The organism is Rufibacter radiotolerans, from assembly GCF_001078055.1.
Classification (GTDB): domain Bacteria; phylum Bacteroidota; class Bacteroidia; order Cytophagales; family Hymenobacteraceae; genus Nibribacter; species Nibribacter radiotolerans.
On the sequence record NZ_CP010777.1, the window covers coordinates 4,597,540 to 4,654,932 of the forward strand.

Below are 57,393 nucleotides of genomic sequence, written 5' to 3' on the forward strand. Positions count from 1 at the left end.
CCTGCGGAGATAATTGGTCTATGTAAGCGTTCACCCCGGCGGTGTAGGCTTGCATGGCATTGCGGGTCTGCGGGTCGGACATCATTTTCTGGAGTGATCTCTTAGCTGAGGTCACCATGCCCATACGGCGCTGGTAGCGGTCCATCTCCAGCATTTGGTCTCCGATGAGTTCAGAGAGCCGTCCGGCGGCGGCGTGCGTCATGAACTCCATTTGCCATAGCCGGTCTCTGGCGGTGAGATAGCCCTGCGCCAAATACAGGTCATGGTCGTTCTGCGCGAAGATGTGGGGCACCCGAAGCGAGTCAAACCGCACCTGTACCGGCGCCTGCAGCCCCTCCAGTACCAGTTCCTCAGACTGAAATTCTCCCTCCCGCTCACTGTTCCGCCAGAAGCCCTCATAGGGGCTCAGAAACGGCCCCAACGCCGGAATAATGCCGTAGGTGCGGTTAAGGCCATAAACCGCCATGAGCGTAAGGGCGACAGAGACAAGGGCTTTGATCCATTTCATAGGCAGCGTGCTGGGCGTGGAAACTTCTTGAAATATAGTTGCTTCTAGAAGCAATGGCAAGGGAATTATGGTTTTGTGCGCGTTTTGCTTTCGCTGGGATTATCATGCTTATTCCGCCATTGCTCGCGTAGTGTCCTTTATAGCCTAAGTCCTTATGCTGTTTTGTTCCATGGTTTCCCTCCGAGTGCTCACGGCCGCGGGGCCCCGTCTTTCCCCCTCGCACTGCCCTTGCGGCCTAGACTTGCTTTTCACTTTTAGCTAAAGCTTTTGCAGGGCCACAAGCGAGGCTCTCGAGGTAAAGACTGGAAACAGGGGAATGCGTTAGAATGCGTAAAGGCGTTTTAGACACGTTTTGAGGAAAACAGCCTCAAAGCGCTTTACCACCTACTAAGCGCAGACTCTCCCCTTGAGGGGAGCGCAGAGGGGTGTTTACACAGGAGGGTACTTCTTTCCTCGATATAGAGGTGCTGCGGTGGGGCCGCAGGGAAGTTGGAAACTTCCGTTATAGAGGGTCCAAGTTAAAAACTTGAACCAGGGAACTTCTCGCAGGAGTGTAGGGCCAGGTCGCGACCTGACCCTACACTCCTTGTCCCCCTTTGAAGAGAGTAGGGGGATGACACACTCTGGCAGATCGATTCTATTTCCAGCCTATTTCCCGGAAAACACCCCCAAAAACACCCGCCCCGCCCTTACACCAAAACCCACAAAAAAAAGCCGGAGCAACTGCTCCGGCTTCAATCATTTGCCTGAAAAGGAAAACTCTTAGTTAGTGCCTTGGGTATTGGCTGCTTTTTTGCCTTTGCCGGCTTTCTTGGCTGGAGCTTCGCCTTGACCTTGGGCCTGAGCACCTTGTCCTTGGTTACCTCTTTCCATCTGTTGGGCCAGGGCCTGGGCGAATTTCTCTTGCTGGGCAGGAGTTAATACCGCTTTGATGTCCTCAGTGCGTTTCTGGGTAAGGGCTTTCATGGCTTCGCGGTCTGGTTTTTGGCCGGGGGTGCGAAGTTTTTCGGCTTCCTGTACAGAGGCCAGCACAATGGTTCTGATTTTAGTGGCTTGGTCAGGTGTTAACTGAAGTTGCTTTTCGTAGCGCTTTACTTGCATTTCGGCGCGCTCAGCAGGCGTGGCTCTTGGTCCACCTTGGCCACCACCCTGGGTGCCTGGGCCCTCCTGGGCAAATGCTGTCGTTCCGGCCATTAGGGCTACACATAGTGCGGCGGCTTTCGCTAGTCTTTGTAACGTTTTCATACAGTTTGGTTTAGCTTTTTAGTTTGGGGTTAGAGGACCGTTTTTTGCAAAGGTTTAATCTAAATATAAAAAAAGATTGGAGGAATAGAGAGGCAATCTGGGCAAGGCAAAGGTTTTAGGAAAATTTGGCTTAATTTTAAGGACGTTTTTTGTCAAACCGCCTTAAAACGTCCGAACCGAGCAAACAACCCTTATTATTTTAACGCTTTCTGAATGAAACTTAGATTTTTGAGTACCCTGTTGCTGGGTGCCAGCCTAGCGGCCTCTGCGCAGAGCAACAAGATCGCCTTTACGGAATATGACCTGCCCAACGGTCTGCACGTGATTCTGCACCAGGACAAAACCACGCCCACCGTGGCCGTTACCATGATGTACCACGTGGGTTCCAAGAACGAGAACGCAGACCGCACAGGCTTTGCCCACTTCTTTGAGCACCTGATGTTTGAAGGCTCTGAGAACATAGAGCGCGGCAAGTACATTAACATGATCCAGAGCGCGGGCGGAGCCGTGAACGCCAATACCTCCTTTGACCGCACCTACTACTACCAGATTCTGCCCTCCAACCAACTGGCCCTGGGCCTCTGGATGGAAGCCGACCGCTTAAAATCTGCCAAGATTGACCAACAGGGTGTGGAGACGCAGCGACAGGTGGTGAAAGAAGAGAAAAAGCAGCGTATTGATAATCAGCCCTACGGCACCTTGCTGGAGAACACCTTCGCCACTGCGTATGACGTGTACCCCTACCGCTGGGTGCCTATTGGGTCTGCGCAGTACATAGACAAAGCCTCTCTAGCCGAGTTCAACCATTTCTACAAGACCTTCTACGTGCCCAATAACGCCACTTTAACCATTGCCGGCGACCTGGACGTGAACCAGACCAAGCAATGGGTGGAGCAGTATTTCGGGGGTATTCCTAAGGGTGCGTTGCCTATCCCACGCCCCAGCGTGGTGGAACCTAAGCAAATAGAAGAAGGCCGGAAAGTGGTGTTTGACAACATTCAGCTGCCAGCCGTAGTGCAGGCCTACCACATTCCGGCGCAGGGCACCGAAGATTCTTATGCTATCAGTATGCTCACTACCTTGTTGTCTGGTGGACAGAGCTCGCGCCTGAACAAAGCGTTGGTAGACAAGCAGCAGAAAGCGGTGACGGTTGCTTCTATTCCGTTGTCTTTGGAGGCCCCGGGGCTGTTTATCAACCTGGCCGTGGCCAACATGGGCGTAGACGTGCATGACCTGGAGCGCGCCATGGATGCCGAAATTGAGCGGGTAAAGAATGAGGCTATCTCAGATGCTGAGTTCCAGAAACTACGCAACAAGGTAGAGACCGACTACATCAACGGGCTTTCTACCCTGGAGGGCCGCACCGAGAAACTGGCCTCTTATCATGCCCTGTACGGCAACACCAACCTCATCAACACCGAGCTGGACAAGTTCCTGGCCGTGACCAAAGATGACCTGGCACGGGTGGCCAAGCAGTATTTAACCAAAGAAAACCGGGCCGTGTTGCATTACCTGCCCAAGGCTACCCAAGCCAGATAAGCCCCGGTTTTTTTCTCTTACTTCAAATTTCCATGAAAAAATATATATCTGTTTTCTTTCTGGCCCTCTCTACCTCTTTTAGTGGCGTAAGTGTGGCCCAAACCTCTAAGCAGACGCCGCCGGCCGCCGGTCTGGCCCCGGTGATAGAGGTAGGTAAAGTTGAGTCATTCACCCTGTCCAATGGCCTAAAGGTGTACGTGGTGGAGAACCATAACCTGCCTACCGTAGCCATGAACCTGGTGCTGGACCGCGCCCCGCTGCTGGAAGGCGACAAAGCCGGTCTCACCACCGCTGCCGGCTACCTGATGCGTAGCGGTACCGCCTCGCGCACCAATGACCAGCTGGACGAAGAGATTGACTTCATCGGTGCGTCCTTGAACACCTCCTCCACCGGTTTCTCGGCTTCGGGCCTGAAAAAGCATTTCCCTAAGCTGTTGGAGCTGAGCGCCGATGTGGTCCTGAACCCGAAGTTCAACCAGGAAGAGCTGGATAAGTTCAAGAAACAGATGGCCTCTAACCTGGCCTCGTCCAAAGAAGACCCGGCTACTATTGAGAACAACGTGCAACAGGCCTTGCTGTTCGGGAAGAACCATCCTTACGGCGAAGTGATCACCGAGAAAACGGTAGAGGCTATTTCGCTAGCCGATGTGCAGCAATACCACAACACGTACTTCAGACCGAACATTGGCTACCTGGCCATTGTGGGCGACGTGAACGTGAAAGACGCCAAGAAGCTGGTGAAGCAGTATTTTGGCAAATGGAAGAAAGCCGAGGTGAAGCAAACCGCCTTCGCGGCCCCGGCGCCTTTAGCGGGCAATAAAGTTTCTGTGGTAGACCGGCCGAACTCGGTGCAGTCCTCTATCTCGGTGGCCTACGCGGTAGACCTGAAGCCCGGTAGCCCAGACGCCATTGCCGCCAGTTTGATGAACAATATCCTGGGTGGTTCCTTCGCCCGCCTGGATGCCAACCTGCGAGAGAAGCACGCCTATACCTATGGCTCCAACTCCACGTTGACCAATGACCGCGTGGCAGGCCGTTTCAGGGCTTTTGCCAGCGTGCGCAACCCTGTTACGGACAGTGCCTTCGCGCAGATCATGTCAGAGATGAACCGCATGCGCCAGGAACCGGTGCCCAATGATGAACTGCAGAAAGTGAAGAATATGGTGACCGGCTCTTTCGCCAGATCCTTGGAGAACCCGCTTACGGTAGCCATGTTTGCCATTAACACTGCCCGCTACAACTTGCCCAAAGACTATTATGCCAACTACCTCAAGAATGTAGCCGCAGTAACCCCTGCGGATATCCAGCGGGTGGCGCAGCAATACCTGCAGCCAGATAAAGCGCACCTGATTGTGGTAGGGAACGCCCGCGAGGTAGCCGACAAGCTGAAGCCGTTTAACCCAAGCCAGCCAATTGCCTATTTCAATGCTTTTGGGGAGCAGACTGAAGCGCCCATGGCGTCTCTGCCGGCCGGAGCAACCGTGCAAAGCGTATTGGCGGCCTACATCAATGCCCTGGGCGGGAAAGCCAACGTGGAAAACGTGCGGGACCTTACCATTAAGCGTACCATGAACATGCCCGGCGCACAGCTGGCTATTGTGCAGCAGCAGAAAGGCGTAGACAAATCGCACATGACCATAAGTTTCGGGGAGAATGAGGTGAACCGCGTGGTGATTAACGGCAACAAAGGCACCATGGTCTCGCAAGGCCAGGTGAAAGAACTGCAGGGCGGCGAATTGCTGGACCAAAAGCTGGAAAGCTGGATGTTCAGTTTCCTGAAGTACGACCAACTGGGCGTGAAACTGGCCCTGAACCAGGTAGAGAAAGTAGATGGCCGCGAAGCCTACAAATTGGAACTTACCATGCCCAGTGGCAAGAAGTCTTTCCACTATTTTGACAAAGAGACCGGCCTGAAGGTGCGCGAGGTAGCCACCGAACAAACCAGCGTAGGCACCGCCTCCCAGACCATTGACCTGAAAAACTACCGCGAAGTAAACGGCATCAAATTCCCGCACCAGATTGACCTGCATGTGGGCAGCCAGGTAATTTCCTCCACCGTGACCAGCGTAGAGATCAACAAAAACTTGAAAGACGATATCTTCAAGCTGAAGTAAAAGATTTCAAACTGAAGTAAGCCTTTCTTACAAATAATCTCCGGTCCTGTTTTAAGCCTCTTTTCCCAAAAAGAGGCTTAAAACAGGACCGGTTTTTTTTGCGCCTGCTTAAAACTTACTTTGGACTTACCTTTTCCTCAAATTGTCATCCTGTAAATGGCGCCATCCAGACTTGTTTTGGGAGGCCTTTTAGGCAAGCTAAACTGGTAGTGCCTACATTGCTTGTTCTCTGCTTCAAGTTTTCACCTTGGAGCTTACCATTGCAGCAAGTTGCCGCTGTGCTCAAACTTGCGGGAGAGGGGTGTTTTCTCCTCTATCTTTCTTGCATTCCCCTTTCCTCCCTTTTGTCATCCTGAAAGGATCTTGTGGGCGAACTAGATAGGCATTGGCTATGCAATGTTCCACACTTATATCTTATCTCTTTCACTATTAGTTTCCATCTCTTTGACCGCTTTTACAGCTTGCCCACAAGGTCCTTTCAGGATGACAGAGAGAGAGAAGGACATTTCCTATACCTACGAACATAAAGAAGTGGATGGCTGACCTCTTCTTAAGAAGCATTTCTAACCTAGTTCTTAAGGAGTTTTAACGGTGAAAGTCTTTCCCTTTTGAGCCTGTTTTCTCAAAAACAGGCTCAAAAGGGAAAGCAGTAATTCTTTCTGAAAACTGACCCTTAAATGGCTCTGAAAACCTGCCCACATCTGGACTGAGTGTCCACTTCTGGACAGTTCTGGCGCCAAGAAAATCTTGTAACTAATTGAAATTCAAATTTTTGCGTGTTGGCACAGTGCTTGGGTAACAGATGCTACCAAACCTGTAAGAAAATGGATAGAGAATTACCCCAAACCGTTGTTCAACAAGCCAAGCGCCGGCGCTTGTGGCTCATAGCAGGAGTGGTGGCGGTGATGGTGCTGGGAGTAGTGGCGTTTCGGTTTATGTTGGAGACCCGCGTCTCTAAATCTGAGATAAGAATAGCCACCGTGGAAGTGGGCGCCGTAGAAGCCTCCTTGACCGCCACCGGTACCGTGGTCCCTGAAAACGAGGAAGTAATTACCAGCCCCATCCAGGCCAAGATAGAGCGCGTGCTGCATACGCCCGGTGACCAGGTAGCCTCCGGCGAATCCCTTTTGCAACTAGATAAACAACTGGCCCAAACGTCTTTTGAGAAACTCAGAGACGAGCAGCAACTCAAGCAAAATAAAACCGCACAGGTAGAGAACGACCTTCGCAAGAACGTCAACCAGCTCCGCTCCCGCTATGCCGTGCAGGAGGTGCGCGTGAAAAGCCTGCAGGCCGCCCTGGCAGACGAACAATATTTGCTTTCTATTGGCGGCGGCACCAAAGAGAACGTGAAGAAAGCCGAGCTGGATTTGAAAGTAGCCATCCTGGAGCTGAACCAATTGCAGCGCCAGATCAAAGATGAGCAGGAAGCCGCCCGCATAGGTATGAAAGATGTGGGCTTTGAACTGGAGATGAAACGCCGCGACATTGGCCAGCTGCAGCGCCAGCTGGACCAGGCAGACGTGAAAGCCACGCGCAAAGGCGTGGTGACCTGGGTAAACGAGGAAATTGGCGCTACCGTCAACGCCGGCGACCCACTGGCCCGCGTAGCCGACCTGAGCAGTTTCAAAATCAAAGCCACCATCTCAGATACTTACGCCGAGCAACTGAAAGTAGGCGGGCCCGTGACCGTGCGCATCAACAATACTGACCTGCGCGGCGAGATTGCCAACATTCAGCCCAAGGTAGAGAACGGCATCATTACGTTTTATGTGCGCCTGCAGGAGAAAAACCACCAGGCCTTGCGCTCCAACCTGCGGGTAGAGGTGTTTGTGCTCACAGACTTCAGGCCCAACGTGCTGCGCGTGAAAAACGGGCCTTTCTATACCGGTGCCAAAGAGCAAGCGGTGTTTGTGGTACAGGGTGACAAAGCCATCCGGCGTACGCTCAAGACCGGGGCCAGCAATTTTGACTTCGTGGAACTGCAGGGCGACATCTCCGCCGGCGAGCAGATCATTCTCTCCAGCACCAAGGAGTACGCGCATCTGGAGGAGCTTCACATCACCAATAACTAGGCTATGAAAAGGACTTTACTTTCTTCTCTCCTGGCCACGTTGGTGTTTCTCACCCATCTCGCCCACGCGCAACAGGGAAACGCCGGCCGTCTGTTAACCTTGCAGGAAACCATTGATTTGGCGCTTACCTCTTCCATTGCCGCCAAACAGACTGCCACCAACAAGACGAGCAGTTACTGGCAGTACCGTACGTTCAAAGCCAATTACCTGCCGCAGCTTTCGCTGGCGGGTACGGTGCCCAACATGTCCAGAAGCATTATTCCGGTGGTGCAGCCAGACGGAACCACGGATTTCAGGGCGGTATCCATCAGTAACTCGGAGTTGGCGTTATCGGTGTCACAGGCGGTGGGCGCCACAGGCGGGCAGTTCTTCATCACCTCGCAGAGCCAACGCTTCGACGACTTCAACCAGAACCAGCGCCGCTATAACACCTTCCCGGCCATTATTGGGTTCAGTCAGCCTGTTTTCGGCTACAATCAGCTGGCCTGGGCCAAAAAGATTGAACCTCTACGCTTTGAAGAAGCCGAGCGCCAATACCTGGAAGACCGTGAGAACCTGGCCACAACTGCCACGCAGCGCTTCTTTGAGGTACTCCTGCAACAGGTAAACCATGACATCGCGTCCAAAAACGTGGCCAACAACCAGGCCCTGTTCAAGGTAGCCGAAGAGAAATATCGCCTGGGCCGATTATCCAGAAACGAATTGCTTCAACTCAAACTGAGCCTCATGAACGCCCAACTGGCACAAGCCGAGGCCAGCACTGAATTGAAGACCGCTACCATGCAGTTTGCCGCCTACGTGGGCTTGCCGCAGGGCGAAAAAATAACGGTCTTAGCCCCAGAAGAAGCACCTGTCTTGTTAGTGGACGAGCAGGCCGCTCTGGACCAGGCAAAGCAAAACCGCAAAGAGCGTTTCCAGAACCAACGCAAAGTATTGCAGGCCCAAGAGGACGTGGCCGAGGCCCGGGGCAAGGGCGGGTTCAACGCCAATCTGTACGCTACCTTCGGGCTCACCAAAAGCGCCAATAACTTCACTGAGAGCTTTACCCAACCCGAAAATCAGCAGCAGGTGACCCTAGGTTTTAGTGTACCGCTGGTAGACTGGGGCCAACAGAAAGGCCGCGTGAAAACCGCGCAAGCCCAGTTGCAACTCACTCAGTACACCGTGGAGCAGGAACAGACCGCCTTTGAGCAGAGCGTTTTGACCCAGGTGAACCAGATAGAATTGCTGAAAGAACGCCTACGCATCACGGCGGCCGCCGATTCCATTGGGCAAGAGCGCTATGACATCACCAAGGCCACATTTCTGGTGGGCCGCATCAGCATCACAGACCTAAACATTGCCCTGCAGGAGAAAGACCAGGCCCGTCGCGCCTTTATCTCCGCGTTGCAGGATTTCTGGGTCGCCTATTACCGCCTTCGGGCCCTTACTTTATATGACTTTGAACGCGGCCAGCCGCTGCTGGCCAAAGAGTAATCATTTTGAGCCTCTTTTCCGGAAAACAGGCCCAAAAGGGAAAATGATAAGTACGCATTGTAAAAGTAGGGGCAATCTCTTGTGGTTGCCCTAACACGGGAGCCACCGCAAAGGGCAACCACAAGTGCCCCTACCTTGGGAACACCTTTACCAGCAAACATTAATCATTGCCCAACCAAGGGGACGAAGAATAAAATAGCACATTAAAAAACATTAGCACATTAGACTATGATCCAGTTATCTAACATTGAAAAAGTCTACCGCACCAAGACCATAGAGACGGTAGCCCTCAACTGCGTGAACCTTCACGTGGAACGCGGCGAGTTTGTGTCCATCATGGGCCCGTCGGGCTGCGGGAAATCCACGCTGCTCAACATCATGGGTTTGCTGGACGAGCCTTCTGCCGGGCAGGTGGTCATTGACGGCAAGCCCGTGAAAACCCATAGTGACAAACAGCTGGCCAAGCTTAGAAATGAGAAGATCGGGTTTGTGTTCCAGAGCTACCATCTCATCCATGACCTTTCGGTAGTGGACAACGTGGAGTTGCCTTTGCTGTACCGCCACCTGAGTGGCAGTGAGCGCCGCAAACGCGCCTTGGAGGCTTTGGAGAAAGTTGGTTTGAGCACCCGCACCCGTCACTTCCCCAGCCAGTTGTCGGGTGGACAGCGCCAGCGCGTGGCCATTGCCCGGGCCCTTGCCGGCAACCCAGAGATTATCCTGGCAGATGAGCCTACCGGTAACCTGGACAGCGTGATGGGCGAGGAGATCATGGACATTCTGCTTAGACTCAATAAAGAAGAGGGCACCACTATTGTGATGGTGACCCATGATGAGAACATGGCCCACAAGACCAGCCGCCTCATCAGGTTCTTTGACGGCCAGCAGGTGGCAGATTCATTGGTGTTAGAAGCCCAGATTTAAGACCACGGCCATGTTAAAGAACTACATAAAAATTGCTTGGAAGGTCTTGCAACGGCGCAAGTTCTTCACCTTCATCAGCCTCTTCGGGATCAGTTTTACCTTGATGGTTTTGATGGTGGTTACCTCGCTGTTTGACCATGCCTTTGGCCCACAGATGCCAGAACGCGACACAGACCGGTTGCTATTTGTGAACATGATGCGCGAACAAGGAGAACAAGGCTACAATACCAGCGGTCCGCCCAGTTATTATTTCCTGGACCATTATGTGAAAAAGCTGCAGACCCCGGAGAAAGTCTCCATTAGCTCAGTATTCACCATGGTCAACAGCTACGTGAACGACAAGAAGCTGGCCCTGGACCTCAAGCACACAGACCAGGCGTTCTGGGAGGTGCTGGACTTTGAGTTTCTGGAGGGCCGCGCCTTTAACCAGCAGGAAGTAGCCAACGCCAGCCACGTGGCGGTCATCAACCAGAATACCCGCAAACAGTACTTTGGCGATGCCGCGGCCATTGGCCAGGACATTGTGGTGAACCAGGTCACTTATAAAGTAGTGGGCGTAGTGAAAGACGTGCCGGTGCTCAGGCTCAACTCTTACGCAGACGTTTGGGTGCCTATCACGCTGCGGCAGAATGAGTTCAAGAACGACGGCCTGCGCGGCACGTTCATGGGCATTATTCAGGCGAAGAAACCCGGTGACATGGCAAAAATCAAGGAAGAATACGCCCACATGATGAGCCAGGTAGAGATCAAGAACCCCAAGGACGTGTCTCAGCTGTTTTCTTTCCCAGACACTATTCTAGAGTTCTTCGCCCGTAGTGCCCTGGGCAAAGGCCAGGATTCCAAGCTTGGCCTGTTCTACACGCTTCTGGCGCTGGCGGCCTTTCTATTCATGCTGTTGCCTACCATTAACCTGGTCAACATCAACATCAGTCGCATCATGGAGCGGTCCTCAGAGATCGGGGTTAGAAAAGCCTTCGGGGCCTCTTCCAAGGTCATCATCGGGCAGTTTGTGGTGGAGAACGTGTTTCTGACCTTGATTGGCGGATTGCTGGGGCTGGTGCTTTCTTTAGGCGTCATGCACCTTATCAACAACAGCGGCATCATTGTCTATGCAGACCTGGGGTTGAACATACGCGTGTTTGCCTGGGGCATTCTGCTATGCCTTGTATTCGGGCTGATTTCAGGGGTTTACCCTGCTTATAAAATGTCACGCTTAAACGCCGTAGAGGCACTGAGAGGAGGTTCAAAATGATACGCCATTTGTTTAAACTGATCTGGAACCGGAAGAAGAGTAACTTCCTGCTGATCTCTGAGATTTTCTTTTCCTTTCTGGTGCTTTTTGGGGTCCTCAGCTTTGGGCTCTACAATTACCACAACTACCAAAAGCCGCTGGGCTTTTCCCATGACAACGTCTGGCTTCTCTCCCTGGAGACCCGGTCAGACTCGGCGGTCCAGAACGCGCAGATCCAGGAGCAGGTCATGCAGCGGGTGCGCAGTTTCCCCGAGGTGGAACATGCCGCCTTTTCCAGCAGCAATGCGCCTTTCTCTTTCTCTTCTATGAACAACAGGCTCGCCTACGGCAACGTCAAAGACTATGACGCCAACCAATATGACGTAGAAGATGCCTACAAAGACGTTATGGGTTTGAAGGTGGTACAGGGCCGCTGGTTCGGGCCGCAGGATGGGACTACGTTGCATAGGCCCATTGTCATTAACCGTATGGTTCAAAAAGAGCTGTTTCATGGGGAAGACCCTATTGGGAAGGTTATTCCCATGAATGATTCCCTCCAGTACCAGGTGATAGGCGTAACCGACTACTTTAGGGCCTCCAGTGAGTACAGCGCCGAAGAAGGGGCGTTTTTCACCCGCATTGACCGCCAGAAAAACAGTAAGTGGCTCTGGAACAGCCTGCTTATCAAGGTAAAGCCGGGCACCGGCGTGGCCTTTGAAGAGAAGATGATGCGTGAGCTGGGTCAGATTGCCAAAGGCTGGACCATGGACGTAGCCACCCTGGAGAAGATGCGGCAAAACAAAGCTAAGATGACCTTGGTGCCTTTGATTGCGCTGACGGTGGTGTGCGGGTTCCTGGTGTTCAACGTAGCGTTGGGTCTGTTTGGCGTGCTGTGGTACAATATTAACAAGCGCACAGGAGAAATTGGCCTGCGCCGCGCCATGGGGGCCACCACCCGCCAGATCAGGGCTCAGTTTGTGGGCGAAGTGGTGGTGCTTGCTTTCTTTGGGGTGGTGCTGGGGCTGTTATTAGCTGTACAGTTCCCGTTGCTGCAGGTATTCCAGCTTTCTTCTGAGATTTACTGGCAGGGAATGGCCCTGGCCGCGGTCTTTATTTTCCTGCTCACTACCCTTTGCGCCCTTTACCCCAGCCGGCAGGCCTCTGGTATACAGCCGGCTGTGGCCTTGCATGAAGAGTAAGCTTCCGGTCTCTCTTTCATTGAGAGGAGTATCTTGTTTAATGCGTTTTTGGCCCGTTTTTCAGAAAACGGGCCAAAAACGCTATCTTCAACCTGTCTAGTAGCAACAGTGTTTTCTTACCGGTACCATGATCCTTATCATTGACGATGACGTAGCCGTACGGGCCTCTTTAAGTCTGCTCTTAAAGCAGGCGGGCTTTGCCACGGTACAGGCCGCCAACCAACCCGACGCGCTACAGGCCGCCGCCAAGCACAGGCCCCAATTGGTGCTGCTGGACATGAACTTCTCCATGGAAACCACCGGCGAAGACGGCCTGCAGCTTCTGCAACAATTAAAGCAGCTCTACCCCATCATGCCCGTGATCCTCATTACCGGTTGGGGTTCCATTAATTTGGCGGTAGAAGGCATTAAAGCCGGCGCCGCTGATTTCATCACCAAACCCTGGAACAACGACTACCTGCTGCAGGCCATCAACACGGCGATAGACCTGGCATTGCCCGCGCGCGAAGCCGCCACTGACAAACTCACCCGCAAAAAACTGGACGAGCTCTATGACTTCTCCATGATCGTGGGCGAAGACGCAGGCTTACTGCAGGTGCTCCGGAACGTAGGGCAGATCAGCGCCACCGACGCCTCTATCTTAATTGAGGGCGAAAGCGGCACGGGCAAGGAACTCATCGCCGAGGCTATCCATAAGAACAGCCACCGCAGCCGGGCACCTTTTGTAAAGGTGAACCTGGGCGGCATTTCGGCTAGCTTGTTTGAGAGCGAGATGTTCGGGCACCGCCGCGGCGCCTTCACAGACGCCAAAGCCGACCGCGTGGGCCGTTTTGAAATGGCCAACAAAGGCACCATTTTCCTGGATGAGATTGGCGAATTGGACCTTGCCAGCCAGGTGAAACTGCTGCGCGTACTCCAGGACCGCACTTATGAGGTTCTCGGCGATAGCCGATCGCGCAACCTGGACATACGCGTCATCTGCGCCACCAACCGCGACCTGCGCGAGATGGTCTTGGAAGGCAAGTTCCGGGAAGACCTTTATTATAGAATCAACCTGATCACCGTGCGTCTGCCGGCGCTGCGCGAACGGCCCCAGGATATTCCGCTATTGGTGCAGCACTTTGTTAACAACCTCAAAAGAACCTACCACAAGCAGGAACTGCAGGTAAGTGCCAAGGCCCTAACCTGGCTGAAGGAACAGCCGTTGCCCGGCAACATACGCGAACTCAAAAACCTGGTGGAACGCACCGTGCTAGTGTCGGGTAAGAGCCTGCTGGGCGCCGAGGAGTTCCAGAACCAATTGCAGGGTGGCCTTCGCAAGCAGGAAGATAAAGCACTTCCGTCTGTAGGCGCTATGACTTTAGATGAATTGGAGGCCAGCATGATCAAGAAATCCATGGCCTATTACGGCAACAACGTAAGCAAAGTGGCGAAGGCCCTGGGTGTGAGCCGCGGCTCTCTGTACCGACGCCTGGAGAAGTTCAACATCCCGTATGACGCTGCGGAGTAAGTTTATTGTCACCGCTGCGGTGCTCTACCTGACCATGGGCGTGCTGGCCTGGCAACTGCTGGCCTATAACCAAGTGCTCTTTGTCGCCGCCGAGGTCTTGATTGTCATCAGTCTGGTGCTTACAGTGCAGCTCTACACTTCTTTTGTGCGCCCTCTCAACCTTATCGCCGCCGGCGTGGAATCCATCCGGGACCGGGATTTCTCCATCAAGTTCATGGAGACGGGCCAGAAAGAGGTAGACCAATTGATCTCGGTCTATAATCAGATGATAGATGAGCTGCGGCAACAGCGCGTGACCCAAACTGAGAAGCATTTCCTGCTAGAACGGCTTATTGAAGCCTCACCGTCGGGCATTATCTTATTGGATACCTATGACCGCGTGGCCGGCCTGAACCCGGCGGCGGCGCAGCTGTTGCAAACCTCGGGCAAAGACGTGGTAGGCAAACCGCTGGGCGAGCTGCCGGGCCACTGGGGTAACTCGCTGGAGAAACTGCCTAAAGACGAGCAGCGCGTGATCAGGCCCAACGGCATTCAGACGTACCGCTGCCGCAAGATCAGGTTCCTGGACCGGGGCTACCACCGCTACTTTATCTTGGTGGAGGAGCTGACCCAGGAACTGCTGGAGAAAGAGCGGAACGCCTATGAGAAGCTCATTAGAATGATGTCGCATGAGATCAACAACTCCATTGGCGCCGTCAACTCCATCCTGCATTCCTTCTCCTACTTCTCGCCGCAACTGGACGCAGACACCAAGCTAGATTTTGACGAGGCCCTGCAGGTCTGCATTACGCGTAACCAGAACCTGGCCGGTTTCATGGCCAACTTCGCCAATGTGGTGCGCATTCCGGTGCCCGTTAAGCAGCCTGTGAACCTGCATGAGCTATTGCATAGCATTCATAGACTCATGGGGCCAAGCTTTGAGCAGAAACAGGTGGCCTGGCAATGGGAGTTAGACCAGGAAGCCCCGCAAGTGGCGGTAGATGTGCAACAGATGGAGCAGGTGCTTATCAATGTTATCAAAAACGCCCTGGAGGCAACAGACACTGGTGGATGGGTGAAGGTAAAGACCAGCGCCTCGCCGCCAACACTTCTTATTCAGGACAATGGGCAGGCCATTACCCCCAAGGTTCAGGAAAAGCTTTTCTCGCCTTTCTTCAGTACCAAGGCCAACGGTCAGGGCATCGGGCTTACCATGGTGCGGGAAATCCTTTTACAGCACGGGTTCAGGTTCTCACTGCAGACAAAAGAGGACGGTTTCACCACGTTTGCCATAGAACTGGCCGAAGCCTGATTTTTTAGAAGCAGGTGTACTTTATTCCTTTTTTGTAAAAAAAGCCGTTTTAGGCCCGTTTTTCTAAAAACGGGCCTAAAACGGCTTTTAATTTTTTAGGTTGAGGTATTGCTAGGGTGAGGTTCTGAAAGCTAAAACAGGCTGCCCTGTACAAACTGTACTACTTTCTGAGGGCGTGGCAGGGAGAGGCAGGTGCGTTTTTCCAGTTGGTCCATTAGGTAAGCCAGGGCAGGCGGGGCGTCCAGTACCTCTGGCTGGTGCATGAAGAAATAGAGTCTGTGCAAGCCTTCCTCCAGCCATTGGTGGATTCTTTCGGCCCAGGCGTCCAGGCGGGTGTAGTCAGAGGGAACCAGACCATACCCGTTAAACCGGATCATGGCGACGGGTGTGGTCAGGCGCATGTGGAGTACATCTCGGCGGCCAGCCACATCTGTCATAATAGTAGTGATGCTGCGTTCTTCCAGAGTCTGGAAAGCCTGTTGGGTAACCGGCGATTCCTTAAACCAGTCTTCATGCCTGAATTCCACGGCCAGGGGCACCTCCTTAGGGAACTGTTCCAGGAACTGATCCAACGTAGGCCAGTCTTCGGGCCCGAAGAACGGGGGCAGTTGCAGAAACGCCATGCCCAGACGGTCCTCCAGGCCTAAAATGGCGTCGCAGAACAATTTGGTGGGTTCACCCACGTGGCGTAGGAGTTGATCATGGCTAATCACCTGCGGCAACTTGGGACAGAACACAAACCCGGTAGGTACCGCCTGCCGCCACCGGTTAATGGAGGTGGCGTCCGGAATGCGGTAGTGGGTGGTGTTCATCTCCAGGGTATTGAACTGGCGGCCATACCAATAGAGCAGCTGCGCATCCTGGGCGCCGTCTGGGTAATAGGTGCCCAGCCAGGATTTGTTCGTCCAGGTGGGGCAGCCCAGGTACAAAGAGGGCTTGGTAGGGCGCTGGGCCCGGGCTAGTACCTGGTGGGTGGCAGGGTGGTCTTCCGGAAGGGTGAAGTCTACCTGGCTTATGTTGGAGAGACGGCCGAAATCCATAGGTTTAAATATTTGTTTTTGGCTATATATATGCTAAATTGGTAAGCAATTGGAGCGGAATTTAAGCCGAACGCTAAGTTTTTAAGAAAAAAAATATTTTTTATTCTCGCATTCTATTTTTCTAAGGATACGAGGCCCAAATATAAAAGTCATAGAAGTACAATCTGCGAGGAAAAAATTATGTCAGCTTCCTTAAAACGCAGAAAATGAGCCGGGTAAAAAAGTGATAAATTGGCATACTACGTTTTATGAAATAAATCATATTGAAAAGAAAATTAATTGCACTTTGTAATAAAATAATTGGAAGTATTTGATTTAATGTTTAGGTTTACCCGTCTTGCTTTCTTGCGCTAGCTTGACATGGAAAAAATAAGTCCTAATTTTGGGGCTTGAAATTGATGTTCCACCAACAAAACCTACAATGGGGATACAGAAAATTTACTATGCGCTTACCGTTCTTTTCATATTTTTCTTCAGCTTTGCGCCCACAGCATTTGGGCAAGAGGTAGGCGATACGCAAAAGGGTTTAGCATCATGGTATGGATCTAAATATCACGGTAAACGGACCAGCAGTGGCCAGGTTTATAACCGCCACAAACTCACCGCAGCCCACAACGGCCTTCCGTTAGGCTCTACCGTGAAAGTAACCAACACCGCTAACGGCGAAAGCGTAGTGGTTTACATCAATGACCGTGGTCCTTTCAGAGGTGCCCGTATCATTGATCTCTCAGAGGCAGCCGCCCGCAAGATTGACTATCACAAAGAAGGCCTGGCCAAAGTGACCGTTGAGGTTCTTGAACTGCCAGAAGAATTCCTGGCAAGCCGCGCCAAATCCCAGAAACCAGTTATGGAGCCCGAAGTGAAAGAGGAAGTGATTGCCTCTGCCGCTAAAACTGTGGCCACGCCATTTTCTTCTACACCTGCTGTTGCCCCTGCTGAGGGACCTGTCATGAAACCAGTGGTGGTACCTGCGGTGACGCCGCAACCCATGTACGTGGTACAAGCCGGCGCCTATAGCAGCGTAAGCAACGCAGAGGCCCAGGTGGAGAAACTACGCCGCATGTACCAGAAAATGCCCATTGCCTTAGTGGAAGAAACCGTGAACGGCAAGAAGGTGCACCGTATTCTGGCTGGCAAGTTTGTCTCCAAGACCATTGCAGAACAGGCCCGTAAAGATTTAGGCAAGAGAGGATTCAACGGGTTAGTGCGGCAAGTGGCAGAACCTACCGCCATAGCTACGCTCTAAAGACTCTGTTGTATTCGCGTACGCTTACGCCAGGCCTGCTCACATAGGCTTGGTTTTCACGGTTTGGCGTTGTTTTGAGAAAAGTAGGCCCAAAACGTGAATTCTGAATTTTATTCTCCCCAATTTGTTCTTCTCTTTATTGGTGCTGTCACCAGAGCCTGGATTTGCCGTAAGAACTACGCGCATACCAATTCAGGAAAAGGGGGCGTTATAATGAAAATTCAGATAGTGAAGGTCTACCATGGGTAACAGAAGAACGTGGGCAAAAGTGATCATGCTGAGCCTCTGCGTGGTTTGGACAATAAACCAGCAGGCGCAGGCGCAGATCATAGGCAAAGAGAAGAAGAGCAAACTGTTCTTCTGGCAGAAGTCTAAAACGCCTTTGGTGCTGGAACCGGTAGATTCTGCTGTGTTGAATGATTCCCTGGCCAAGCCTTCTTTGGCCACCGCCGCCCCAGACAGCGTGGCGGAGAAGGACAAGAAAAAAGAGCCTAAAAAGAAGAAGACCTACTTTGGCTACCGCGTGAAACGGGGCTTTGCCCGGCAGGGCAAAGGCAAGAACCAGATAGTGGAGACCTTCTATTACCTGCGCGACTACAAAGAACCCAACCCCTACGTGCGCGACAAGCATTTCTATGATGTGAAGAAGCGCCGCATCTTCAGGGCACCCACCCTGGACCCTTCCAAAACCAAGATGCTGATCCTGCACGGGCCGTACACCAAAAAGCGCGGTGACGTGTTGATTGAGCAGGGGTATTTCTACGTGGGGGCCAAGCACCTGCGTTGGGAAACCTTCAGGCCAGACAGTACCCTGGTGCAAAAGCAGCATTATGAGAAAGGGTTCCTGCGTGACGCCGTCATTACCTACTATGATGCCGCCAAAACCAAGATCAAGGAAGTGATTCCGTACCAGTACGGCCAGGTGCAGGGCGAGTACTACAAATTCTATGAGAACGGCCAGCTGGAGTGGCAGGGCAGCTATGACAAAGGCCGTAAGGTAGGTACCTGGATCAACTTCTATGATTTCAGGGGGCGCCGCCAGTTTGAGTTCCAATACGCTGAGTCTGCCTTTGACCCGCCCATTGAACCGGTGCTGGTGAAGCAGTACGACCGCCACGGGGCGTTGGTGTTCGAGAAGAAAGAGTAGTAAACCATTTAATAGGATGGCAAAGGCCGTTCGGGAAAATCCGTTTTGGGCCTGTTTTTAAGAAAACAGGCCCAAAACGGATTTTTTATTTCGGGTCTGCCCGTGCTTTTTTAATGGAAGGCGTCTTCAATGTGCAGGATCTCGGGTTGGTCGGCCCGCCAAAGAATGGAGACCACGTCAAACCGGATTTCATGTGGCCATTGGTGTAGCTCCAGGTAGTGGTTGGCCGCCAGCTGCAGGAGTTCTTCCTTTCTAGCGGAGACCGCCTCCTCGGGAAACCCGAAATTATAGGAGCTCCGGGTTTTCACCTCTACCAGCACCAGCACTTTGTCCTTGACTACAATCAGGTCCACCTCGGCTCGCTTGTGCCTGAAATTGCGTTCCAGCACGGCATACCCCTGGTTCAGGAAATAAGCCTCGGCGGCCTTTTCGCCTAGTTGGCCCAGTTGAGTATTGTGTGTCATTTTTGGTGGGTCTAGGTTTAATGAGTAATTTGCACAGTTTTCCTGTTGCAAAGCATTCTATACGTGTAAAATAGGCTTCTGTAGGCAGGTAAAGGGGTTTGCTGGCAACAGCCCTCTTTCAAAATTGTAAAACATCGGGCTGAACAAGCATGAGTGAGAATAAAAACATTGTTTTTGAGAACCTGGGCCTGGTAGATTACCAGCAGGCCTGGGACTATCAGGAGCAGCTTTTGAAAAAGGTGACGGAGGTGAAAACCCTTAACCGGTCCTTGCCGGAAGGGGAGCGCCAGCCTACGCCTAATTACCTGCTCTTGTGCCAGCACCCGCATGTATACACCTTGGGCAAAAGCGGCCATGAGGAACACTTGCTGCTAGACCAGCAGGGCCTGGCCGAGAAGGAAGCCACCTTCTATAAAATTAACCGGGGCGGTGATATCACGTATCATGGACCCGGGCAACTGGTGGCCTACCCTATTCTGGACCTGGAGAACTTCTTCACCGATATCCATAAATACCTGCGCTTGCTGGAGGAGGCCGTGATTCAGACATTGGCGGACTACGGCCTACAAGCGGGCAGGATTTCCGGTTTAACCGGCGTGTGGCTTGATTTTGAGGAGCAGCGCAACCCCAGAAAGATCTGCGCCATGGGCGTGAAATGCAGCAGATGGATCACCATGCACGGGTTGGCGTTGAACGTGAACACAGACCTGGCTTATTTTGGGAACATTGTGCCCTGCGGTATTTCTGATAAGGCCGTTACGTCCCTGGAAAAGGAACTGGGGAGGGCAGTGCCCCTGGCCGATGTGGAGGAAAAGCTCCTCAAACATTTTGAACAATTATTTGAGGCACGGTTGTTGGAGCATCAGTTATGAAAAAAGACATTGATTTCCTGCAAGTAGAAGGCGTTTCTGTGGCCATTGCCCGCGAGGAGAATGAGTTGGCACAGGTGGAGTGGAACGTGTATTTTATCAATAACAATAACTTTCCGCTGGAGAACGTGCTTATTGCCTCAAAAGGCTACGGCGAACACGAGGGTGAGGAAGTAAAGACCTCAGTGCTGCGGCACGTATTCCCGGAGGTAGCGGCCAAGGCAGCTATTCAGGTGGAGCCCATTGACCCGGCGCTGTTCCATCTCACCAATGAGTACTGGGTGAGCTATTACATTGGCCAGAATATTTACGATAAACGCTTTCTGTTTGTGCCGGGAAGCATTGTTGAAGAAAATCTTATTCATATTTCTATATTAGAGAGAGAAGGCATTCTGCATTCTTAGGCGTATCCTTGATAGGGTACTATAAGAAGCGTTATTCTTCCATGCTTTTAAACCGTTAAACCCCGGCATGAAATTTTTTACTTATCTGCTTTCCTTTAGCTGGTCGTTTTTCATTGCGCTCTTTGCTATACCCTCTATAGTATATGTGGCCCACTTGAAGAACATTCTGGACCAGCCTAACAAACGGACAGTGCACGTATCGCTTACCCCCCGGTTGGGTGGGTTAGGGGTGTTTGCCGGGTTCATGTCGGCGCTCACCATTTTCGGGGACCTGACCAATGGCGTGCAGCAGGTATTGGCCGGTTGCATTATCCTGTTCTTTGGCGGCTTGAAAGATGACCTGGTGTCCATTTCGGCCTTCAAAAAGTTCTTTATGCAGGTGCTTTCCACTGGGGTGGTCATGTTCATAGCCGATATCAGGATCACCAGTTTCCAGGGGATTTTCGGGATTCATGAACTGCCCATAGGCCTGAGTTACGGGTTTACCTTTTTTACCATTGTAGGTATTACCAATGCCATTAACCTGATAGATGGCTTAGACGGGTTGGCTGGGACCATTGTCACCATTATTGTGGCCACCTTTGGGTTCTTTTTCTGGTACGCCCACCTGGAGGACTACGCCAACTATGCCGGCGTGGCGGTGTGTTTGATTGGTGGTTTGCTAGGGTTCCTGCGCTACAACTTTTACAAGGCCCGAATTTTTATGGGTGATACGGGCTCACTGCTTTGTGGCTTTGTGGTCTCCATTATGGCTATCCAGTTTATTGAGATGCGGTTTGTGCCTTCTTCGCCTTCGGTGGCGCTAGGGGTTCTGTTTGTGCCGCTGTTTGACACCCTTAGGGTTTCCTTTATCAGGATTATGAAGGGCATGTCTCCGTTCTCACCAGATAAGAACCATATTCACCACCGTATTCTGGCCATGGGTTTCAGTCAGGTAAGCACTGTGCTTATTCTGGCGCTGCTTAATGTACTGGTGATTCTGTTTGTGTTCAACTTCGCCCATTGGGGCAACCTTAACCTGTTGCTCTGCCTGCTGGGCTTCTCGGTGGTATTGAGCGCTGTGTTGGGTCAGTATGCTACTAAGCCAACTACCACTGGCTAACACATGAGAACCTGGGCCCTTATAGTTTGCTTCTGGCTGATAGGCGGGACCGCCTTTGCGCAGCCAGCAGGGCCGCTTAAGCCTTTGCTCACCTCAGACTGGCTGGTTTTCAAGGCCCAGAGCAACCAGTTGGTGCCTTATCTGCCCGAATTCCATGAAGAGCATAAGGCCCTTTACCAGTGGATTACCGTTGATCAATTCACAAACCCCAAGATAGCCTTTGCCGCCCGCGCGCAGCTTTGCATCTTTATTGACAACAGCCTGGTGTTTGTGGCAGATTCCACCGCCAGGTATACCTTGGACCTGTCTGCGTATCTGAAACCGGGTAAGAAATACCTGCTTTCCATCTGGCACCCAGACCAACAACCCAATTATCCGTCCTTTAAGGTGCCACAGCAGGAGATTGCCGCTTTAAACTCCAAGCAGAACGTCATTTTTCAGCCCAAGCCAAAACAGCCAGATGCGCATAGGAGTGCACTGGTGTTTTTTATGGTGATCATTGGCTTGGTGTATGGGGGCTTGCGTACCACGTTCCACTCAGACTTCTCCAGTATTTTCAAGTGGAGCAGCTTCTCTAAGATCTCTACCCTAGAAGAAGGCCTATTGGTGAAACCCATTGGCAACTGGTCCAGTATCTTGTTTGTGCTGGCTTTTGCCTTGTCTTTCTCCTTATTGATTGTGGCTATCCATACTGACCTAGAGGACCTGACCTTGCTTAACCAATTGTTTACCGCTACGCAGGCAGATATTGTCTCCAAGATCCTGCTCTATGCGCTAATGGTCTTTCTATTTGTGGTGTTGAAGTACCTCTTCCTGCGCTTGATGGGCTTTGTGTTTGGGGTAGAGGAAATGGTCTTGACGCAGTACCGTGAGTTTCTGCGCACCCTGCTGGGCATGGGTATTTTCGTTCCTTTTATTCTGCTTCTTTACCTGGGGCTGAGTACCACTGCGCCTGGGGTAGTCTATTGGGTTGCAAACGTGGCAGTTACCGTGTTGCTGGTCTTCACGGTTTTAAGGGTTTTCTATACGGTTAGTAAAAAATATTCCCTTAAAAATCTACATTTATTTTCATACCTTTGCGCCACAGAAGTGATTCCCTTGATGATTCTGCTCAAATTAATTGTATTTGTGTAATCATCTTTTAACCAGGAATCAACAAGGCTAAGGTTACAAGTTGTTAAACTACCATCAAAACAATGGCTGACGGTAAAGCAGAGTTGGGTGCGGATAGACATTCAAAGAAAATTACTAGTATTCTTGTCACGCAGCCAAAGCCGGCAAATGATAACTCTCCCTACTTGGGCATTGCTGAAAAGTACGGCATCAAAGTAGATTTCAGAGCATTTATTGAGATAGAGCCTGTTCCTTACAAAGAATTCAGGAAGGACAAGGTGAATATCCTGGACCATACTGCCGTTATTTTCACCAGCCGCAATGCGGTAGACCATTTCTTTAGGATTTGTGCCGAGGGGAAAATTGAGGTGCCCGCTGAGATGAAGTACTTCTGTATCTCTGACCAGACTGCCTATTATCTCCAGAAATACATTGTGTTGCGCAAGCGTAAGCTCTTCATTGGTGGTAAAACGGCGTCAGACCTGTTTGAAGTATTGAAGAAGCATAAAAACGAGAAATTTCTTTACCCCTGCTCCAACATCAGGAAAGAAGACATTCCAGAATTTATGCGGGCAAACGGCTTCGACTTCACCGAAGCGACCATGTATAAGACCGTGGCTTCAGATCTATCTGATCTGGCCGAGGTGAAATATGACTGTATCGCCTTTTTTAGCCCTTCCGGTATCAGTTCTCTGTTTGTGAACTTCCCAGATTTCAAGCAGAACAATACCCGAATTGCGGCGTTTGGCCCTACTACCGCCCAAGCGGTACGTGATGCCGGCCTGGAACTGGATATTGAGGCGCCTATGCCCAATGCTCCTTCCATGACGGGTGCCATTGAGGTTTATATCCAACAACATTCTAAGAAAAAGTAAATCACCTGTTACTTTTCTTTTATTTGTGCGTAGCATGGCTAAGGCTGGTCAATTGAAATTAACTTTTGGTAGTTAATGGGCAATTTGCTAGCTTATTGCCAATTGGCCCTTACTTTTTAAAAGAGTAGTCCTAATGCCATCAATGATGCACAAATCACGTTACCTTCTCTTTCTGATCGGGCTTTTGTTGCCTGTGTTGGTGCAGGCGCAGCAGTTGCCTCAGTTTAGCCATTATGCCTTCAACGGGCAGTTTATAAGCCCGGGGTACTCGGGTATAAAGGGCCAGGTGGAGATGAACGTGCTGTACCGGTACCAGTGGCTGGGGTATGACGGAACATTTGATGCCGGTGGTGCCCCAAAGACCGGACTCTTCACAATTTCAGCCCCAATTTCAGCGTTAAAGAGTGGCGTAGGATTGGTGGTAATGAAAGATGAGATTGGGGCGGTAGATGTTTTTCAAGCGCAGCTGTCTTACGCCTATCACCTTTCCTTAGGAGAAGGGAAACTGGGGATAGGGATTCAGGGAGGTATGACCAATATGAGCAAAGGACGGTACCGGCCAAATGTGGAGTCAGATCCACGGGTGCCGTTCAACAGTTCAGACCGGAAATATGACCTGGGGGCTGGTCTATGGTACCAGCAGGAACGATGGTACGTGGGCGCAGGGGTGACCAATTTGCTGGGAGCCACTTATGAGTTTGAAAACGCCACCCGCGATTCTCAATATGGAACGGTAACCGCTGAAAAACACCTCATGGCTACGGCAGGGTATGAATTGGAACTTTCTAGTGCTCTTGACGTTACACCTACAATATTGTTGAAGCAAGACCTGAGCGCTGGGGTGTCTTCTTTGGAAGCCGGAGGAAGAGTGACTTTTAACGACAAATTCTGGGGAGGGGCAGGATACAGATTTGGAGAAGCGGTGACTGGAATGTTGGGAGTTTACTTGTTGAAAGACAATGCATTGAACTTTGGATATGCTTTTGACTATACCGCCGTAGGGTCAGATGCCAAGAGTGCTACTTCGCATGAAGTAATGCTCGGTTATAGGTTGCCTAAACCTAAAAATAATACAAAACCTCCTGTTAAGACTCCCCGATACAATTTTTAAGTACTTACTTTTAAGTAGTAGGCATACTGCTTGTGGTAAGGGAATTATTGATTAAATAAAATATTATTTTCTTTGCATCGTTAGCATATTGTTCTTCAAGAAAAAACACTAGTTTTGTTTTTCAAAGTTGCGATATATATTTGCTGTCTTATAAATTACTAAATACTAAGCGGAAGCGCTGCCTTTATCAAGTCCAAGAATATGATTAAGTTTTTACAGTTTTCTGCCATTGCTTTGAGCGTAATGCTAATGGCAGGTTGTGGTATGGGGAGAGACTCTCAAGGGGATGTGGTTGGGGCTATGGACCGTCCGGAGTTCAATCCGCAGGAAATCCCTTATGGCATGATTGCCTGCCCTGGTGGAACTTTCCATATGGGACAGACCGATCAAGACATTGCTGCTAGTATGTCTAACATGAACAAGCAGGTGACCATTGGTGGGTTCTACATGGACGAGACCGAAATCACCAACAATGAGTACCGTCAGTTCATGGATGCCATCCGTCAAGACTCCCTGGATATTCTGGGTGAAGAGTTTGTGATGACCCAGCTGTACCCAGACACTACTGTGTGGGTAAAGGACTTTACATACCATATGGGTGATCCATTGATGGAGTACTACTACTCGCACCCAGCCTTTGATGACTACCCAGTGGTAGGCGTTGACTGGTTTGCGGCCAAGTACTTCAACAGCTGGAGAACTAAAAACAAAAACAACTACAACGTAGAAAGCGGCATGGCGCCAATGCCTAGCTTCCGTCTGCCTTCTGAGGCCGAATGGGAGTACGCGGCCCGCGGTGGTCGTGACCTGGCTACCTATCCTTGGGGTGGTCCTTACCTGCGTAACGCTAAAGGCTGTATGCTGGCTAACTTCAAGCCAGGCCGTGGTGACTACTATAGTGACGGTTTTACATATACCGCTCCTGTAGGACAATATTATCCTAATGATTTCGGTTTATATGATATGGCTGGTAACGTATCAGAGTGGTGTGAAGATGCTTACTCAGAGGCTACTGTTCCAATTGTATGGGATTTGAACCCTACCTACTATGATGACAATGAGCCTCGCAAGATAGTGCGCGGTGGTTCTTGGAAAGACATTGCGCATTTCCTGGAGACAGGAGTTCGTAATTTTGAATACCAGGATTCTGCCCGTTCTTATATAGGGTTCCGTAGCGCCATGATTTACATTGGCCGTTCATCTGACTTTGATTTGGGAAGATAGGCATCTGCCGTTTCCCGCAAGGCTTACCAAGAAAATTTCAAAAAATCCAAATCGTACAATCTAAATCCATTAAAAAATGAGCAAAGTAAGAGGCAGCTTCTTCTACGATAAAGTAATGCCAAAAATTTATGGTATTGGTGCTGCAGTAGTAATTGTTGGGGCGTTGTTTAAAATTCTCCACTTACCAGGAGCTAACGAAATGTTGATCGTGGGCCTGGGTACAGAAGCGGTTATCTTCTTCCTAAGTGCATTTCAACCAAATCCTCCGCATGAGCCAGAGTGGGAGCGTGTGTACCCACAGTTACGTGATGACTATGATGGTCCTCTGCCAACTGTGCCTACTGCTACTTCTGGCGCTTCTATCACTGGGGATTTAGACAAAATGCTTCGTGATGCCAATGTAACCCCTGCTACTATCAGTTCACTGGGTCAAGGCTTGAACCGCCTGAGCGATACCGCTTCCCAAATGGCCGATATGACTGATGCAACCGTGGCTACCAAAGAGTACGCGGCCCGCGTTAGAACAGCCACTGGTTCATTAGACAGAATCAATGAGGCGTATGGCACTACATTAGAGGCCGTTTCTCAGATGGCTAGCGCCACTGTAGATACCCAAGCCTACCATGCACAGGTGCAGCAGGTAACCAAAAACCTGGGTGCTTTGAACGCCGTGTATGAAATGGAGCTTCAGGATGCCAACAACCACCTGAAAACCATCAACAAATTCTATGGCAGCATCTCTGGCGCCATGGAGAACCTGACTGCGGCCAGCCGTGAGACAGAGCAGTTCAAAGACGAGGTAACTAACCTTACCAAGAACCTGCATTCGCTCAACAACGTGTATGGCAACATGTTAAATGCCATGAGAGGGTAATCTCTGCCAATCCTCTTTTAATAATAAGTTTAACTAAAAAGGTAAACACAACAGGATACTATGGCTGGAGGAAAAGAGACGCCACGGCAAAAGATGATCGGGATGATGTATCTCGTACTGACTGCGCTGTTGGCATTGAACGTAAGCTCTGCAATACTTTTAAAATTCCAATTTATTGACGCCAGCTTAATGGGGGTTAACCAGAAAACAATTTCTGATAACCAAGGCTCAGTAAAGGGAATACAGGCAGCAGTGGCAGATGGCGCAAGCACTGCCAAAGATAAGCTGGTAGTAGAGCAAGCCCAGGAAGTAAGAAACACCACCGCTGAATTGGTAAGCTACATCAGATCGCTGAGAGCAGAACTGGAGAAGCAAACTGGCGGAAAGGATACAGAAACAGGAAACTACAAGAATCCTGAGGCAAATGAGATTGTAAACGAGGTAATGCTGGGTGGTTTGAAAAAAGGCAAAGGCTATGAGCTGGAAGCTAAATTAAACCAATATGCTGCTTATCTGCGCAAATACAATGACAAAGTGCCAGAGAAACTGGCTATGGGTGGAAAAGAAGATCCACGGGTAGCTACTAACAAAGACCAACGCAAAAAGAACTTCGCGCAGCTGAACTTTGAAGAGACTCCAATGGTAGCTGCTTTGGCAACCTTAGCTCAAAAAGAATCTGAAGTGTTGAAGTATGAAGCGGAGACGTTATCACAACTTGCCCAAAAGGTAGGGGCTGATATCATCAAGTTTGAGAACATCTTTGCCATGGCCAGCGCTGAGTCTAAGACCGTAGCGGCTGGTACCAAGTACAAAGCAGAAATGTTCCTGGCAGCTTCCTCTGATGCGGTATCACCTACTATGTCTGTAGACGGCAGATCAATTCCGGTAAAAGGCGGCAAAGGACAGATTGAGTTCACTGCCACTGCCGGTAACTATGACGCTGAAGGCAACGCCAAAAAGCAATGGAAAGGCCAGGTGCGTTTCCGTCAGGCAAGCGGTCGTGATACTACCTTTACAGTAGTTCAGGATTATGTGGTAGCAAAACCAGTGATGCAAATCCAGTCTGCTTCTATCAACTCTCTGTACTTTAACTGCGGAAACGAACTGAGTGTTCAGGTACCAGCCCTTGGCGCGGTATATGATCCTTCTTTCTCTGCTTCGGGTGCGTCTGTTATTAAAGGTGCTAAAAAAGGCTTCCTGACTATCATCCCTACTTCACGTCAGGTGAGACTGAATGTGAGCAGCGGCGGAAACGCCATCGGGTCACAGGATTTCACCGTGAAACTGGTACCAAGACCACAGGTAGTAGCCTATGCGAATGGCCGTCCGGTTGATGTTGTGAAAGGTATGGCTGCCCCAGGACCACGTGTGCTGGAGGTAAGAGCCGTAGCTGATGAAAGCTTCAAGAACCAATTGCCAAAAGATGCCCGTTACAGAGTAACCCAATACACAGTTTATCTGGTGCGCGGTAGCCGCCCAGTAGGACAGGTACAAGGCAACGGGCCAACCGTTAGCCTTGGTAACCTGGCAGCCCAGGCTCGTGCAGGTGACAGGATTGCTGTTGACATTAAAGAAATCAGAAGATTGAACTATCGTGATCAGCAGGAAGTTGTTCCTTCTGATAACTCAAGTATCAACATTCAGCTTAACTAGTAAGATATTATTCTTAGTATCATGAAGAAATTAATTGTGTTGGGTTTGGCTGGTCTGCTTAGCATGCCGGTAGTTAGTGTGGCGCAAAAGCGTACCACTACTAAAAAAACTACCACTTCTTCTACGCAAAGCGCAGCGGCCAAAGCGGCAGCTGATAAAAAGCGTCAGGAAGAGTTGGAGCGTCAGCAGGCAGAACAAAAGCAAGCAGAGCAAAACCAGGCAAGAATGGACAGCTCTATGGCAGCACCTGCCTCAGCCAGACCAATTCCTGCTTCAGATGTGTTGTTCAAGAAAACAGTTTGGCGTGCGGTTGACCTTCGGGAAAAGCAGAACCTGCCAATGTTCTCCAACGGCAAGCAAATTACTAAGCTGATTGTTGACGCTGTGAAGCGTGGCGAATTGCAGGCTTACCGGTCAGATACCTTGAATACTCCTGTGAGTGGGTCTGAAATGATGACTAACATGAGCCCCAGCACTTCTGGTGGTGGCTTAACGGAAGCAGAGAAAGCGGCTGGTTTTGATCAACCGGCAGCTGCCGAAGACGATGGTTGGGGAACCCCAGCCCCTAAGAAGAAAGCAGCCGCTACACCTAAGAAAGGCACCACTACCGCTGCTCCTACAGTAGCTACCACTGGTTTTGAGCTTTTACCTAATGAGCTTTACAAGTTAGAGATCAAGGAAGATGTTATCTTTGATAAAAAGCGTTCCCGCTTATATCATGACATCCAAGCCATTACGCTAGTGATGCCGGCCAAGTATAACAACCTTGGTTTTGAAAAACCAATTGCCTCTTTCAAGTATTCTGACCTGGTACGGGTTTTCAAAGCGCATCCAGACGAAGCGCTGTGGTTTAACGCCCAGAATGATGCCCAGCATAAAAACCTGGCAGATGCCTTTGACCTATGGTTGTTCAGCTCTTACATCACCAAAGTATCTAACGTAAATGATGCTCGTCTGGAAGAGGTGTACGGTACGGGTAAAAAAGGTCTTCTGGCTGCTCAGCAAGCCATGGAAGAGATCATTGAATTTGAATACAGCTTGTGGAGCTACTAGTTAGTTTCAGGATGAAATAGAAAAAGGAGGCTCGAAACGGCCTCCTTTTTTTGTGCCCCTATTTAATGAGACGCCCTGCCCTTGAAGATTGCCGAAGCGTTTTAAAGCCGTTTTTCTGAAAACGACCCTAAAGTATGGTCTAAAAGGGAAAGGAAATAATCAACTAGGATAATAGCCAGCCATCGTTCCTGTTTTGAGCCTGTTTTCCTGAAAACAGGCTCAAAACAGGAAAGGCTACGATTTGGGTTGTGCGAAATAGTCTACCAGCAGGCGGGCCTTGCTCTTCCCAACTTCGGCTTCCAGTTCTTGCTGTGACAGTTCTGCTATCTTCTTGACAGATTTGAATTTGGTCAGTAGCTTCTCGGCGGTAGCCGGGCCCAGACCCTTAATCTTGGTGAGCTCGGTTTGTAGCGTACCCGCATCACGCAGGGACCGGTGGAAGGTGATCCCGAAACGGTGGGCTTCGTTGCGCAGGCGCTGGATGAGCTTTAAGGTCTCAGACTTCTTATCAATGTACAGCGGAAGGGTGTCACCGGGGTAGAAGATCTCCTCCAGGCGTTTGGCAATACTTACAATGGCTACCTGCCCGTAGATACCCAGATCTTTCAAAGCCTTCACAGCCATGCCCAGCTGTCCTTTTCCCCCGTCAATAATGATCAACTGCGGTAAGGAAGTACCTTCGTCAATGAGCCTGCGGTAACGCCGGGTGACCACCTCATACATGGAGGCAAAGTCATCGGGTCCAACCACGGTCTTGATGTGGAAATGGCGGTAATCTTTTTTGGAGGGCCGTGCGTTCCGGAAGCAGACCATAGAGGCCACCGGGTTATCGCCCTGGAAGTTGGAGTTGTCAAAGCACTCAATGTGCTTGGGGAGTTCCGTAAGGCGAAGGTCCCGCTTCATGGTTTCCATGATGCGCACCTCGTTGCTATCCTTGGATTTGTCTTGCATGCTTTCCTTCTCCTTGCGCAGGTACAGCGCATTCTTGAGGGAAAGGTTCAGGAGCTTGCGCTTATCGCCTATCTGGGGTACCGCCACGGTCACGCCGTCCAGGGGGAGCACCAGGTCATCAATGTTCACCAGTATCTCCTTAGCGGCGCTGTCAAACCCCTGCCGGAGTTGCATGATCATGGAGGCCAGTATGTCCTGGTCGGTCTCTTCCAACTTCTTCTGCAGTTCCAGGGACTGGGTGCCAATAATGGAGCCGTTGATGACCTTAAGGTAGTTCATGAACGCGCACTTTTCATTGGACGTGATAGTGAAGACGTCAATGTTCGTGAGCGTGTGGCTTACCACGGTGGACTTCGCCTGGAAATCATCCAGCAGGTCCAGCTTCTGCTTGTACTGGTGGGCCAACTCATACTGGAAATCGGCGGCCGCCGCAGACATGGCTTCCTTAAAGTAGTTTTTGGCAACCGTCATGTTGCCAGACAAGATGTTCCTGATCTGCAGAATGTGCTGGTTGTATTCCTCTTCGCTATAGAGTGCCTCACAGGGACCTTTGCAGTTACCTATGTGGTATTCCAGGCAGACCTTGAACTTACCGGCCTCAATATTAGCAGGGCTTAGGTTATAGCTGCAGGTACGCAAGGGGTATAAGGTCCTGATTAGCTCCAGCACCACGTACATGCTGGTCACGCTGGGGTAGGGCCCGAAGTACCGGGACCCGTCATTGATCTTGTTACGGGTGCTTAAAACCCGGGGAAACCGCTCATTGGTGATGCAGAGGTACGGGTACGACTTGCCGTCCTTGAGCAGGATGTTGTATTTGGGCTGATGCTGCTTGATGAGGTTGTTCTCCAGCAAGAAGGCATCGGCCTCGCTGTCTACAATGGTAAACTCTACCCGCTTGATTTGCGAGATGAGCTTGAGGGTTTTCTTGTTGTGCTGGGTAGACCGGTTAAAATAGCTGCTTACCCGCTTTCTTATGTCAATGGCCTTGCCCACATAGATAATGCCGCGGTCATCATAGAATTTATAGATACCGGGCCGGTGGGGCAAATGCAACAACTGTTCCTTCAAGGCCTCATCTACTGCCATACAAGCATTCTGGGTTAAAACTCCTGTTCTCCAACGTTCTCAGGTACGGACAGCACCTGGTCTTGTTTTACGGAATCAGCTACGGCAGGGCCATTATTATAAGAACCACAGTTAATCTGCATGGAAAGCGGCTGGCTTGGTTTCGGGAACGGAGCCTTAGACACGTTCAAAGATTTATCGGCATACACCTTCTTCATAAAGAGGGCATAGATAGGCATAGCCAGTTTGTTACCTTGGCCATAGGCAGCGCTCCTGAAGTGGATGCTTCGGTCCTCGCCGCCTACCCAGACACCAGCCGCCAGATCTGGCGTGATGCCCATGAACCAGGCATCTGAGTAATTAGAGGTAGTACCTGTCTTAGCACCAATCTCATTCTTAAGGCCGTACCGGTGACGGAGCCCGTAATAGGCGGTACCACCGCGGGTATCGGCAGAGCCTTGCAGCATGTGCACCATCAGGTAGGCCGTTTCCTCGCTCAGAGCTTCCACAGTTTTGGGCACAAATTCATGTAGCACTGTTCCGTTCTTGTCTTCAATACGCACTAAATATTGCGGCTGGGTCCAGACACCTTTGTTCACAAACGTACCATAGGCGCCTACCATGTCATAAAGGGTCACGTCATCTGAGCCCAGGGCCAAAGAGGCGTAAGGATTCAGCTTGGTGGTAATTCCCAGGCGTTTGGCTGTACTTACCACAGCATCAGGGCCCAGTTTCTTCATGAGGTAGGTGGTCACGGTATTGATAGACAGGGCCAGCGCTTCACGAAGGGTGTGCTTACGGCCGGTGTACTTACCGTCACTGTTCTTAGGGGTCCAGGGAACGCCATCTGAGTTGATAATGGTCACTGGGGCGTCTACTACCTCATAGCAAGGCGAGTACCCGGCCTCAATGGCGGCGGTGTACACAAAGGGCTTAAAGGTAGAACCTGGCTGACGAGCACCCTGTTTCACGTGGTCATATTTGAAATACTTGTAGTTGGTCCCTCCTACCCAGGCTTTTACTTTGCCGGTGAGCGGGTCCATGGCCATAAAGCCGGCCTGCAGGTAATGCTTGTAATGGCTCAGGGAATCCATCGGGCTCATGACCACATCCTTCTCCCCGTTCCAGGTGAAAATGCGCATGGGTATCTTGTGGTTCAGGTGGTATTTAATGGAGTCCTCATTGCTGCCGTACTGCTCCACCAGGCTGCGGTAGCGGGCCGTGCGTTTCATCTGTTCCATCAAAAAGCCCTTGATCTCCTTGCCGTTCTCGTCAATCCAGGGGTTACGGCCTTTCCATTGCTGGAAGAACTCCTTCTGCATGGTTTTCATGTGCTGCTCCAGCGCCGACTCAGCGTGTTGCTGCATGCGCGAGTCAATAGTGGTGTAGATCTTGAGCCCGTCTGTATACAGATCATAGCCGTTGTCTTTCGCCCATATTGCCAGGGATTTGCCAATCTCCGTGCGGAAGTAAGGGGCCAGGCCTTTGTTCTGGTTCTCAACGTTAAAATCAAGCTTGATGGGTTTAGCGGCGGCCGTCTGGAAAGTAGGCTGGTCAATGTACTCGTACTTGAGCATCTGGTCCAGTACCGTGTTGCGTCTGTTCATAGAGCGCTCAGGACGGGTCACTGGGCTGTAGAAAGAAGGTCCTTTGAGAACCCCTACCAGCGTGGCAGCCTCTTCCAGTGAAAGTTTCTCTGGGCTCTTGTTGAAGAAGGTCTTAGCGGCTACTTTAATCCCGAAGGCGTTGCTCCCGAAGTCTACCGTGTTAAGGTACATGAGCATGATCTCTTTCTTGGTGTAAGAGCGCTCCAGCTTAATGGACATGATCCATTCCTTGGTCTTGATGATGAGCATGCGCAGGCCAGGCACATCACTGAGCAAGCCGTTATTCAGGTCATCACGGGTCCGGAAAAGGTTACGGGCCAGCTGTTGGGTAAGGGTGGAAGAACCGCGGTCCTGCTTGCCGGTCAGTTTGTAATAGGGCACGGCCAGCGTGCCTTTGAAATCTATACCGGAGTGCTCCTCAAACCGGATATCCTCAGTAGCCACCAAGGCGTTCACTAGGGTCTCTGGCAGTTGCTCATAGGTGACCGGGCTACGGTTCTCCCGGAAATATTTACCCAGCAGTTTGCCGTCTTCAGAATACACTTCAGAAGCCAGTTCGCTTTTAGGGTTTTCCAGGGTCTTGAGGTCGGGCAGGTCTCCAAAGAGATTGAGGAAGTTGATGCTGACCGCAAAAATATAGAGAAGGAAGAAGACGAATCCGCCGGCAAATAATAGCCAAAGTGCCGAAATGGTCTTCCGGAACCCGTTGGTTGGCGTAGAGGACATGGTATTACTTATAATTTTTGTCAAAGAAAGCTACGTACTGCGCAATATCCCCCAGCTTCCTAAGCAAGGCCAGGTTGGCGTCAGTAATTACAAAGGTAGCAAATTTCGGGCCTTTTAAATTGGCCAATGGTGAACTACGTGCGGATTGTAGTTTGGCATATTGCTGGGCGGCCAAAAAGTCGGGCAGGGCCCGGATGACCAGCAGGTGGGTGCTGTCATTGAAGGCCACGTTTTCCAGAACCAGCTGTTTCTTAGGGTGAAACCGTTGGTTATAGGTCTGGTAAGAGGCCATGAGCTGGCGCAGGGCCAGGCTGTCTCCGGTGTGCACCACCACAAAGGAATGAGGCAGGCTGCGCTCGGCTTTATAGGTGGGTTCTTCTACCTTGGGGGCCACCGGCGCGCTTATCTCTGGCGCTTTGGTCAGTTCACCGCTTTCATAGCGCTGGTGAAGGGCAATAAAGTCACGGGCCTTAGGCACCAACGGGCTCTCTGGGTACTGGCCGGCAAACGTCTCCATGGCAGCTTTGAAAGCGGCTGGTGACTGGGTGCGCCCTGTTACCAACGCCAGAAGAAAGGCAATCTGATCAGGAATGTCGTTTTGAGGGTGTTTTTCTGAAAGTGAGGCTAAAACAGTCAAGGCCTCTGGGTACTTCTCCTTTTCATATAGCACATACGCCGAGTCATACAGGGCATGTGCCGCCTGGTTCTCCGCGGAATAGGTGCGCAGGAAATCGGGCTGGTCAATCAGCCTGCTGTACTTTGAGGTGGGGAACCGTTCTTTAAGGGTCTTGGCGTAACCGGCGGCTTGTTCGGTCTGCTGGGCTGCGGTGGCCATTACGTACAGGCTGTAATACACTTCTGAGGCGTGGGTTGACGAAGGGAACCGCTGCAGGAGCTGTTGAAAGGTCTGGCTGGCTTTCTCTGGCTCGCGAAGGCGTTGTTGGTAAATATTGCCCAGCGTGAACAAGGCCTCCTCTATGCGGGTGTCTGAGATTTTGCGCTGCTCTGGGGTAACCGGAATGGCCGCCAGGTAGGTGGCCGCTTTCTGGGCCGAGGCCGCAGCCAGGGCCGTACTGTCTACCGCGGTGCTGGTGGGCACGCCTGCCATTAACCCGGTACCCCCGGACAGGGCTGCCTGGCGGCGCCAGTTGTCTTGCAGAGGTCGGTCTCCCCAGGTTCTCAGGAAATCATTGCGGGCGCTGGCCAGTACCACCGGGTTGTCAAAGTACCAGGTGCTGCCTTGCGCCGGGGCGCCGCCTATGGGCAAGGTTGCCGTTTGGCGGGCTTCCCCTGGTTTAGGGGCGGCTGCGGCGGCCAGCGCTGCCGCTTCCATTTCCCGTTCTCTTTGTATCTGGGCGGCTACGCGTTGGCTGCGATCGGCCGCAGGAAGCTGGGCCAAAGCTTGCAGGCTGTCCTCGGTTCTGATGATTTCCAGTTGCTGGGTAAAGGCGGTTAGAACGGTACGGCGGTCGGCTAAGTCTTCGTAGCCCAGGGTAGTAGGTGGCAACAATTGCAGTGTGCTGTCATAATAAGCCTGCGCCAAGCGGTACTGCTGCAAATTCTCATAATAGATCTGCCCCGCAAGCTGGTAGGAATAGGCTTTCTGCACCCGGTTGGAGGTAGAGGCAGCAGTAGATTTACGTAGAAGTTTTAATGCTTCGGGGTAGTCTTTTTCCCGCAGTTCCAGTTTGGCCAAGTCAAAGTAAATCTTGTCCAGGTATTCTTTGTTCTTGTCGTCGCGGGTGAGCTTGTAAAGGAAATCCTCCACCTTGGCTTTGTCGGTATCGCTTTTGAGTTCGGTGACCTGGGCCAGGTTCAGGTTGCTGTAGAAGCCCAGCTCATAAGGCGGGCTTTTCTTCAGGATATAGGCAAACTGCTCGTAGGCTTTGGCGTCCTGGTTGGTTGCCTGGTACAGCTGGCCCAAAATGAACCGAAGCCGGGACTGCCGGTCGCGCTTTTCGGTGTATTGGATGGCCCGCTCCAAGTTCTCCACGGCCAATGGCAGGTTGTTCTGTATTCTGGCCAGATGGGCCCTGGTGACTAGCAGTTCGCGGCCGTTATCTTCATTCATGCGTTCCTTCTTGAACTGCTCTGAAATGGAGAACACCTGGTCATAGTCTTTTTGCCGGAGGTAGGTGCGCATCATCCAGATCATGGCCTCATGGCGGGCATGGCGGTCCGGGCTGGTGGTCTGCACAAACCGGAACGTCTTTAGCGCCTCGGCGTCTTCGCCCTGGTAATAGCGGGCCTTGCCGATTAACACGTAGCAGTCGTCTATCCACCGGGACTTGGGGTGCCGGGCAATGGGGAAAGAGGCACGTTTGATCACCTCGTCCAGGTCTGGGGCCAGGGACCTCAGAACCGTGGTGTCCAGGGGAGGCAAAATGTCCAGAATGGTGTTGTAGTCGTTGACGGTGGCGGCCTCCAGTTTGGCTTCCACTTCCTCCATCTTTTCCCGGGCCAGAAAGTAGCCGTTAAAGCGGGCGTTCAGGTTGCGGTAAAACCTGCCCAGGGGCTTGTCTGGCGCGCAGCCGGCCAGTACCGTCAGGAGAAAGAAGAAAAGGAGGAAACGAGTCAGTCTCAACGTATAGGTAGCTTTGGAGTATCTGTAGAACGGTGCCTGGTGATATTGGGTAAAGGTGTTTTGCTGCTTCGCCCTTTAAATGAACGCGAAATGGGCAAGACAGGCAATAGAGCAAACTTACGTTTTTTTGCGCTCTTGCTACGCTAGTACGCAAATAGGCTTGTCTGAGATAAACGAAGCAAACCTGTTTTTGTGCGAACCGTTCCTGTTTTTTGCTCGTTTTCCTAAAAACAGGCCTAAAACAGCTTTCATTCTTTCTGAGAATGCTGTGAAATGGTTTGCTACCTTTGTTCTTATAACACCATAACCATGGACCAACCGGAAAAGCCTTCTCAGTCAGAGAAAGAAGACTCACAGGTGAAGCCTTACCTGAAATACTCGGGCCTGGCTTTCCAGATGATTGCTATTATGGGCGCGGCGGCCTGGGGCGGGCGGAAACTGGATGCGTACTTCCAGAACCAAACCCCCTGGTGGACCTTGGGCCTGTTATTGGTGGCGGTCTTTGCCTCCATGTACTCGGTGATTGTGTCGCTTACCAACAAGAAATAAGCATCTGTGAAGTTTATTAAAAGTATGCTGTTGCTCACCGGGTTGCTGGTGCTCCTGGTGGTGGCGCTGCAGGTTTTTACCGGTGACAGGCTGGTGCACCCCTACATCTGGTGGGTGTTGCTGTTTTTCCTGTTCATCACCTTTTTTACCCATTACATTACCCATTTAGGTTTTAAGCACGATTCTGAGAACCTGCACGCCTACTTCTACGCCTCCATGGGGGTACGAATGATCTTCTCTATAATAGCAATTTTTGTATATAGATATTTCCATGAGGAAAGGGTAGTGCAATTCGTCTTTAACTTTTTCGCGCTTTATTTTATCTACACTGGATTTGAAATCTACGCATTGTTAAGTAACTTGCGCCAAAATTCAAAAAAGCAAATCGAAGAGGAAGCATAAGCTTATTGTGTGTTCCTTTTAATCCGCTCTGAATGAAGAAGATACTCGTACTCCTGCTTACTATTCTTACTTTTTCAGCCCAAGCGGCAGAATCTGCCGAAAACGCCAAATTCAGCCCCGGTGACATGATTATGCACCACATAGGGGATGATTATACCTGGCATTTTGCTGACGGTCTGGTGATGCCTTTGCCGGTTATATTATATGGCGAGAACGGGTTGGACGTCTTCTCTTCCTCTAATTTCTATGATGCCCACCACAACCTGCAGCCTTACAAAGGTTATGTGATGGAGCATGGCCATATTTATTACGCTGATGCCAACGGCCATCCGCGCACCGCTCTGGGTGAAAATGGCGAAGAGAAACACGTAGGTCCGTTTGATATCTCCATTACCAAGAACGTGGCCTCCATGTTTGTGAGTGTGCTGCTGCTGTTCCTGGTGTTCTTCTCTATTGCCGGTTCTTACACAAAGAACCGCGGCCGCGCGCCAAGAGGCCTTCAGTCTTTCTTTGAGCCCATCATTGTGTTTGTGCGTGATGAGATCGCCAAAACCAACATTGGCCCTAAGTATGAGCGCTTCATGCCGTACCTGCTTACCGTGTTCTTCTTTATCTGGTTCAATAACCTGCTGGGTCTTTTGCCTGGTGGCGCTAACTTAACCGGTAACATTGCCGTTACGCTGGTATTGGCCGTAATGACGTTGTTGATTACGGTGTTCAGCGGGAACAAGTCTTACTGGGGGCACATCTTCAATACCCCGGGTGTTCCGTGGTGGTTGAAGTGGGGTATTCCCATCATGCCCATGGTAGAGGTGATAGGTATCTTCACCAAGCCTTTCTCCCTCATGGTCCGGCTTTTCGCCAACATCACGGCGGGCCACATCATCATCCTGAGTTTGTTCAGCTTGATCTTTATCTTTGAAAGCGTTGCCATTGGTCCATTGAGTGTGGCGTTCGCCATCTTTATGAACTTCCTGGAGTTGTTTGTGGCCCTGTTGCAGGCGTACATCTTTACCTTGCTTTCTGCCATGTACTTTGGCGGCGCGGTAGAGGAGCATGACCACCATGATGACATGGGCTTTGGAGATGCCCCGTACGCGGTTGACGCACACCATTAATTTTTGAATTCCTTTTTTTAACTATATATATCTACTACTATGTTAGGATTATTGCTTGCATTGTCTCTAGGCTCAGGCTACGCGATCATGGGTGCCGGTATCGGCGCTGGTTTAGTTGCTCTTGGTGCCGGTTTGGGTATCGGTAGAATCGGTGGCTCTGCCATGGAATCTATTGCCAGACAACCAGAGGCCGGTGGTAAGATCCAGACTGCGATGATTATCGCTTCTGCTCTTATTGAAGGTGTTGCCCTGTTTGGGGTAGTTGTTTGCCTTCTGATTTCTTTCATCCAATAATTGGGTGTTTTCGCCTCACCCGTCCTGACGATTGGTCTGGACGGGTTGAGGGGAAAAGAGCAAGTAGAACGTATACGTTGAAAAACAGTACCTTTCGTTAAATAACCATACAAGATGAATCCATTAGTAACCCCGGGTATCGGATTACTTATCTGGCAAGTGATCACCTTTTTGGTGGTCCTTTTCCTGTTATCTAAGTTTGCCTGGAAGCCTATCATGGCCGCCCTGCGCGAGCGCGAAGACAACATTGATGCCGCCCTTAGCATGGCCGAGAAAGCCAAGTTGGAGATGCAGGCCCTGAAAGCTGACAACGAGCGTCTCTTAACCGAGGCCCGTGTGGAGCGTGACCGTATCCTGAAAGATGCCTCTGAGGCGGCCAACCATTTAGTGGAAACAGCCCGCACCAAAGCCTCTGAAGAAGGTGCCCGTCTGGTAGAGCAAGCCCGTGTGTCTATTGAGAACGAGAAGAACGCCGCTTTAACTGAGGTGAAGAACCTGGCCGCTTCCCTTTCTATTGACATTGCCGAAAAATTGCTGAGACGTGAGCTGCAGGACCAGCAAGCGCAACGTGCCTTGGTAGAGAGCTACCTGCGCGACGCTGAGGTAAGCCTGAAGTAATACGAAACAGGAGCGGCGCTTCCCGCTTTCAAAAAAGGAAGCCTGAGTTTTAATCATTCACGCAAGAGAAAGAAATGTCAGACATCAGAGTTGCCTCCAGGTACGCAAAATCATTGCTGGGGCTGGCTGAGGAAAAAGGCCTGCTGGAGCAGATATATGCTGATATGCTCCTTTTTACCAAAACGGTAGAAGAAACCCGTGAATTGCAACTGGCGTTATGCAACCCTATTGTAAAGCACGACAAGAAACTGGCTATCCTGACGGCTATTTTTGGCAACAAGGTAAATGCCATGACCATGGCCTTCTTCAGAATCATTACCCAGAAAAACCGGGAAAATGTACTGGATGCCGTGGCACGGGAGTTTGTGACGCAATACAATCTTTATAAAGGAATACAGAAGGCGACAGTGACCACCGCTGTTCCTTTAACGGGAGACCTACGGGCCACTTTCCAGAAAATGGTAGAGGACCGCACCGGCATGAAAGTAGAATTGCAGGAAAAGGTTGACCCCGAAGTTATTGGTGGTTATATGCTCCGCATTGGAGATGATCAATTAGATAGTACTGTGCGTTCACGCGTGCAGAAGTTGAAAAACAAGTTTAAAGAAAACCCATACATTACTAAACTATAATCATGGCAGAAGTTAGACCTGATGAAGTGTCAGCTATTTTAAGAGAACAGCTGTCAAATTTCAGAACAGAAGCTGAACTAGAAGAAGTTGGTACGGTTCTGCAAATCGGTGACGGTGTTGCTCGTATCTACGGCTTGTCCAAAGCACAGTCTGGGGAGTTGATCGAGTTTGAGAACGGTCTGCAAGCCCTTGTACTGAACCTGGAAGAAGACAACGTGGGTGCGGTATTGTTGGGTGACTGGAGCGGCATCAAAGAAGGCGATACAGTTAGAAGAACAAATAAAATTGCCTCCGTAAGAGTAGGCGATGGCATGGTAGGCCGCGTAGTAAACACCATGGGAACGCCTATTGACGGCAAAGGTCCTTTGGTTGGCGAGCTATACGAAATGCCGATTGAAAGAAAAGCACCAGGTGTAATCTACCGCCAGCCGGTAAATGAGCCGTTGCAAACCGGTATCAAAGCCATTGACTCCATGATTCCGATTGGCCGTGGCCAGCGGGAATTGATCATTGGTGACCGCCAGACAGGTAAATCTGCTGTGGCCATTGACACCATCATCAACCAGGGTGAGTTCTTTGACCGTGGTGAGCCTGTTTATTGTATTTATGTAGCCATCGGGCAGAAAGCCTCTACCGTAGCGCAGATCGTGAATGCCCTGGAGGCTGCCGGTGCCATGCGTTACACCGTGGTAGTAGCCGCTCCGGCTGCTGACCCAGCTCCGTTGCAGTTCTACGCACCGTTCACCGGTGCCGCCATTGGCGAGTTCTTCCGTGATACCGGTCGTCCTGCCCTGGTAGTATATGATGACTTGTCTAAGCAAGCCGTAGCGTACCGTGAAGTGTCCCTGTTGCTTCGTCGTCCTCCAGGACGTGAGGCCTATCCAGGTGACGTTTTCTACCTTCACTCCCGTTTGTTGGAGCGTGCCGCTAAGATCAACGCCTCTGACAGCATCGCACAAGCCATGAACGACTTGCCAGAGTCTATCAAGCACCTGGTGAAAGGAGGTGGTTCTTTGACCGCTCTTCCAATCATTGAGACCCAGGCTGGTGACGTTTCTGCCTATATCCCAACCAACGTGATCTCTATCACTGACGGTCAGATCTTCCTGGAAACTAACTTGTTCAACTCTGGTATCCGTCCGGCTATCAACGTAGGTATCTCGGTATCACGCGTAGGTGGTAACGCCCAGATCAAGTCTATGAAGAAAGTGGCTGGTACCTTGAAACTGGATCAGGCGCAGTTCCGTGAACTGGAAGCGTTTGCCAAGTTCGGTTCTGACCTTGATGCTGCTACCAAGCTGACCATTGAGCGTGGCCGCAGAAACCTGGAAGTATTGAAGCAGGCGCAATTTTCGCCAGTATCAGTAGAAGATCAGGTAGCTATGATCTACTGCTGTACCAATGGTCTGATTGATGACGTGCCGGTAAATGAGGTGCGTACCTTTGAGAAAGACTTCAGAACTACTTTGAACGCCCAGCACCGTCCGGTATTAGATGCGTTGAGAGCAGGTAAGATTGATGACAGCGTAACCAATGAGCTGAAGCAAGTAGCTCGTGAACTTACTGCTAAGTACCGTAAATAATTAATCAACAGAAGAAGAGCACGGCGGGTAACCGTGTGCTCTTCTTTCTCTGTTCATATCTGACTAACTATTAATGGCTAGTTTAAAAGAAGTACGTAACCGCATTGTATCTGTAGGGTCAACGCAGCAGATCACCAAAGCCATGAAAATGGTGGCGGCGGCTAAGTTGCGCCGGGCTCAGGATAATATCCTGCGTATGCGTCCGTATGCATCGCGTCTGAACAGCATTCTCTCTAACCTCTCTAACGTAAGCAGCGAGGCCGGCGAAAATGTATATGGACAAAAGCGCGAGGTGCAGCGGGTATTGATTATTGCCGTGACCTCAGACCGTGGTTTGTGCGGAGCTTTCAACAGTAACGTGATGAAAGCCGTGAACATCCTCATCAATGAGCGGTACAGTGCCCAGGCAGCGGCTGGTAACGTGGAAGTAATGGCCATTGGTAAAAAAGGCCATGAGTACTTCCTCAAGCGGAACATGCCGTTGGCCGGTGACTATACCACCATCTTCGGCAACCTTTCATTTGAGAGAGTACGCGTGGCGGCAGAGCAGGCCATGGACGGCTTTGTGGCCGGTACCTATGACCAGGTGGATTTGGTGTACAACGAGTTCAAGAACGTGGCTACCCAGATTGTGCGCACCGAGCAGTTACTTCCTATCCAGGAGAAAACCGAGGAGCAGGTAGCCAATCAGGTAGAGTCTGACTACATCTTTGAGCCTTCCAAAGAAGAGATTGTGGAGCAGTTGATCCCTAAGTCTCTGAAGATTCAGGTGTACAAGGCGGTGTTGGAATCTAATGCCTCTGAGCACGGTGCCCGGATGACCGCCATGGACAAAGCCACGGAGAACGCCGGTGAGTTATTGAAAGAACTGAAACTGACTTATAACCGAACGCGGCAGGCCGCCATCACCACCGAGATCCTGGAGATTGTGGGTGGTGCGGAGGCGCTAGCAGCCAGTAGATAGACAGTCCAACCTCTATACATGCAAGGCGCCCATTGAAAAATGGGCGTTTTGCTTTTATAGCCAAGGTATTACGCCAACGTTAAATCTTGCGGTAAAAGCCTGAGAAATTAGCCCGGGAAGCTGGTACTGGTATCTTTACGTTTTGAGCCTGTTTTCTTTAAAACGCCCCTAAAACCTACTGAAGGAAATAAACAGAACATGTTGACTAAACTGAAAGCCCCCTGGTTATTGATCATGGTGCTGTTGCTGGGCGCAGGCCCAGGCATAGCCCAGAAAAGGAAATCCAAAAATGCCGCCCCAGAAAAGCCCAAGCTGGTGATTGGGATAGTGGTGGACCAGATGCGGTATGATTACCTCTACCGGTTCTGGGGCAAATTTACCAATGACGGGTTTAAGAGGCTGGTGAACCAGGGATTCAGTTTCCAGAACAACCACTACAACTACGTTCCTACCTATACCGGGCCAGGCCATGCCTCCATCTACACGGGTACCACCCCGGCGGTGCACGGCATCATAGGTAATGATTGGTACAACCGCACTACCGGCCGTAACATCTACTGTGCCGAAGACCTAAGCGTGAAGACCGTGGGCAGTACCTCTAAAGCAGGGGAAATGTCGCCGGTGAACATGATTTCCTCTACCATCACCGATGAGTTGAAATTGGCCACCAACCATAAAAGCAAGGTGATTGGTCTGAGCCTGAAGGACAGAGGTTCTATTCTCCCTGCCGGCCATGCCGCCAATGCCGCCTATTGGTTTGACGGCAGCAACGGGAGCATGATCACCAGTACGTTTTACATGGCGCAGTTACCGGCGTGGGTGCAGGCCTTCAATAACCGTAAACTAGCCGACCAATACCTCAGCCAGCCCTGGACTACCTTACTGCCCATAGAGCAGTACACCGAAAGCGACACCGACGACCAGCCCTATGAAGGAACCTTCGCCGGGGAGAAGAAGCCTGTTTTCCCGCATGACATTCCCGGGTTAAGAGGGAAGACATTTGATCTGCTGAGATCCCTTCCTGCCGGCAACACCCTAACCAAAGAGTTCGCGATTGAGGCCATTAAAGCGGAGAACCTGGGCAAAGGAACCGTGACCGATTTCCTGGCCATGAGCTTCTCGTCTCCTGATTACGTAGGGCACCAGTTTGGGCCAAACTCCATAGAGGTAGAAGACACCTACCTGCGCCTTGACCGTGACCTGGCTGATTTCCTGAAGTTTGTGGACAACCATTTAGGCAAAGAAAACGTTCTGGTTTTTCTAACCGCAGACCACGCCGGGGCCAATAACCCTACGTACCTGAAAAATTACCGCATTCCGGCGGGCACTACCAACGGGGCTATCATGCGTGATTCCCTGGCCAAGCACCTGAACCAGAAATTCGGCAAAGCCGACTACATCATCAAGTTCATGAATCAGCAGATTTACCTGAACCATGAAGTAGCCGAAAGCAAGAAGGTGAATCTGGTAGAGCTACAGGAAGAATGCGCGCGGTTTGTGCAGCGTTTCCCGGGTATAATGCGCTCGTTCACGGCAGATGCCCTTATGCGCTCCCACTGGGCCACAGGCATAGGCATGATGATAGAGAACGGGTATATGCCTTACCGGTCCGGTGACGTTATGATGGTGCTGCAGCCCGGCTGGTATGACGGCTACGGCCGCGCCGAGATAAAGGGAACTAGCCACGGCACCGCCTGGGGCTATGACACCCATATTCCATTGGTCTGGTACGGGTGGCGGGTGCCCCAGGGAGAATCGTACGTAAGAACAAACATTATTGATATTGCCCCCAGTATTGCCGCCTGGCTTAAGATTCAGGAGCCCAACGGAACAACGGGCAAACCTCTTCTGGAATACATGCAGAAGTAACCCAACAAGTGAATTAGAGAAAGAGAAATATGATAGAGACTACTAAAAACGCCATGAACCCATGGCATGACGTGACGTACGGCGAAGACGCGCCTAAAATTGTAACTGGTATTATTGAGATCCCGAAGGGATCTAAAGCGAAGTACGAGCTGGACAAAGAAAGCGGGATGCTGAAACTGGACCGTGTCCTTTTTTCTTCCATCCACTACCCGGCCAATTACGGCTTCATTCCGCAGACATACTGTGATGACAAAGATCCATTAGACATTCTGGTGATCTGCTCCATTGACGTGCAACCTATGTGCCTGATTGATGCCAAAGTGATTGGCGTGATGCAGATGATTGACAACAACGAGGAAGATGACAAAATCATCGCCGTGGCGGCCAATGACATGTCTGTAAAGCATATCAATGATATTTCTGAGTTGCCTCCGCACACGCTTATTGAGATCCAGCGCTTCTTTGAGGATTACAAGAAACTAGAGAATAAGGAAGTGATCGTGGAGAACTTTCTGGGCCGTGAGGACGCCTACAAGATTATTGAGCAGAGCATTGAACTGTACAATACCACGTTCAGAGACCAGGACTAAGTACGAGCCGCTAGCCGGTTGTCAGGCGCCACTTTCCGTATAGGGGAGTGGCGCTTTTTTTGCCTACCTCACCCATGGTAAAACGGCGGCGGCAGAAACTGGAGAATATTGTTGCACCTCTATTTTCTGCAGCCGTATCTTGCCAAAAGAACGTAAGCCCTATACGTTGACACCCCAGTAGCATGAGGCTAGCCAAGAGAATCTTGAAGTTTATTCTGTACAGCAATATCTTTTTGGCCCTGTGCGCCACGGCACTGGTCTGGGAAACCTATCTGCTGACCAATATGCCTATCTCTTTGCGGTTAGGGGTAATCGTGTTTTTCTCCACGTTCTTCATCTACAACGTAGACAGCCTGCTGCCTTACAAGTTCAACCAGGAAGGGGGCCATACGCCTAGGGCCGCCTGGATCCAGAAGAATCGGCTGGAGCTCATTTTCCTGTCGCTGGGCAGTGCCCTGAGCGTGCTTTTCTTGTATTGGACCGCCATTTTTGACCTGAATTTCTGGTTTCTGCTGCACCTGGTGGTGGTGGCAGGCCTGTACTCGGTGGCCATTGTGCCGGAGGGCGACCGGTACATTCCGTTACGGGATATCCCGTTGCTGAAGGTATTTCTCATTGCCTATGTCTGGTCTGCGGTCACCGTGCAGTTGCCGCTCATGGAGGCCGGCCGTGACCTTTTTGCGGGGGAGAACCTTTTGATCTTCCTGCGCCGGTTCCTGTTCCTGTTTGCTCTCACGTTGGTGTTTGATATCAGAGACCTGTACAAAGACAAGCAGAGCGGCACGCTTACCTTCCCGGGGAAGTGGGGTGTCCTGAAGACGAAACAGATAGCATTGGCTGCCTTGGTCCTGTATGTGTTGCTGGCGCCGCTGTCTATGTCCTGGGCTGCCGCTATTGGCCTGGGGCTTGCCGGGGTAGGCGCCGCCCTGGTGGTCTGGAACGCCCATCAATACCGCTCCCAGTACTACTTCCTGGTTCTGGCAGACGGCATGATGCTGGTCCAGTTCATACTGGTCTGGTTGCTTTCCGGCGCCTTTACCATTCCGCTATAACGCTATTCCTGCTGCTCACTCTTGTAGGTTTGGTTCTACTGGGGTAGCCTTAGACTTAAGTCGTTTTAGGCCCGTTTTTCAGAAAACAGGCTCAAAACGCGTTTTATTCTTTTTCCGCTAGTTTCTTAAAAGCAGCCCCTAAATAGGTGTATAGATCAGAGGCGATGAGAGAGGCTTGGCCTTCTTGTTCGGCGGCCAGGTCCCCGGCCAGGCCGTGCAGGTAAACGCCCAGCAAACAGGTGTCTAGCGGCGAATAGCCCTGGGCCCGTAAGCCGGTTAAGATTCCGGTGAGCACATCGCCGGTGCCGCCGGTGGCCATGCCGGGGTTGCCGGTGGTGTTGAAGTAAAGCGTTCCCTCTGGAGACCCGATGCAGGAATGGGCGCCTTTCAAGACCACGTAACAGCTGTGCTCAGAACAGAAGTCCTGGAGCAGTTGCAGCCGGTGGAAATCATGGGTGGCCGGGCCCATCAGGCGTTCAAACTCCTTGGGGTGCGGAGTCAGGATGCTGTCCGGGGGAAGGTGTTGGCGGATGGTACGGTCGGCGGCCAGCAGGTTCAGGGCGTCGGCGTCCAGGACCAAGGGGGGCGGCAGTTGCCCCCGGAAAAGCGTCTCCAGCGCCAGCCGGGAATCTTCGTGCTGCCCCAGGCCAGGACCTATGCCCAGGCACTGGAAGCGGTCCAGGTCTTCCGGGAACCGGGACAGGTGCCGGTCAAGGTCATCGGTGAGCGCCATGGCCTCGGGCACGGCCGTCTGCAGGATACCATATCCTGTCTGGGGCACCTGCACCGTGAGCAGGCCTACTCCCGTCCGCAGCGCCGCATGCGCCGCCAGCGTGACAGCCCCCATCTTGCCGTAACTTCCGCCTACCAACAGCGCGTGCCCATAAGAGCCTTTATGCGAGAACTTAGCCCTGGGTTTTAAGATACTTTGCGCCTTCTCTTTGGTGAGCACGTGGTAGGGCGAAGAAACCTGCTCCAGAAACTCGGAGTGCAGCCCAATGGGCAGCACGTGCCATTCGCCCACAAAAGCCCCGGAGGCGGGCAGGAAAAAAGCCAGCTTGGGTTGCTCAAAAGACAGCGTCATGTCTGCCTCCACCACAGGGCTGCCCTCCTGAATAGGCGCATCGGCAAACAGGCCAGAGGGAATATCTATGGCCACCACCGTAGCGTCTTGCCGATTGATGTAGGCCACCGCCTCGGCGTAGATGCCCTCCAGGGGTCGGGATAACCCAGAGCCGAATAGCCCGTCCAGGATCACACCCAGGGGCGACACATCACTCACCCCAACGGTAGTCTCCAGATGGGAAACCGTGATCTCCTGGGGGAGCCGCTGCAGGTTCTGGTCAAAATCTGGGGAGGTCTTCTGATTGGTGCCCACCAAGAAAACCTCCACGTCATAGCCATCCTGATGCAGGAGCCGCGCCGCCGCCAGGCCATCGCCCCCGTTATTGCCGGGGCCGCAGAAGATGTAGAAAGGCTTGTCAGGGGAATAATGTTTCTCCAGCCACTTGACCAGGGCCCCCGCCGCCCGTTCCATCAGGTTTACAGAAGAGATGGGTTCCTGTGCAATGGTATACGCATCGGCGTCTCGGGTCTGGGCAGCAGTGAGAATCTTCATAGCTAAGTTCTGGTTGTTGATTGTTACTTGCTTTTACGTGGATATGTCTGGAGGAGAGAATCTTTTAGACATAAGAAAACTAAGGCTATCAAAAGAAACAGAACAGTCTATTGGCCCCAGCAAGTAACAATTAACAATCAGCAATTAGCCATTTAAAATTGCAGCGCCATGCCCAGGCCCAGCTGGCCGTTGGGCAGCACCGTGGGAGAGACTGAGGCATTGAGGCCTTTATTGCGCAGGAGGCGGTCATGGAAAAAGTAAACGGTGTTCACCGAGAGAATGCCAATGCCTGCACCGGCCAGCACGTCGGCCATCCAGTGTTCATTATTGAGCACCCGCATGACCCCCGTGGCCGAGGCGATGGTGTAGCTGCCAATACTGATCCACTTGCTCTTGCCCCTGAACTCCTTGTCTACAATGGTGGCAATGGTGAAGGCGTAGGCCGTGTGGCCTGAGGGGAAGGCCCGCGGCAAACCGTTGGGCCGTTCTTGGGCCGTCAGGATCTTGGTGGGGTAAATGATGAGCGTAGTAAGTGCCCCCGAAGCCAGCACCAGGCCCGTCTGCCGCCGGATGTCGTGCTTGTTCTGCGAAGAGAACAGGTTAAACCCGTACAGGCCCACAATAGGCACAAAGAAAAGATAATCGTCTATGTTGTTGCTGAAGTTGGGGAACGCCGCGCGGGCGTCTTTGCTGGCGTCATAGCTGCTGTAGAACCCGTTGTCTTTGATGGTGGAAATGCCGGCGGCAATAAGAATCACTGATGGCACCACGGCCCGTTTCAGGTACTGGCCTTTGGCAGGCTTTTCAGAGCCGGGCGCTTGCTGCAGAGGTGAAGCGTTGGCTACGGTGACAGTGGTGTCTATTACCTGCGCCTGGGTCACCATTCCTACGGATAAGGTAATCCAAAGGAGCGGCGTCATCAAATAAGTTTTAAAGCTCAACGGTAGGGGGTTTAAAGGCTGAACGTAAAGATTGAGTTAAAACAAATAGGAATACGTAAAGCCGCGCGGTTTAGGCCCGTTTTCTTAAAAACAGGCCCAAAACGCGCGGGAAGCCTTAGTCTAACAGAATAACCATTCCCAGGCCAGGTGACCCGTTTGGTAGGATGGTGGGCATAAACTGCGCATTGAAACCTGCGTTCTTGAACCAGCGGTCATTGGCCAGGTAGACCAGGTTGGTAGACAGCACGCCTACCCCAGCCCCGGCCAGCACATCAGACATCCAGTGGGCGTCATTCAATACCCTGAACAGACCGGTGGTACCAGCCGCGGCATAGCTGGCAATACCAATCCATTTGCTCTTGCCCTTGAACTCGCGGCTCACCATGGTGGCAACCACAAAGGCGTAGGTAGTATGGCCCGACGGGAAAGAATAGTTGTTCTCGCCATTAGGGCGGGGCTCATTGGTTACTTTCTTGAGAGGCCACATGATAGCCGAGGCCAGGGCACCAGAAGCGGCCAGCAAACCTACTTGCCGCGTCACCGCGTGGCGGTTCTGCGAAGACAGAATGTCAAAGGCGACCAGACTAATCGCCGGGGCGAAAATAAGATAATCGTCTATGTCGGTTTTGAAATTGGGGAACAAGTTGGTGCGAAGGTCACGTCGTATGTCTTCGCGGTCATAGATGCCATTGTCAATCAGCAAAAGACCTGTGCCCAGGAACACGGCCGGCATGATGAGCCGTTTGCGCAGCTCGCCTTTCTGCAGGTAAGGGTCACGGCCTTTTTCAACTACTTTGGCAGTGTCTACCGCAACCGTCTGGCGGGTAGAATCTGCCACCACCTGGGCCTGCGCAGGTCCCGCGAGCAGGGCTACCCAAAGGCAGGGAACTACCGCTAAATGCCGGACCTTAATAAAAAAAGAGGGTAAAAATACGTACTTCATAGTTAATCAGAATTCAGGTGAGAACTTCCGTTTGTACGGTGTTTTACCGGTCTAGTTCACCCAGCACAATGTCTACGGAGCCCACAATGGCAATGAGGTCAGAAACCATGCAGCCTTTACTGATTTCAGGTAGTACCGATAGGTTAGAAAAGCAGGGCGAACGGCCCTTGCAACGGAACGGCACATCAGTACGGCCGGTGGTTCTAAAGAAGTAGCCCAGCTCGCCCCGGGGGGTCTCGGCTCTATAGTAAAAGTCCTGCGCCACGGGCCGTATTTTCTTGGGGCACAGGGCCTGCGGGTCAAAGTCTGGGGTGCGTTTATGCTCGCCTTCCAGCTTGTCCAAACACTGGGCAATGATCTTCAGACTTTCGCGGCACTCCTGCGCCCGCACGTAGTTCCTATCCCAGCAATCGCCCACGGCACCCGCCAGACCCAGGCCTACCGGTATATCAAAGTCCAGCTCTGGGTACACCGAGTAGCCGTCTACCCGCCGCAAATCAAACTTGAGCCCCGAGCCCCGCAGCATGGGGCCCGAGCAGCCGTAGTTGATGGCCACATCCAGGGGCAACGTGCCCACGTTGGCGGTGCGGTCAATAAAGATTTTGTTGTAGAGCAGCAGCGTGTCTAGCTCATCTAGCTTGGGCTGAAGGTACTGGATAAACTCGCGGCAGCGTTGCTCAAAGCCCACCGGTATATCATAGTACAGACCACCTACCCAGATATAATTGTAGAGCATGCGCGCCCCCGTAACCCATTCCAACAGGCGCTGTATGTGCTCGCGGTCGCGCATGAGCCACAGAAACGGCGTGAAGGCGCCAATGTCAATGCCGTAGGTGCCAATGGCGATGAAGTGAGAGGCAATGCGGTTGAGTTCGGCCATAAGCACGCGTATGTACTCCACGCGCTTAGGTAGCTGCCCATCCAGACCCAACATTTTCTCCACGGCCATGCACCACACGTGCTCAGAGTTCATGGAAGCCAGGTAGTCCATGCGGTCCACGTAGGGAATGGTCTGCTGGTAGGTGAGGGCTTCGGCGTGTTTCTCAAAGCAGCGGTGCAGGTAACCAATGTGCGGCACCACGTCTACCACCAGTTCGCCGTCAGTGATTACCTCCAGGCGCAGTACCCCGTGCGTGGCCGGGTGCTGCGGCCCCATGTTCAGGAGCAGCTCACCGTGCTGCAGGTTCTCCAGGCTGAACTTGTTGGGCTCAGACTGCAGCAGGTACTGGGTATATTTGGTTTGGTGGGCCAAGGGGTTTGCGTTTTGGGGCTAATTTCTGGAAAACAGGCTTAAAACAGGAAAATAGGTTTAGATGGTACTTCCTACTTCCACGCGCAAAGTCAGGTCATCTGCTGTGAACAGTTGCTGGTCTTTTCCGGCGGAAGTAAGGGTAAAGGTGCGGCTCTGCTGTTGGACCAGGTAGTGAATCTGGTTTCCCCAACTGTCTCTGGTCAAATCCCTTTTCTGCGGGTCATTGGCAACCGCCTCCGGCAAGTTGGCAGGCAACACAGAATGGTTTTGCCGGTAATGCACAATCACCCGGCTAAGGCTGTCTATCTTCTTTCCGGTGTTTATTTCTTTAAAATAGGCATCTGTGAGAAAGCTGGTCAGAAACAACAACCCGAAGCCACCCAGCAAAAGCAGGAAAGTCAGCCGTAGAACAGGCCATATCTTTGGGAACCAATGGATGGCCCATGGCTTGGCGCCTGTGGTGTTTCGGGTGGTTCTTATATTCAAAAGCAGGGTCAGGAAATCTAGCAGTTTATACATCTTTAATGGTCTGAAGCCATTCATTCTTAAAACCATTCTCCTCATTGTGCCGGTCATAAGGCACCTTAATGCCGTGGTACTCCTGGGGCCAGACGTAATCTTTCCTTAATGGATGACCTTCCCAGTCAGCGGGGCAGAGAAGGCGACGCAGGTCGGGGTGGTGGGTAAACCCGATGCCCAGCAAGTCGAACACCTCGCGCTCGTGCCAATCGGCGGAACGCCAGACGTAGCTCACGGTGGGCACTTCCGGTAACGGTTCTTCCGGGGCATTGCGCGGTACCTGTACCTTGAGGGCCAGATGGTGGTTGTAGGGGATGGAATACAGGTGGTACAGCACTTCCAGGGTACCCGCCTCGGGGCCATTGTCTACGCCGGTGAGGCAGGAGAGAAAATCAAAATATGTTTCTTCGTGGTCATGTAAAAACTCAGCTACCTGGGCAATGTGCGCCGGCGCGATGCGCAGGAACGACTGGTGCGGGTGCGCTTCTTCGCCTAACACGGTTTCTGGTCCAAAGCGGGAGAGCAGCAGTTGGTGGAGTTCTGGAAAGGTCATGGGCTACACGTTAGCTGATGGTTCCTGTTTCTGCATGAGTTTGAGCACCGCGGAAGGGGCCGCCACCACGGTTTGTTTTCTGATGATGGCCTGCAGTTCCAGGAAACCACCAATCAGGGCCTCGGGGCGGGGTGGGCAGCCGGGCACGTATACATCTACCGGAATGATGCGGTCTACGCCTTTCACCACGTGGTAACCGTGTTCCCAGTACGGGCCGCCGCAGTTAGAGCAGCTTCCCATGGAAATGACGTAGCGCGGCTCAGGCATCTGCTCGTAGAGGCGCCGTATGCGGTCGGCCATCTTAAAGGTGACGGTACCTGCCACAATCATGACATCACTTTGCCGGGGCGAGGGCCTTGGAATGACGCCTAGCCGGTCCAGGTCATAGGCGGGCCCGTAGGCGCCCATCATCTCAATGGCGCAGCAGGCCAGGCCAAACCCCATGGGCCACAGCGCCGAGAGCCGGGCCCAGTTGAGCAGGTCATCTACCTTGGCAATGATTACGCCGCCTTCGCCGGTTTTATCTGTTGGGGTCATGGGGTTTGCATTTTGGAGGTGTTTTGGAAAAAAGGGGCTGGAAACGGCGTTAAGGGCTTTGGGTGTCAGGATTCCGCCGGTACCGCTCATTCACCTGCTCATACACGCTGGCCGGTATCTTAGATCTACTTTTAGGCAACACCGGCTGGGGCTTGATCCAGTCCAGGTGGCCTTTGACCCAGGCGTAGGCCAGGCCCAGGGCCAGCACGCCCAGAAAGAACACCATCTCGGCCAGCGCATACCAGCCCCAGGCGCCGTTGGTGCTTTCTACCAGCTCGCGGTTGCCAAATACTACTGCCCAGGGGAACAGGAAGGCCAGTTCTACATCAAACAATAGAAAGATTAGGGCAATCACGTAGAACCGGGGGTTGAAGGCGCCCCAGGCGCTGCCCATGGCTTCCTCGCCAGACTCATAGGTGGCCAGTTTCTCGGCGTTGGGCCGGTGGGGCCTGATGAGGCGGCTGGTGAACAGACCCAGGGCAATAAAGACCACGCCTCCAATCAGGAAGAGCAGGATAACCCCGAAATCTGAGTAATAGGCAGGCTGCATGAACACCAGGTATTTATCCAAAAATAAGGTTTTCTCCTGACATGCCCCGCTTCATTTTGTTTTCGCGTAAGCGTAACCTTTTTTGGGTAACAGAGTTTTTTTAGAATTACACCCCTATATATTAATTTTTTAATCTAACTCGCCTCTTATGCTTACCGGACGTGTCAACGCCCCTGAGATAAACACCCGCCACGGCTGGCTCAACACAGACCGCGCCTATACCCTCAAGGAGTTCAGGGGCAAGATTGTGTTGCTGGACTTCTGGACGTTTGGGTGCATTAACTGCCAGCACATTCTGCCCGATCTGAAGCGCCTGGAAAAGGAGTACGCGCAGGAACTGGTGGTCATTGGGGTGCACTCGGCTAAGTTTGACGCCGAAAAGCAGCAGAACGCCATCCGGCAGGCCATTCTCAAGTTCGGGATAGACCACCCCGTGGTGAATGACGCTGATTTTGAGGTCTGGAAACATTACGCCATCAATGCCTGGCCCACCGTGGTGCTCATTGACCCTAACGGCAAGGTGATTGGCCAGAAACCCGGCGAAGGCATCTATGACACCATCAAACCGCACCTGGACGACCTGATCAAGACCTTCGGAGATAAAATTGACCGTAGACCTTTTCCCTTCAAGGCCGAAACCGCGGAATCCTCTACGCTTAAATTTCCATCTAAGCTCATCGCCGATGACCAGGGAAACCTGTACCTCTCAGACAGTGGCAACAACCGAATCCTGAAACTAGATGCTACGGGGCAGATACTGGAAACCTTCGGCAGCGGGCAGCAAGGCTTTAAAGACGGACCCGCTACGGAGGCCTCTTTCCATGAGCCGCACGGCCTGGCGCTGCATGAGGAGTTCCTGTACGTAGCCGATGCCAAGAACAATACCCTCCGGAAGGTGAACCTGGTTACCAGAGAAATCATTACCGTGGCCGGCACGGGTGAGTTGAGCTACTACTTTTTCCATGAGGAAATGGGCGTGCCCGTGAACCCCAACAGCCCCTGGGACCTGGCCATAGATAGAAACAACCTTTACGTGGCCAGCGCCGGAAACCACCAGATTCTGCGCCTGGACCTACAGACCGAGCAACTCTACCGCTTTGCCGGCACCGGCCGCGAGGCTCTCGCCGACGGCACCATCCATGAGGCAGCGTGCGGTCAACCAACCCAGCGGCCTGGCAATGGTTGACCGCACGCTGTACGTGGCTGACCCCGAGGCCAGCGCGATCAGGGCCCTTGACCTGGACAAGGCCTCGGTGACCACGCTCATTGGGCGCGGGCTTTTTGAATTTGGCGATGAAGACGGAGATTTTGACGAGGCCTTTCTGCAGCACCCTATGGGCATCACGGCCCACGCTGGAAAACTCTATGTAGCCGACACCTACAACGGCAAAATCAAGGTAATGGACCTGGCAAAGGAACGCATTAAAACCGTGGTGGCCGGCCTTGAGGAACCCAACGGCGTGCTGGTGCACCAAGGCTATCTCTGGATCACCAACACCAACGCGCATGAGCTCTGGAAAGTGAACCTGGAGACTTGGGAGCGGGAAGTGGTGGACGTAAGGCAATAAACTCTGAATTCCTGTTTTGGGCCTGTTTTTATAAAAACAGGCCCAAAACAGGAATTCTGCCAAAGATCACAGAAACACGATTTCAAGAAGGATTTCCTTTCCATTAGATCCCATCAGGCAGCAATGGCAGAATTCAGGCAGGAAGTATAGGGAAAACCCTATATATTTAATTTAGAGCTTGGTTAACTCCTGTGATTTCCCGCCTTCAAAAGTAATAAGCAGCTTTTTTTCAGAAGGAATAAACCTGAACGTGGTTTCACCCAAGCCCATCCTGAATTTGTTTTTATTAATGGCGTCTAATGGAATGGTTTTCTGGCCTCCGTTTTCCAGCAATAGAATACCGTTTTCTGCTGTTAATTTCACCTTAAGTGAAGCGTCTTTGTCTGCGTAAGCACCGGTCAGGGTTTCTATTTCATCTAAGGAGTGTATTTTCCTGCTGTTAAAGTTTGGCAGGTCATAGTCTTTGTTGAGAGCAATACTGCTAATGCCCCAAAGCAATTCGGTTAAAGAGAGGTCAGCGGCATTGACAGACAATGCAAAAGACATTTTCTGGGCCGGGGCGTAGAACGCCACCGATTTGAAGCCATCTATCCCTCCTGAATGGCCTATCAATTCTACACCTTGCACCTTCAGTTTCTTTAGCCCTATGCCGTATTCGCCCTGTAGTTGTTGCATGGCTTGCAGTGATTTGTCAAAGACTAACTTTCCGTTGAACAAGGCAGTTAAAAAGAGGTTGAGGTCTTTGGGGGTGGAGACAATGGACCCCGCGCCCGCCGCAACACTAAAGTGGGTTTCATCAAAGAGTAACCAGTCTTCCCGTTTGTGGTAAGAAAGGGCTTCCCCGTTTTCTTTTTGTATGGGTGTGCCAAAGAAGGTGTTTTTTAACCTCAGGGGCTTGCTTATTCTGTCTTCTAGTATTTTTGAGAAAGGCTTCTTCTCAAGGTCTTCGGCAATAAACGTGAGCAGAATATAATTAGTGTTGGAGTACTCCTGCTTTTCACCGGCGTTAAATTTAGTGCCCAGATTTTTTATTTTGCCCAGCATCTCCTGCCGGGCAATAGGGTGTTGCCGCCACTTTAGGTAAGCCGTATCATGGAGGATGTTCTTTAACCCGCTTTTATGCTGTAGCAGGTGCAGTATGGTAATTTGCTGGGCATTTGGCAGGTCTGGGTAAAACCGGGCTAGTTTGGTGTCTGCCGTAAGCTGCCCTTTCTCCAGCAACTGCATGATCACAGTGGCTGTGAGCATCTTTGACACTGAGCCTATCCTGTACTTTGTAGTCTGCGTGATAGGAGTCTTCTGGGCAATATTGGAAAAGCCCGTAGCGTAGCGGTACGTCTCTTTTCCGTCCTGGAAGATAGATACACTGCCCATGATCTTTTTCTGGTCCACTAAAACCATGAGAAGGCTGTCCAGCTTCTTTTTATTTAGCTCCTGGGCCTTTATCCAAAAGGGTAAAAGGAAGGCAATTGATAAAAGAAACAGCAGCCTGTTCATAGTTCTGTTACTAAGGTGTGACTCTAAAGTAAGGGCTTAGCACTTGCTGAAAAATTAAATGTGACGAAGGGTCTCAATTAAGGGACGAAAAGCTGTGAAGGACTTTAGGGGGCCAACGAGTTCTTCTTTTTTGCGGTCTATTCGTCAGAAAAAAGCAAACAACCCCTGTGTTGTTTACACCACCAGGCTTATGGGTTGGCTGGCCCTTTCCTTCACGCGCAAAGCCTGTTGCAGATGCCGTTGCTCATGTAGAACCACAAACTCCAGTGCTTCGCCCAAGCGTAGTTTCAATAGCTGGAAAAACTCTACTGGTACTGCCTTCTTGTTTAAATCAACAGACTCAGCCTTACCCAGGAGGTGCAAAAGCGTGTCTTGGTGTTGCAGAAATTCATCTAGAACGGCCGTTGTCAACTGGCTGTTCTGGGGGTTCATGCGCGCGAGGGTCTTGTGCTTTTTAGGGCTTTCGGGGTTAACCAGATCCAGGGATTTCTTACCCAGCCAAGAGTATTTCACCGGCTGCGTAGCGCTGGAGACCGGTGTTTGGGCTATGGCTTTCTCAAGGGCTGGCAGGTAAAAGCGGCTGTATCGGTTCAGGTGTTCCAGGCATTCCAGAACGCTCCAACTGGTAGGCTGAAGTTTGAAGTTGAGCACGGCTACATCAAGAGGCGAAAACGCATAGTGGGCGGTGTCTTTAATCTGTTGGACGCGGTCTTGCAGTTGGGTGAGAAAGGTCTTGGTTTCCATGGCTTTATCTTTTTTTTAGTAAAGGTACAAGGCCCTTTTCTGCCAATCCTTGATCCAAATCAAGATTTACATAATGCGGCTCAAGGTCTCTGGGGTCATGCGCAGGTAGGAGGCAATATACTTTCTAGGCACCAGCTGGAAAATGTGCGGGCTGCGGTGCAGGAGCCGTTCCAGGCGCTGGGCGGGGTCCGGGAGTTGCAGGTCAACCTCGCGCTCAATCTTCCCGGCCAGGGCCTTTTCCAGCTCCATGCGCCAGAACTTCCCGAATACAGGCCGTTTTTCCTGAATCAGGTCAAAATCAGTTTTAGAAATGGCCAGCAGCTCGCTGCGGCGCAAAGCCTGAATGCAGTAGGCCGAGGGGGTTTGGGTGACCAACGACGGGAAGGCGGTGATCAAGGTGTTGGGGTACGCGAATCCCACGCAGATTTCCTCGTGGGGCGTGGGCAGGTACAGCCGCAACGCCCCGCTTTCCACAAAATACAGGTGCTGCTCTACCTGTCCTTCCCTGATCAGAAAGTCTGAGCGGTTCACCGTCAGGCGCTTCTTCCAGAGCGGCAGGAAAGCGGCTATATCCTCCGGTGAAAAGTACGGTACTTGTTGTAAGAGCGAGGCCAGCATACACACCCTGTTTTGGGCCTAATTTCTTAAAAATAAGCGAAAAACGCACCTGGAACTAATGTTCGCTTTTTTTCGCTTCTGCTAGTAGACCCATAACAGTTATCTCTTTTCTTTCCCGTACTTTTAAAGGCTAAACGCGCGTAAAAAGCGGTTTAGCGTAGT

The 57,393-nt window shown here is 51.6% G+C and carries 52 protein-coding genes (1 of these 52 only partly in view); 34 read left to right on the top strand and 18 right to left on the bottom strand.

The window, feature by feature from the left end; genetic code table 11:
* Both TH63_RS18720 and TH63_RS18725 read right to left on the bottom strand, forming a co-directional pair.
* Nucleotides 1-508: the beginning of a penicillin acylase family protein gene (locus tag TH63_RS18720; protein ID WP_048922299.1), read on the bottom strand. 1,904 nt of this gene lie to the left of the window's left edge; the window shows 508 of its 2,412 coding nt (coding positions 1-508); the start codon lies at nt 506-508; its stop codon lies beyond the left edge, outside the window.
* Nucleotides 509-1,270: 762 nt separating this feature from the next.
* Nucleotides 1,271-1,753, bottom strand: a complete 483-nt coding sequence (locus TH63_RS18725; RefSeq protein ID WP_156180730.1) for a hypothetical protein — start codon at nt 1,751-1,753, stop codon at nt 1,271-1,273.
* Nucleotides 1,754-1,966: 213 nt separating this feature from the next.
* Between TH63_RS18725 and TH63_RS18730 the strand changes: the two genes are divergently transcribed.
* The 9 genes from TH63_RS18730 to TH63_RS18770 all read left to right on the top strand — a co-directional run bounded on the left by TH63_RS18730 (nt 1,967) and on the right by TH63_RS18770 (nt 15,109).
* On the top strand, nt 1,967-3,292 hold the full coding sequence (locus TH63_RS18730; protein WP_048922301.1) for a M16 family metallopeptidase: 1,326 nt from the start codon (nt 1,967-1,969) through the stop codon (nt 3,290-3,292).
* 32 nt (nt 3,293-3,324) lie between these two features.
* A complete protein-coding gene (locus TH63_RS18735; protein ID WP_048922302.1) occupies nt 3,325-5,406 on the top strand; it encodes an insulinase family protein in 2,082 nt (693 codons plus the stop codon).
* Between the two features lie 824 nt (nt 5,407-6,230).
* Nucleotides 6,231-7,481, top strand: coding sequence for an efflux RND transporter periplasmic adaptor subunit (locus TH63_RS18740; RefSeq protein ID WP_076606544.1), 1,251 nt, complete (start codon nt 6,231-6,233; stop codon nt 7,479-7,481).
* Between the two features lie 3 nt (nt 7,482-7,484).
* On the top strand, nt 7,485-8,957 hold the full coding sequence (locus TH63_RS18745) for a TolC family protein (RefSeq protein ID WP_076606545.1): 1,473 nt from the start codon (nt 7,485-7,487) through the stop codon (nt 8,955-8,957).
* Nucleotides 8,958-9,185: 228 nt separating this feature from the next.
* Nucleotides 9,186-9,878 (top strand): ABC transporter ATP-binding protein, encoded by a 693-nt coding sequence (locus TH63_RS18750; RefSeq protein ID WP_048922303.1) that lies wholly within the window; start codon nt 9,186-9,188, stop codon nt 9,876-9,878.
* Between the two features lie 10 nt (nt 9,879-9,888).
* Nucleotides 9,889-11,130: an ABC transporter permease gene (locus tag TH63_RS18755; RefSeq protein WP_048922304.1), complete on the top strand. Its 1,242-nt coding sequence runs from the start codon at nt 9,889-9,891 to the stop codon at nt 11,128-11,130.
* Nucleotides 11,127-12,308, top strand: coding sequence for an ABC transporter permease (locus TH63_RS18760; protein WP_048922305.1), 1,182 nt, complete (start codon nt 11,127-11,129; stop codon nt 12,306-12,308). The genes TH63_RS18755 and TH63_RS18760 overlap by 4 nt, the downstream gene beginning before the upstream one ends.
* 127 nt (nt 12,309-12,435) lie before the next feature.
* Nucleotides 12,436-13,818, top strand: coding sequence for a sigma-54-dependent transcriptional regulator (locus tag TH63_RS18765; protein ID WP_048922306.1), 1,383 nt, complete (start codon nt 12,436-12,438; stop codon nt 13,816-13,818).
* Complete coding sequence (locus TH63_RS18770) at nt 13,802-15,109, top strand: sensor histidine kinase (RefSeq protein ID WP_048922307.1); 1,308 nt, start codon at nt 13,802-13,804, stop codon at nt 15,107-15,109. The genes TH63_RS18765 and TH63_RS18770 overlap by 17 nt, the downstream gene beginning before the upstream one ends.
* Before the next feature lie 131 nt (nt 15,110-15,240).
* Here TH63_RS18770 and TH63_RS18775 read toward each other — a convergent pair whose 3' ends face one another.
* A complete protein-coding gene (locus TH63_RS18775; RefSeq protein WP_048922308.1) occupies nt 15,241-16,149 on the bottom strand; it encodes a DUF72 domain-containing protein in 909 nt (302 codons plus the stop codon).
* A gap of 421 nt (nt 16,150-16,570) precedes the next feature.
* Here TH63_RS18775 and TH63_RS18780 point away from each other — a divergent pair, with 421 nt between their 5' ends.
* Both TH63_RS18780 and TH63_RS18785 read left to right on the top strand, forming a co-directional pair.
* Complete coding sequence (locus tag TH63_RS18780) at nt 16,571-17,395, top strand: septal ring lytic transglycosylase RlpA family protein (protein ID WP_048922309.1); 825 nt, start codon at nt 16,571-16,573, stop codon at nt 17,393-17,395.
* Between the two features lie 241 nt (nt 17,396-17,636).
* On the top strand, nt 17,637-18,542 hold the full coding sequence (locus TH63_RS18785; protein WP_053093847.1) for a toxin-antitoxin system YwqK family antitoxin: 906 nt from the start codon (nt 17,637-17,639) through the stop codon (nt 18,540-18,542).
* Nucleotides 18,543-18,652: 110 nt separating this feature from the next.
* Here TH63_RS18785 and TH63_RS18790 read toward each other — a convergent pair whose 3' ends face one another.
* Nucleotides 18,653-19,006, bottom strand: coding sequence for a YraN family protein (locus TH63_RS18790; RefSeq protein ID WP_048922310.1), 354 nt, complete (start codon nt 19,004-19,006; stop codon nt 18,653-18,655).
* Nucleotides 19,007-19,155: 149 nt separating this feature from the next.
* Here TH63_RS18790 and lipB point away from each other — a divergent pair, with 149 nt between their 5' ends.
* The 10 genes from lipB (at nt 19,156) to porN (ending at nt 29,284) form a co-directional block, all read left to right on the top strand.
* Nucleotides 19,156-19,878: a lipoyl(octanoyl) transferase LipB gene (gene lipB, locus TH63_RS18795; RefSeq protein ID WP_048922311.1), complete on the top strand. Its 723-nt coding sequence runs from the start codon at nt 19,156-19,158 to the stop codon at nt 19,876-19,878.
* Nucleotides 19,875-20,279 carry a hypothetical protein gene (locus TH63_RS18800; RefSeq protein WP_048922312.1) on the top strand — a complete coding sequence of 135 codons (405 nt, stop codon included), beginning with the start codon at nt 19,875-19,877 and terminating at the stop codon, nt 20,277-20,279. Before lipB ends, TH63_RS18800 begins: the two co-directional genes overlap by 4 nt.
* A 67-nt stretch (nt 20,280-20,346) precedes the next feature.
* Nucleotides 20,347-21,381, top strand: a complete 1,035-nt coding sequence (locus tag TH63_RS18805) for a glycosyltransferase family 4 protein (protein ID WP_048922313.1) — start codon at nt 20,347-20,349, stop codon at nt 21,379-21,381.
* A 3-nt stretch (nt 21,382-21,384) separates the two neighbouring features.
* On the top strand, nt 21,385-22,515 hold the full coding sequence (locus TH63_RS18810; protein WP_048922314.1) for a DUF4271 domain-containing protein: 1,131 nt from the start codon (nt 21,385-21,387) through the stop codon (nt 22,513-22,515).
* A gap of 62 nt (nt 22,516-22,577) precedes the next feature.
* Nucleotides 22,578-23,369 (top strand): uroporphyrinogen-III synthase, encoded by a 792-nt coding sequence (locus TH63_RS18815; RefSeq protein ID WP_048922315.1) that lies wholly within the window; start codon nt 22,578-22,580, stop codon nt 23,367-23,369.
* Nucleotides 23,370-23,511: 142 nt separating this feature from the next.
* Nucleotides 23,512-24,480, top strand: coding sequence for a PorP/SprF family type IX secretion system membrane protein (locus TH63_RS18820; protein WP_231583508.1), 969 nt, complete (start codon nt 23,512-23,514; stop codon nt 24,478-24,480).
* A 201-nt stretch (nt 24,481-24,681) separates the two neighbouring features.
* Entirely contained in the window at nt 24,682-25,704 is a 1,023-nt protein-coding gene (gene porK, locus TH63_RS18825; protein ID WP_048922317.1) for a T9SS ring complex lipoprotein PorK/GldK, read from the top strand.
* Between the two features lie 76 nt (nt 25,705-25,780).
* The gene (gene porL, locus TH63_RS18830) at nt 25,781-26,578 is read left to right on the top strand and encodes a type IX secretion system motor protein PorL/GldL (RefSeq protein WP_048922318.1); all 798 of its coding nucleotides are present in this window, start codon (nt 25,781-25,783) and stop codon (nt 26,576-26,578) included.
* A 60-nt stretch (nt 26,579-26,638) separates the two neighbouring features.
* Nucleotides 26,639-28,231 carry a type IX secretion system motor protein PorM/GldM gene (gene porM / locus TH63_RS18835; RefSeq protein ID WP_048922319.1) on the top strand — a complete coding sequence of 531 codons (1,593 nt, stop codon included), beginning with the start codon at nt 26,639-26,641 and terminating at the stop codon, nt 28,229-28,231.
* Between the two features lie 21 nt (nt 28,232-28,252).
* A complete protein-coding gene (gene porN, locus TH63_RS18840) occupies nt 28,253-29,284 on the top strand; it encodes a type IX secretion system ring subunit PorN/GldN (protein ID WP_053093848.1) in 1,032 nt (343 codons plus the stop codon).
* Nucleotides 29,285-29,518: 234 nt separating this feature from the next.
* Here porN and uvrC read toward each other — a convergent pair whose 3' ends face one another.
* Genes uvrC through porW form a run of 3 tightly spaced genes read right to left on the bottom strand, consistent with a single transcriptional unit; the run spans nt 29,519 to nt 36,220 of the window.
* The gene (gene uvrC, locus TH63_RS18845; RefSeq protein ID WP_048922320.1) at nt 29,519-31,324 is read right to left on the bottom strand and encodes an excinuclease ABC subunit UvrC; all 1,806 of its coding nucleotides are present in this window, start codon (nt 31,322-31,324) and stop codon (nt 29,519-29,521) included.
* A gap of 14 nt (nt 31,325-31,338) precedes the next feature.
* Nucleotides 31,339-33,636, bottom strand: a complete 2,298-nt coding sequence (locus TH63_RS18850; protein ID WP_048922321.1) for a penicillin-binding protein 1A — start codon at nt 33,634-33,636, stop codon at nt 31,339-31,341.
* A 4-nt stretch (nt 33,637-33,640) separates the two neighbouring features.
* Complete coding sequence (gene porW, locus TH63_RS18855) at nt 33,641-36,220, bottom strand: type IX secretion system periplasmic lipoprotein PorW/SprE (RefSeq protein ID WP_048922322.1); 2,580 nt, start codon at nt 36,218-36,220, stop codon at nt 33,641-33,643.
* A 309-nt stretch (nt 36,221-36,529) separates the two neighbouring features.
* On the opposite strand from porW, the gene TH63_RS18865 reads away from it, so the two are divergent.
* The 11 genes from TH63_RS18865 to TH63_RS18915 all read left to right on the top strand — a co-directional run bounded on the left by TH63_RS18865 (nt 36,530) and on the right by TH63_RS18915 (nt 45,891).
* Entirely contained in the window at nt 36,530-36,769 is a 240-nt protein-coding gene (locus TH63_RS18865; RefSeq protein ID WP_048922324.1) for an AtpZ/AtpI family protein, read from the top strand.
* 6 nt (nt 36,770-36,775) lie between these two features.
* Complete coding sequence (locus TH63_RS18870; RefSeq protein WP_048922325.1) at nt 36,776-37,171, top strand: hypothetical protein; 396 nt, start codon at nt 36,776-36,778, stop codon at nt 37,169-37,171.
* A gap of 32 nt (nt 37,172-37,203) precedes the next feature.
* On the top strand, nt 37,204-38,289 hold the full coding sequence (atpB, locus tag TH63_RS18875) for a F0F1 ATP synthase subunit A (protein ID WP_048922326.1): 1,086 nt from the start codon (nt 37,204-37,206) through the stop codon (nt 38,287-38,289).
* 39 nt (nt 38,290-38,328) lie between these two features.
* Nucleotides 38,329-38,583 carry an ATP synthase F0 subunit C gene (gene atpE / locus TH63_RS18880; protein WP_048922327.1) on the top strand — a complete coding sequence of 85 codons (255 nt, stop codon included), beginning with the start codon at nt 38,329-38,331 and terminating at the stop codon, nt 38,581-38,583.
* Between the two features lie 114 nt (nt 38,584-38,697).
* Entirely contained in the window at nt 38,698-39,201 is a 504-nt protein-coding gene (locus tag TH63_RS18885) for a F0F1 ATP synthase subunit B (protein WP_048922328.1), read from the top strand.
* 74 nt (nt 39,202-39,275) lie between these two features.
* Nucleotides 39,276-39,833 (top strand): ATP synthase F1 subunit delta, encoded by a 558-nt coding sequence (gene atpH, locus TH63_RS18890; RefSeq protein WP_048922329.1) that lies wholly within the window; start codon nt 39,276-39,278, stop codon nt 39,831-39,833.
* A 2-nt stretch (nt 39,834-39,835) separates the two neighbouring features.
* Entirely contained in the window at nt 39,836-41,416 is a 1,581-nt protein-coding gene (gene atpA, locus TH63_RS18895) for a F0F1 ATP synthase subunit alpha (protein WP_048922330.1), read from the top strand.
* Between the two features lie 73 nt (nt 41,417-41,489).
* Nucleotides 41,490-42,380: an ATP synthase F1 subunit gamma gene (atpG, locus tag TH63_RS18900; protein ID WP_048922331.1), complete on the top strand. Its 891-nt coding sequence runs from the start codon at nt 41,490-41,492 to the stop codon at nt 42,378-42,380.
* 198 nt (nt 42,381-42,578) lie between these two features.
* A complete protein-coding gene (gene pafA / locus TH63_RS18905; RefSeq protein WP_082161794.1) occupies nt 42,579-44,249 on the top strand; it encodes an alkaline phosphatase PafA in 1,671 nt (556 codons plus the stop codon).
* A gap of 53 nt (nt 44,250-44,302) precedes the next feature.
* Nucleotides 44,303-44,839 carry an inorganic diphosphatase gene (locus tag TH63_RS18910; protein WP_048922978.1) on the top strand — a complete coding sequence of 179 codons (537 nt, stop codon included), beginning with the start codon at nt 44,303-44,305 and terminating at the stop codon, nt 44,837-44,839.
* 182 nt (nt 44,840-45,021) lie between these two features.
* Entirely contained in the window at nt 45,022-45,891 is an 870-nt protein-coding gene (locus TH63_RS18915; protein WP_048922332.1) for a UbiA prenyltransferase family protein, read from the top strand.
* 103 nt (nt 45,892-45,994) lie between these two features.
* Here the strand turns inward: TH63_RS18915 and TH63_RS18920 are convergent, their stop codons facing one another.
* The 8 genes from TH63_RS18920 to TH63_RS18955 all read right to left on the bottom strand — a co-directional run bounded on the left by TH63_RS18920 (nt 45,995) and on the right by TH63_RS18955 (nt 52,804).
* Entirely contained in the window at nt 45,995-47,509 is a 1,515-nt protein-coding gene (locus TH63_RS18920; protein WP_048922333.1) for a bifunctional ADP-dependent NAD(P)H-hydrate dehydratase/NAD(P)H-hydrate epimerase, read from the bottom strand.
* Nucleotides 47,510-47,661: 152 nt separating this feature from the next.
* Nucleotides 47,662-48,429, bottom strand: coding sequence for a phosphatase PAP2 family protein (locus TH63_RS18925; RefSeq protein WP_053093849.1), 768 nt, complete (start codon nt 48,427-48,429; stop codon nt 47,662-47,664).
* A 136-nt stretch (nt 48,430-48,565) separates the two neighbouring features.
* Nucleotides 48,566-49,393 carry a phosphatase PAP2 family protein gene (locus TH63_RS18930; RefSeq protein WP_053093850.1) on the bottom strand — a complete coding sequence of 276 codons (828 nt, stop codon included), beginning with the start codon at nt 49,391-49,393 and terminating at the stop codon, nt 48,566-48,568.
* A gap of 43 nt (nt 49,394-49,436) precedes the next feature.
* The gene (locus TH63_RS18935) at nt 49,437-50,645 is read right to left on the bottom strand and encodes an NADH-quinone oxidoreductase subunit D (RefSeq protein ID WP_048922334.1); all 1,209 of its coding nucleotides are present in this window, start codon (nt 50,643-50,645) and stop codon (nt 49,437-49,439) included.
* Between the two features lie 57 nt (nt 50,646-50,702).
* The gene (locus tag TH63_RS18940) at nt 50,703-51,164 is read right to left on the bottom strand and encodes a hypothetical protein (RefSeq protein WP_048922335.1); all 462 of its coding nucleotides are present in this window, start codon (nt 51,162-51,164) and stop codon (nt 50,703-50,705) included.
* Nucleotides 51,157-51,717 (bottom strand): NADH-quinone oxidoreductase subunit C, encoded by a 561-nt coding sequence (locus tag TH63_RS18945; RefSeq protein WP_048922336.1) that lies wholly within the window; start codon nt 51,715-51,717, stop codon nt 51,157-51,159. Before TH63_RS18945 ends, TH63_RS18940 begins: the two co-directional genes overlap by 8 nt.
* A gap of 3 nt (nt 51,718-51,720) precedes the next feature.
* Nucleotides 51,721-52,254: an NADH-quinone oxidoreductase subunit B gene (locus TH63_RS18950; RefSeq protein ID WP_048922337.1), complete on the bottom strand. Its 534-nt coding sequence runs from the start codon at nt 52,252-52,254 to the stop codon at nt 51,721-51,723.
* Between the two features lie 49 nt (nt 52,255-52,303).
* On the bottom strand, nt 52,304-52,804 hold the full coding sequence (locus TH63_RS18955) for an NADH-quinone oxidoreductase subunit A (RefSeq protein ID WP_048922981.1): 501 nt from the start codon (nt 52,802-52,804) through the stop codon (nt 52,304-52,306).
* Nucleotides 52,805-52,952: 148 nt separating this feature from the next.
* Here TH63_RS18955 and TH63_RS18960 point away from each other — a divergent pair, with 148 nt between their 5' ends.
* A complete protein-coding gene (locus TH63_RS18960; protein ID WP_231583510.1) occupies nt 52,953-53,990 on the top strand; it encodes a thioredoxin-like domain-containing protein in 1,038 nt (345 codons plus the stop codon).
* Nucleotides 53,944-54,372: an NHL repeat-containing protein gene (locus TH63_RS20770; protein ID WP_231583511.1), complete on the top strand. Its 429-nt coding sequence runs from the start codon at nt 53,944-53,946 to the stop codon at nt 54,370-54,372. The genes TH63_RS18960 and TH63_RS20770 overlap by 47 nt, the downstream gene beginning before the upstream one ends.
* A gap of 171 nt (nt 54,373-54,543) precedes the next feature.
* Here the strand turns inward: TH63_RS20770 and TH63_RS18965 are convergent, their stop codons facing one another.
* From TH63_RS18965 to TH63_RS18975, 3 genes are all read right to left on the bottom strand, one after another.
* Nucleotides 54,544-55,869, bottom strand: a complete 1,326-nt coding sequence (locus TH63_RS18965; RefSeq protein WP_048922338.1) for a serine hydrolase domain-containing protein — start codon at nt 55,867-55,869, stop codon at nt 54,544-54,546.
* A gap of 174 nt (nt 55,870-56,043) precedes the next feature.
* Entirely contained in the window at nt 56,044-56,613 is a 570-nt protein-coding gene (locus TH63_RS18970; RefSeq protein ID WP_048922339.1) for a DinB family protein, read from the bottom strand.
* Between the two features lie 66 nt (nt 56,614-56,679).
* Nucleotides 56,680-57,231, bottom strand: a complete 552-nt coding sequence (locus tag TH63_RS18975; RefSeq protein ID WP_048922340.1) for a Crp/Fnr family transcriptional regulator — start codon at nt 57,229-57,231, stop codon at nt 56,680-56,682.
* Nucleotides 57,232-57,393: the final 162 nt, after the last annotated feature.

Coding starts and splice junctions, on each gene's coding strand:
- TH63_RS18725 (WP_156180730.1), bottom strand. CDS start 1,753: ATGAAAACGTTACAAAGACTAGCGAAAGCCGCCGCACTATGTGTAGCC.
- TH63_RS18730 (WP_048922301.1), top strand. CDS start 1,967: ATGAAACTTAGATTTTTGAGTACCCTGTTGCTGGGTGCCAGCCTAGCG.
- TH63_RS18735 (WP_048922302.1), top strand. CDS start 3,325: ATGAAAAAATATATATCTGTTTTCTTTCTGGCCCTCTCTACCTCTTTT.
- TH63_RS18740 (WP_076606544.1), top strand. CDS start 6,231: ATGGATAGAGAATTACCCCAAACCGTTGTTCAACAAGCCAAGCGCCGG.
- TH63_RS18745 (WP_076606545.1), top strand. CDS start 7,485: ATGAAAAGGACTTTACTTTCTTCTCTCCTGGCCACGTTGGTGTTTCTC.
- TH63_RS18750 (WP_048922303.1), top strand. CDS start 9,186: ATGATCCAGTTATCTAACATTGAAAAAGTCTACCGCACCAAGACCATA.
- TH63_RS18755 (WP_048922304.1), top strand. CDS start 9,889: ATGTTAAAGAACTACATAAAAATTGCTTGGAAGGTCTTGCAACGGCGC.
- TH63_RS18760 (WP_048922305.1), top strand. CDS start 11,127: ATGATACGCCATTTGTTTAAACTGATCTGGAACCGGAAGAAGAGTAAC.
- TH63_RS18765 (WP_048922306.1), top strand. CDS start 12,436: ATGATCCTTATCATTGACGATGACGTAGCCGTACGGGCCTCTTTAAGT.
- TH63_RS18770 (WP_048922307.1), top strand. CDS start 13,802: ATGACGCTGCGGAGTAAGTTTATTGTCACCGCTGCGGTGCTCTACCTG.
- TH63_RS18775 (WP_048922308.1), bottom strand. CDS start 16,149: ATGGATTTCGGCCGTCTCTCCAACATAAGCCAGGTAGACTTCACCCTT.
- TH63_RS18780 (WP_048922309.1), top strand. CDS start 16,571: ATGGGGATACAGAAAATTTACTATGCGCTTACCGTTCTTTTCATATTT.
- TH63_RS18785 (WP_053093847.1), top strand. CDS start 17,637: ATGGGTAACAGAAGAACGTGGGCAAAAGTGATCATGCTGAGCCTCTGC.
- TH63_RS18790 (WP_048922310.1), bottom strand. CDS start 19,006: ATGACACACAATACTCAACTGGGCCAACTAGGCGAAAAGGCCGCCGAG.
- lipB (WP_048922311.1), top strand. CDS start 19,156: ATGAGTGAGAATAAAAACATTGTTTTTGAGAACCTGGGCCTGGTAGAT.
- TH63_RS18800 (WP_048922312.1), top strand. CDS start 19,875: ATGAAAAAAGACATTGATTTCCTGCAAGTAGAAGGCGTTTCTGTGGCC.
- TH63_RS18805 (WP_048922313.1), top strand. CDS start 20,347: ATGAAATTTTTTACTTATCTGCTTTCCTTTAGCTGGTCGTTTTTCATT.
- TH63_RS18810 (WP_048922314.1), top strand. CDS start 21,385: ATGAGAACCTGGGCCCTTATAGTTTGCTTCTGGCTGATAGGCGGGACC.
- TH63_RS18815 (WP_048922315.1), top strand. CDS start 22,578: ATGGCTGACGGTAAAGCAGAGTTGGGTGCGGATAGACATTCAAAGAAA.
- TH63_RS18820 (WP_231583508.1), top strand. CDS start 23,512: ATGATGCACAAATCACGTTACCTTCTCTTTCTGATCGGGCTTTTGTTG.
- porK (WP_048922317.1), top strand. CDS start 24,682: ATGATTAAGTTTTTACAGTTTTCTGCCATTGCTTTGAGCGTAATGCTA.
- porL (WP_048922318.1), top strand. CDS start 25,781: ATGAGCAAAGTAAGAGGCAGCTTCTTCTACGATAAAGTAATGCCAAAA.
- porM (WP_048922319.1), top strand. CDS start 26,639: ATGGCTGGAGGAAAAGAGACGCCACGGCAAAAGATGATCGGGATGATG.
- porN (WP_053093848.1), top strand. CDS start 28,253: ATGAAGAAATTAATTGTGTTGGGTTTGGCTGGTCTGCTTAGCATGCCG.
- uvrC (WP_048922320.1), bottom strand. CDS start 31,324: ATGGCAGTAGATGAGGCCTTGAAGGAACAGTTGTTGCATTTGCCCCAC.
- TH63_RS18850 (WP_048922321.1), bottom strand. CDS start 33,636: ATGTCCTCTACGCCAACCAACGGGTTCCGGAAGACCATTTCGGCACTT.
- TH63_RS18865 (WP_048922324.1), top strand. CDS start 36,530: ATGGACCAACCGGAAAAGCCTTCTCAGTCAGAGAAAGAAGACTCACAG.
- atpB (WP_048922326.1), top strand. CDS start 37,204: ATGAAGAAGATACTCGTACTCCTGCTTACTATTCTTACTTTTTCAGCC.
- atpE (WP_048922327.1), top strand. CDS start 38,329: ATGTTAGGATTATTGCTTGCATTGTCTCTAGGCTCAGGCTACGCGATC.
- TH63_RS18885 (WP_048922328.1), top strand. CDS start 38,698: ATGAATCCATTAGTAACCCCGGGTATCGGATTACTTATCTGGCAAGTG.
- atpH (WP_048922329.1), top strand. CDS start 39,276: ATGTCAGACATCAGAGTTGCCTCCAGGTACGCAAAATCATTGCTGGGG.
- atpA (WP_048922330.1), top strand. CDS start 39,836: ATGGCAGAAGTTAGACCTGATGAAGTGTCAGCTATTTTAAGAGAACAG.
- atpG (WP_048922331.1), top strand. CDS start 41,490: ATGGCTAGTTTAAAAGAAGTACGTAACCGCATTGTATCTGTAGGGTCA.
- pafA (WP_082161794.1), top strand. CDS start 42,579: ATGTTGACTAAACTGAAAGCCCCCTGGTTATTGATCATGGTGCTGTTG.
- TH63_RS18910 (WP_048922978.1), top strand. CDS start 44,303: ATGAACCCATGGCATGACGTGACGTACGGCGAAGACGCGCCTAAAATT.
- TH63_RS18915 (WP_048922332.1), top strand. CDS start 45,022: ATGAGGCTAGCCAAGAGAATCTTGAAGTTTATTCTGTACAGCAATATC.
- TH63_RS18920 (WP_048922333.1), bottom strand. CDS start 47,509: ATGAAGATTCTCACTGCTGCCCAGACCCGAGACGCCGATGCGTATACC.
- TH63_RS18925 (WP_053093849.1), bottom strand. CDS start 48,429: ATGACGCCGCTCCTTTGGATTACCTTATCCGTAGGAATGGTGACCCAG.
- TH63_RS18930 (WP_053093850.1), bottom strand. CDS start 49,393: ATGAAGTACGTATTTTTACCCTCTTTTTTTATTAAGGTCCGGCATTTA.
- TH63_RS18940 (WP_048922335.1), bottom strand. CDS start 51,164: ATGTATAAACTGCTAGATTTCCTGACCCTGCTTTTGAATATAAGAACC.
- TH63_RS18945 (WP_048922336.1), bottom strand. CDS start 51,717: ATGACCTTTCCAGAACTCCACCAACTGCTGCTCTCCCGCTTTGGACCA.
- TH63_RS18950 (WP_048922337.1), bottom strand. CDS start 52,254: ATGACCCCAACAGATAAAACCGGCGAAGGCGGCGTAATCATTGCCAAG.
- TH63_RS18955 (WP_048922981.1), bottom strand. CDS start 52,804: ATGCAGCCTGCCTATTACTCAGATTTCGGGGTTATCCTGCTCTTCCTG.
- TH63_RS18960 (WP_231583510.1), top strand. CDS start 52,953: ATGCTTACCGGACGTGTCAACGCCCCTGAGATAAACACCCGCCACGGC.
- TH63_RS20770 (WP_231583511.1), top strand. CDS start 53,944: ATGAGGCAGCGTGCGGTCAACCAACCCAGCGGCCTGGCAATGGTTGAC.
- TH63_RS18965 (WP_048922338.1), bottom strand. CDS start 55,869: ATGAACAGGCTGCTGTTTCTTTTATCAATTGCCTTCCTTTTACCCTTT.
- TH63_RS18970 (WP_048922339.1), bottom strand. CDS start 56,613: ATGGAAACCAAGACCTTTCTCACCCAACTGCAAGACCGCGTCCAACAG.
- TH63_RS18975 (WP_048922340.1), bottom strand. CDS start 57,231: ATGCTGGCCTCGCTCTTACAACAAGTACCGTACTTTTCACCGGAGGAT.